Source organism: Leptospira adleri (genome assembly GCF_002811985.1).
Taxonomy (GTDB): Bacteria; Spirochaetota; Leptospiria; order Leptospirales; family Leptospiraceae; genus Leptospira; species Leptospira adleri.
This window is the reverse complement of the sequence record NZ_NPDU01000002.1, coordinates 1-57,671: the sequence shown is the minus strand read 5'-3', so window position 1 is coordinate 57,671 and position 57,671 is coordinate 1. Positions and strand designations below refer to the sequence as shown.

At 44.9% G+C, this 57,671-nt stretch carries 46 protein-coding genes (1 of these 46 running past the window's edge); 22 read left to right on the top strand and 24 right to left on the bottom strand.

Annotated elements, in window-relative coordinates; translation table 11 throughout:
* Both mutS and CH376_RS01105 read right to left on the bottom strand, forming a co-directional pair.
* On the bottom strand, nt 1-642 hold the 5' portion of the coding sequence (mutS, locus tag CH376_RS01110) for a DNA mismatch repair protein MutS (RefSeq protein ID WP_100783789.1). Its footprint begins 1,905 nt before the window's first position; the window shows 642 of its 2,547 coding nt (coding positions 1-642); it begins with the start codon at nt 640-642; the stop codon falls past the left edge of the window.
* A complete protein-coding gene (locus CH376_RS01105; protein ID WP_100783788.1) occupies nt 639-1,289 on the bottom strand; it encodes a phosphoribosylanthranilate isomerase in 651 nt (216 codons plus the stop codon). Before CH376_RS01105 ends, mutS begins: the two co-directional genes overlap by 4 nt.
* Before the next feature lie 91 nt (nt 1,290-1,380).
* On the opposite strand from CH376_RS01105, the gene CH376_RS01100 reads away from it, so the two are divergent.
* Nucleotides 1,381-2,082 (top strand): purine nucleoside phosphorylase YfiH/LACC1 family protein, encoded by a 702-nt coding sequence (locus CH376_RS01100; RefSeq protein ID WP_100783787.1) that lies wholly within the window; start codon nt 1,381-1,383, stop codon nt 2,080-2,082.
* On the opposite strand, the gene CH376_RS01095 is transcribed toward CH376_RS01100, so the two are convergent.
* From CH376_RS01095 to CH376_RS01080, 4 genes are read right to left on the bottom strand one after another with little or no spacing between them, the layout of a single operon-like run.
* Complete coding sequence (locus tag CH376_RS01095; RefSeq protein WP_100783786.1) at nt 2,079-2,486, bottom strand: response regulator; 408 nt, start codon at nt 2,484-2,486, stop codon at nt 2,079-2,081. The genes CH376_RS01100 and CH376_RS01095 overlap by 4 nt on opposite strands.
* Before the next feature lie 14 nt (nt 2,487-2,500).
* Nucleotides 2,501-3,577, bottom strand: a complete 1,077-nt coding sequence (leuB, locus tag CH376_RS01090; protein WP_100783785.1) for a 3-isopropylmalate dehydrogenase — start codon at nt 3,575-3,577, stop codon at nt 2,501-2,503.
* 17 nt (nt 3,578-3,594) lie between these two features.
* Nucleotides 3,595-4,815 (bottom strand): aspartate aminotransferase family protein, encoded by a 1,221-nt coding sequence (locus tag CH376_RS01085; protein WP_100783784.1) that lies wholly within the window; start codon nt 4,813-4,815, stop codon nt 3,595-3,597.
* Complete coding sequence (locus CH376_RS01080; RefSeq protein ID WP_100783783.1) at nt 4,812-6,575, bottom strand: phospho-sugar mutase; 1,764 nt, start codon at nt 6,573-6,575, stop codon at nt 4,812-4,814. Before CH376_RS01080 ends, CH376_RS01085 begins: the two co-directional genes overlap by 4 nt.
* A 99-nt stretch (nt 6,576-6,674) precedes the next feature.
* Here CH376_RS01080 and CH376_RS01075 point away from each other — a divergent pair, with 99 nt between their 5' ends.
* Nucleotides 6,675-7,040, top strand: a complete 366-nt coding sequence (locus tag CH376_RS01075; RefSeq protein WP_100783782.1) for a hypothetical protein — start codon at nt 6,675-6,677, stop codon at nt 7,038-7,040.
* Nucleotides 7,041-8,156, top strand: coding sequence for a pyridoxal phosphate-dependent aminotransferase (locus tag CH376_RS01070; protein WP_100783781.1), 1,116 nt, complete (start codon nt 7,041-7,043; stop codon nt 8,154-8,156). It abuts the gene before it with no gap.
* A 649-nt stretch (nt 8,157-8,805) separates the two neighbouring features.
* Here CH376_RS01070 and CH376_RS01065 read toward each other — a convergent pair.
* A complete protein-coding gene (locus CH376_RS01065) occupies nt 8,806-9,849 on the bottom strand; it encodes a hypothetical protein (RefSeq protein WP_100783780.1) in 1,044 nt (347 codons plus the stop codon).
* 146 nt (nt 9,850-9,995) lie between these two features.
* On the opposite strand from CH376_RS01065, the gene rpmB reads away from it, so the two are divergent.
* The 8 genes from rpmB (at nt 9,996) to CH376_RS01025 (ending at nt 19,915) form a co-directional block, all read left to right on the top strand.
* The gene (gene rpmB, locus CH376_RS01060) at nt 9,996-10,280 is read left to right on the top strand and encodes a 50S ribosomal protein L28 (protein ID WP_069607250.1); all 285 of its coding nucleotides are present in this window, start codon (nt 9,996-9,998) and stop codon (nt 10,278-10,280) included.
* Nucleotides 10,228-10,926, top strand: a complete 699-nt coding sequence (gene nth / locus CH376_RS01055; RefSeq protein WP_100783779.1) for an endonuclease III — start codon at nt 10,228-10,230, stop codon at nt 10,924-10,926. Before rpmB ends, nth begins: the two co-directional genes overlap by 53 nt.
* 6 nt (nt 10,927-10,932) lie before the next feature.
* The gene (locus tag CH376_RS01050) at nt 10,933-11,355 is read left to right on the top strand and encodes an acyl-CoA thioesterase (protein ID WP_100783778.1); all 423 of its coding nucleotides are present in this window, start codon (nt 10,933-10,935) and stop codon (nt 11,353-11,355) included.
* A gap of 8 nt (nt 11,356-11,363) precedes the next feature.
* Nucleotides 11,364-11,804, top strand: coding sequence for a peptide chain release factor family protein (locus tag CH376_RS01045; protein WP_100783777.1), 441 nt, complete (start codon nt 11,364-11,366; stop codon nt 11,802-11,804).
* A 29-nt stretch (nt 11,805-11,833) separates the two neighbouring features.
* Nucleotides 11,834-13,663 carry an excinuclease ABC subunit UvrC gene (gene uvrC, locus CH376_RS01040; protein ID WP_100783776.1) on the top strand — a complete coding sequence of 610 codons (1,830 nt, stop codon included), beginning with the start codon at nt 11,834-11,836 and terminating at the stop codon, nt 13,661-13,663.
* A 62-nt stretch (nt 13,664-13,725) separates the two neighbouring features.
* On the top strand, nt 13,726-16,737 hold the full coding sequence (locus tag CH376_RS01035) for an LIC11755 family lipoprotein (protein ID WP_100783775.1): 3,012 nt from the start codon (nt 13,726-13,728) through the stop codon (nt 16,735-16,737).
* Nucleotides 16,734-18,143: an LA_2168 family protein gene (locus tag CH376_RS01030; protein ID WP_100783774.1), complete on the top strand. Its 1,410-nt coding sequence runs from the start codon at nt 16,734-16,736 to the stop codon at nt 18,141-18,143. The genes CH376_RS01035 and CH376_RS01030 overlap by 4 nt, the downstream gene beginning before the upstream one ends.
* Entirely contained in the window at nt 18,140-19,915 is a 1,776-nt protein-coding gene (locus tag CH376_RS01025; RefSeq protein WP_100783773.1) for a phospholipase D-like domain-containing protein, read from the top strand. The genes CH376_RS01030 and CH376_RS01025 overlap by 4 nt, the downstream gene beginning before the upstream one ends.
* Here CH376_RS01025 and CH376_RS01020 read toward each other — a convergent pair.
* A complete protein-coding gene (locus CH376_RS01020; RefSeq protein WP_100783772.1) occupies nt 19,903-21,231 on the bottom strand; it encodes an O-antigen ligase family protein in 1,329 nt (442 codons plus the stop codon). The two genes, CH376_RS01025 and CH376_RS01020, sit on opposite strands and share 13 nt — an antisense overlap.
* Before the next feature lie 117 nt (nt 21,232-21,348).
* Here CH376_RS01020 and CH376_RS01015 point away from each other — a divergent pair, with 117 nt between their 5' ends.
* On the top strand, nt 21,349-22,659 hold the full coding sequence (locus tag CH376_RS01015) for a glycosyltransferase (RefSeq protein ID WP_100783771.1): 1,311 nt from the start codon (nt 21,349-21,351) through the stop codon (nt 22,657-22,659).
* Here CH376_RS01015 and CH376_RS01010 read toward each other — a convergent pair.
* Nucleotides 22,651-23,712 (bottom strand): glycosyltransferase family 9 protein, encoded by a 1,062-nt coding sequence (locus tag CH376_RS01010; RefSeq protein WP_100783770.1) that lies wholly within the window; start codon nt 23,710-23,712, stop codon nt 22,651-22,653. The two genes, CH376_RS01015 and CH376_RS01010, sit on opposite strands and share 9 nt — an antisense overlap.
* Nucleotides 23,709-24,311 (bottom strand): DUF4254 domain-containing protein, encoded by a 603-nt coding sequence (locus tag CH376_RS01005; RefSeq protein WP_100783769.1) that lies wholly within the window; start codon nt 24,309-24,311, stop codon nt 23,709-23,711. The genes CH376_RS01010 and CH376_RS01005 overlap by 4 nt, the downstream gene beginning before the upstream one ends.
* A 127-nt stretch (nt 24,312-24,438) precedes the next feature.
* Here CH376_RS01005 and CH376_RS01000 point away from each other — a divergent pair, with 127 nt between their 5' ends.
* Entirely contained in the window at nt 24,439-26,211 is a 1,773-nt protein-coding gene (locus CH376_RS01000) for a patatin-like phospholipase family protein (RefSeq protein ID WP_100783768.1), read from the top strand.
* Here the strand turns inward: CH376_RS01000 and CH376_RS00995 are convergent.
* From CH376_RS00995 to CH376_RS00975, 5 genes are all read right to left on the bottom strand, one after another.
* Nucleotides 26,194-26,832 (bottom strand): phosphorylase family protein, encoded by a 639-nt coding sequence (locus CH376_RS00995; protein ID WP_100783767.1) that lies wholly within the window; start codon nt 26,830-26,832, stop codon nt 26,194-26,196. The genes CH376_RS01000 and CH376_RS00995 overlap by 18 nt on opposite strands.
* Complete coding sequence (locus tag CH376_RS00990) at nt 26,822-28,759, bottom strand: AMP-binding protein (protein WP_100783766.1); 1,938 nt, start codon at nt 28,757-28,759, stop codon at nt 26,822-26,824. Before CH376_RS00990 ends, CH376_RS00995 begins: the two co-directional genes overlap by 11 nt.
* A gap of 7 nt (nt 28,760-28,766) precedes the next feature.
* Nucleotides 28,767-29,783, bottom strand: coding sequence for an N-acetyl-gamma-glutamyl-phosphate reductase (argC, locus tag CH376_RS00985; RefSeq protein ID WP_100787909.1), 1,017 nt, complete (start codon nt 29,781-29,783; stop codon nt 28,767-28,769).
* Nucleotides 29,784-29,977: 194 nt separating this feature from the next.
* Entirely contained in the window at nt 29,978-31,078 is a 1,101-nt protein-coding gene (recA, locus tag CH376_RS00980) for a recombinase RecA (RefSeq protein WP_100783764.1), read from the bottom strand.
* A gap of 221 nt (nt 31,079-31,299) precedes the next feature.
* Nucleotides 31,300-32,124 (bottom strand): hypothetical protein, encoded by an 825-nt coding sequence (locus CH376_RS00975; protein ID WP_100783763.1) that lies wholly within the window; start codon nt 32,122-32,124, stop codon nt 31,300-31,302.
* 190 nt (nt 32,125-32,314) lie between these two features.
* Between CH376_RS00975 and CH376_RS00970 the strand changes: the two genes are divergently transcribed.
* The 8 genes from CH376_RS00970 to CH376_RS00935 all read left to right on the top strand — a co-directional run bounded on the left by CH376_RS00970 (nt 32,315) and on the right by CH376_RS00935 (nt 45,772).
* Complete coding sequence (locus tag CH376_RS00970) at nt 32,315-32,704, top strand: HIT family protein (protein ID WP_100783762.1); 390 nt, start codon at nt 32,315-32,317, stop codon at nt 32,702-32,704.
* A gap of 32 nt (nt 32,705-32,736) precedes the next feature.
* Nucleotides 32,737-33,114 carry an LIC11742 family lipoprotein gene (locus tag CH376_RS00965; RefSeq protein WP_100783761.1) on the top strand — a complete coding sequence of 126 codons (378 nt, stop codon included), beginning with the start codon at nt 32,737-32,739 and terminating at the stop codon, nt 33,112-33,114.
* Nucleotides 33,115-33,162: 48 nt separating this feature from the next.
* Nucleotides 33,163-34,545, top strand: coding sequence for a TldD/PmbA family protein (locus CH376_RS00960; RefSeq protein WP_100783760.1), 1,383 nt, complete (start codon nt 33,163-33,165; stop codon nt 34,543-34,545).
* Nucleotides 34,545-35,879 carry a TldD/PmbA family protein gene (locus CH376_RS00955; RefSeq protein ID WP_100783759.1) on the top strand — a complete coding sequence of 445 codons (1,335 nt, stop codon included), beginning with the start codon at nt 34,545-34,547 and terminating at the stop codon, nt 35,877-35,879. The genes CH376_RS00960 and CH376_RS00955 overlap by 1 nt, the downstream gene beginning before the upstream one ends.
* 74 nt (nt 35,880-35,953) lie before the next feature.
* Nucleotides 35,954-41,626: an alpha-2-macroglobulin family protein gene (locus CH376_RS00950; RefSeq protein ID WP_420843514.1), complete on the top strand. Its 5,673-nt coding sequence runs from the start codon at nt 35,954-35,956 to the stop codon at nt 41,624-41,626.
* A 6-nt stretch (nt 41,627-41,632) separates the two neighbouring features.
* Entirely contained in the window at nt 41,633-43,714 is a 2,082-nt protein-coding gene (pbpC, locus tag CH376_RS00945) for a penicillin-binding protein 1C (RefSeq protein ID WP_100783757.1), read from the top strand.
* A 61-nt stretch (nt 43,715-43,775) separates the two neighbouring features.
* A complete protein-coding gene (locus CH376_RS00940; protein WP_100783756.1) occupies nt 43,776-44,573 on the top strand; it encodes an AAA family ATPase in 798 nt (265 codons plus the stop codon).
* Nucleotides 44,574-44,575: 2 nt separating this feature from the next.
* Entirely contained in the window at nt 44,576-45,772 is a 1,197-nt protein-coding gene (locus CH376_RS00935; protein ID WP_100783755.1) for a VWA containing CoxE family protein, read from the top strand.
* Here the strand turns inward: CH376_RS00935 and CH376_RS00930 are convergent.
* The 8 genes from CH376_RS00930 to CH376_RS00895 all read right to left on the bottom strand — a co-directional run bounded on the left by CH376_RS00930 (nt 45,764) and on the right by CH376_RS00895 (nt 55,381).
* Entirely contained in the window at nt 45,764-46,681 is a 918-nt protein-coding gene (locus CH376_RS00930) for a ketopantoate reductase family protein (protein ID WP_100783754.1), read from the bottom strand. The two genes, CH376_RS00935 and CH376_RS00930, sit on opposite strands and share 9 nt — an antisense overlap.
* Before the next feature lies 1 nt (nt 46,682).
* Entirely contained in the window at nt 46,683-46,880 is a 198-nt protein-coding gene (locus tag CH376_RS00925; protein ID WP_100783753.1) for a hypothetical protein, read from the bottom strand.
* Nucleotides 46,881-46,958: 78 nt separating this feature from the next.
* A complete protein-coding gene (locus CH376_RS00920) occupies nt 46,959-47,693 on the bottom strand; it encodes a SprT-like domain-containing protein (protein ID WP_100783752.1) in 735 nt (244 codons plus the stop codon).
* 9 nt (nt 47,694-47,702) lie between these two features.
* The gene (locus CH376_RS00915; protein WP_100787908.1) at nt 47,703-49,706 is read right to left on the bottom strand and encodes an ATP-dependent helicase; all 2,004 of its coding nucleotides are present in this window, start codon (nt 49,704-49,706) and stop codon (nt 47,703-47,705) included.
* Between the two features lie 20 nt (nt 49,707-49,726).
* Entirely contained in the window at nt 49,727-50,197 is a 471-nt protein-coding gene (locus CH376_RS00910; protein ID WP_100783750.1) for an FKBP-type peptidyl-prolyl cis-trans isomerase, read from the bottom strand.
* Between the two features lie 119 nt (nt 50,198-50,316).
* The gene (locus CH376_RS00905) at nt 50,317-50,664 is read right to left on the bottom strand and encodes an LIC14007 family protein (protein ID WP_100783749.1); all 348 of its coding nucleotides are present in this window, start codon (nt 50,662-50,664) and stop codon (nt 50,317-50,319) included.
* Nucleotides 50,665-50,914: 250 nt separating this feature from the next.
* Complete coding sequence (locus CH376_RS00900) at nt 50,915-53,293, bottom strand: SpoIIE family protein phosphatase (RefSeq protein WP_100783748.1); 2,379 nt, start codon at nt 53,291-53,293, stop codon at nt 50,915-50,917.
* 78 nt (nt 53,294-53,371) lie between these two features.
* Complete coding sequence (locus CH376_RS00895) at nt 53,372-55,381, bottom strand: oxidoreductase (RefSeq protein WP_100783747.1); 2,010 nt, start codon at nt 55,379-55,381, stop codon at nt 53,372-53,374.
* Between the two features lie 305 nt (nt 55,382-55,686).
* On the opposite strand from CH376_RS00895, the gene CH376_RS00890 reads away from it, so the two are divergent.
* Nucleotides 55,687-56,223 (top strand): DUF1564 domain-containing protein, encoded by a 537-nt coding sequence (locus tag CH376_RS00890; protein WP_100783746.1) that lies wholly within the window; start codon nt 55,687-55,689, stop codon nt 56,221-56,223.
* An 18-nt stretch (nt 56,224-56,241) separates the two neighbouring features.
* Here the strand turns inward: CH376_RS00890 and CH376_RS00885 are convergent.
* On the bottom strand, nt 56,242-57,671 hold a 1,430-nt coding region (locus tag CH376_RS00885), incomplete at its 5' end, for a 2-isopropylmalate synthase (RefSeq protein ID WP_100787907.1).

The window sequence follows — 57,671 nt, the reverse complement described above, 5'->3', positions numbered from 1 at the left end:
TTGATCCGGCAAAAGAGTAAATTCAAGATTCTTAAAGTATTCAAGGTCCTTGAAAAAGGAAACTTCACCTTTGGGAACGCAGATTTCGGAAGGACGAAATTTTTCCAGTTCCGCGATCAGTCGTTCCAATCCCGTGATCGACGCCGAGGAATAAAACAATTCTCCAGTGGAAAAGTCGGCCATCGCAAAGTAGACGAGACTTTTTTTGAGATGTAAAACGGCGAGGTAGTTGTTCTGATAACCGGAAAGAAGATTCTCCTCGATCACGGTGCCGGGCGTTATGATTCGGACTACGTCTCGGGTCATAAGTTTGGAACTCGGGTCGTCCGATTTGGATTGTTCGCAGATCGCGATCTTCTTGCCAGCGCTCAAAAGTCTGGAAATATAATTGTCCTTTGAATGATACGGAATCCCGCACATGGGCACCGCATTTTGTCTTTTGGTAAGAGCAATGTCTAAGATCGAAGAGGCGACTTTCGCATCCTCCAAAAACATTTCGTAAAAATCCCCCATACGAAAAAATAGAATCGTATCCGGGAAATCCTTCTTGATTGCGAGAAACTGTTTCATCATCGGAGTGTTGAGAGCGTCTGCGAGGTCGCTCCAATATTCCGCGGAAGTTCCTGTGGTTTCTAAACTCATGAGACTGACTTTGTGTTCCTGATAAAATCGATTACTTTTTGCGCGTCCTTTTGACCCGGAGAAGATTCCACTCCGCTCGCGACGTCGACTCCGAAGGGTTTCACTTTTGCAATCGCAGAAGCCACGTTTTCCGGATTCAAACCTCCCGCGAGTAAAAACTTTCTTTTGATTCTGTAAACGAAGTCCCAGTTAAAACTTTCTCCGGTTCCTCCGCCGGCGCCCTTGGAATAACTGTCCAGGATCAAAAATTCACCGGGGATATTTTTTAAATCATCGTCTTCGATCGGTTCGCTGACGCGATACGAACAGATTTGATTTTGACCGAGAATCTCGTTTCGATTTGAGGAATCGATTTCGGGATCGTCCCAAACCCACTGGACGTAATCGTGAGGAACCGAGTTTCGAATCGTTCGAATGTCTTCCGGAGAATTTTTGTAAAAAAGTAAAACAACCTTTGGAGAATCATTTTGGTTCTGATAGAATTGTACGATGTTTCTTGCATTCGCTATGTCGATCTTTCTCGGACTGGACGGTGCGAAGTTGAGTCCAATAAAATCGGCGCCTTCTTCTTTGCAAATTTTTGCGATTTCAAGATCTCTGATTCCGCAGATCTTTACCCTTGTTTTTGGAATGAAATTAGGCTTCATAAATCTGTTTTTCCAGTTTGAGAGAGGGGTTTCTGTAGATCACGTACTTTAACGGTCGTCAGTTTCCGGGTAGAATTTACTTTCGGTTTCGATGGCCCTTTCTCATTCCTTCCCGATCGCAGACGGTAAAAAGATTCGTATTTTGATCTTGGGAAAAAAAGAACTCCCGAATCTATCTCTGGATCCGAATTCTCAGAGAACGGAAATTACGAATCGAACAGGATCGGACGAATCTTTCATCTATCTTTTGAATCAGGTTCACGGAGATACGATTCTCGATTCTTCCGAAATTCCGTCTTTTTCCTTTCCTACGGCGGACGCTTGTATCGGAGAAGAATCCAATCGGATTCTCTGCATCAAAACCGCAGATTGTATGCCGATCTTTTTTTGGTCTTCTCGAAGCGGTAAATACGCAGCGATTCATTCCGGTTGGAAAGGAACGTTAGCCGGAATTGCAGAGAAAACCGTTCTTCGGCATTTTTCCGAAGAGGAAAGAAGCGACGGTTCTCTTTTCGGTTTTTTGGGGCCTTGCGCAAGCGGGTTGCGTTACGAAGTGGGAGAGGACGTCGCGTCTTTGTTCCGTTCCGAATTGGAGGATTGTTTGAAACCTGCGGGCAACGACAAAAGTTTTTTGGATTTGGATACCTTTGTCCGTTATCGATTGGATAAGAATCGGATTCGAGTAAAACTCGAATCTTCAGGAATCTGCACGATGGAAAAAGATTCGGATTTCTTCAGTCATCGCAGGAAAGACGAGGGAAGAAATCTGAATCTGATTTGGAAGCAAGATTAGACTTTTGGAATTTTCTTAATCGCGGCGTTGATTTTTTCCAACACCTTTTCCCTTTTTACCGGCTTTGGAATGTAATCCATCGCGCCTTCGTCTACGAGATACTTGAGAACCGCAGGCGTGTTCTCCTCTGAAACGAGCACAATTCTCGGCAGAACTCCCTTTTCTTTAATCTCAAAGAACGTTGCAAATCCGTCCATTACGGGAAGATTTAGATCCAACGTGATCAAATCGACCAATCGATGTTGGTCGTAGAGTTTTACGAGTTCTTTTCCGTTTTCCGCGAATCCGATCACCTGGTATCCTTCCGATTCCAAAATCTGAGCCAATTGTTTGGCCTGAAATCTTGAATTTTCAGCAATCAATACCTGATAAGGTCTTCCGTTGGGAGCCACACCTGCTTTCATACATTAACCTCTTTTTAGAGAAAGGATTCGATTATCTGGCCGATTTCTTTCGTTCCAACGACCGTAGATCCGACTTCTGCGATGTCTCTCGTTCTTTTTCCGGTCGCGATCGTCTTGCGAACTGCGGTTTCAATTTTAGCCGCTTCCTCTTCCATGGAAAAAGAATACCGTAACATCAAGGCCGCGCTCAAAACTTGAGCGATCGGATTCGCTACGCCTTTTCCGGCGATATCCGGAGCCGAACCACCGGAGGGCTCGTACAATCCGAATCCGGATTCCGAAAGAGAAGCCGAAGGCAACATTCCGATGGAGCCGGTGATGATCGACGCCTCGTCCGAAAGAATGTCCCCGAACATGTTCTCACAAAGAATCACGTCGAATTGTTTCGGATTTACGATCAACTGCATCGCCGCATTGTCCACGTAAAGATGATTCAATTGGACGTCCGAAAATTCTTTCTTATGCAGATCGACGACAACTTCTTTCCAAAAAACGGAAGTCGTCAAGACGTTTGCCTTGTCGATGCTTGTCACTTTATTATTTCTTTTGCGAGCCGCTTGAAATGCTACTCTGGTAATTCTTTCGATTTCCCTTCTGGAATATTTCATCGTATCGTAAGCGAATTCTTCCTGTCCGGATCCTTCTCTTCCTTTCGGTTGTCCGAAGTAGATTCCCCCGGTCAATTCTCTTAAGATCAGAATGTCGAGTCCTTCGCCGATAATGTCCGCGCGAACCGGCGAGGCGTTTTTCAATTCGGGGTAAATGATCGCGGGTCTGAGATTGGCGAAAAGATCGAAGTGTTTGCGAAGCGGGAGAAGCGCTCCTCGTTCCGGTTGTTTTTCCGGTGGAAGGGTTTCCCATTTCGGTCCGCCCACGCTTCCAAAAAGAATCGCTTGCGATTCTTCGCAGAGTTTGAGGGTTTCCGGCGGAAGCGGATGTCCGGTTTTGTCGATTGCGATTCCGCCCACATAACCTTCTCTAAAGTTAAACTCGGAAGCTTTTGCGCCGAGGGCTTTTTTTAAAACGGAGAGTGCTACCTCCATTACTTCCGGACCGATTCCGTCTCCGGAAAGTACAGCTACGTTCTTCATTCTTTTTTGGATCCTTGTTAGTTTTGTTTGATTACGGATTCGAAGATATCCAGACCTTGATTGAGAAAGTCCGTGGAAATCGTAAGGGGTGGCATGATCCGGATCACGTTATCCGCCGTTGCATTGACAACTAGTCCCGCCTCCAACATCGTTTCTGCGACCGGTCTGGATGGAACCGCCAATTCTACTCCGATATGAAGTCCTTTTCCTCTTACGTCCCGAATCACCGGATACTTTCCTTTCATCTCGTTCAGTCTGGAAAACGCCACGTCCGAACAGACGTTTACGTTGTTTAAAATTTCCCGGGTTTGAATGATTCGAATTGTTTCATAGGCGATCGCAGCGGCGAGATGATTTCCTCCGAACGTGGAACCGTGGGATCCCAACGTGAAAAGGTCCTGATATTTTTCGCCCACGATCAAGGCGCCGATCGGAAAACCGGAGCCGAGTCCTTTCGCGAGAGTCATCGCGTCCGGGCTAAAACCCATAGTTTCAAAGGCGAATAACGTTCCCGTTCTTCCCATCCCGGTTTGGATTTCGTCAAAGATGAGTAACGCGTCGTTTTCCGCGGTCAATTCTCTGGAAAGAGTGAGAAAGTTTTTCGTCAAAGGAATGATTCCGCTTTCTCCGAGAATCGGTTCCACAAGAAGAGCTACGATTCTTCCCTGATATCTTTCGAAAGCGGATACGAGAGCTTCGTCGTTGTTCGGTTCGACGAACTCGATTCCTTTGAGAAGTTCTCCATAACCCTTCCGGATCTTATCCTGACCGGTCAAACTCATCCCGGAAACCGATCTTCCGTGAAAACTTTTGTCGAGGGAAAGAATGATCGGATCCACAATGTTTTTGGAATACGCGTATTTCCGCGCGAGTTTGAACGCGCCTTCGATCGCTTCGGTTCCGGAGTTCGTCAGAAATACCTTTCCCGGAAACGAATTGAGAATCAAAAGTTCAGCCAGGTTAGCCGCTTCCTCGGAGTAGAATAGATTGGAGGTATGAAAGAGTTTGTCCGCTTGGGAACGAACTACCTCGATGATGTCCGGATCCGCGTGCCCCAAATTTGTGACGGCCACTCCGGAATGAAAATCGATGTATTGTTTGTTGTCATAGTCGAATAAGAGTTCGTTGACCCCATAACGGAAGGCGACGTTGTATCTGGAATAGGTGTTGATCAAATAATGATCGGCCAATTCTTTTGTGTGTTGAAAAAGTTCCTTTTGAATTTCTGTGTCGTTCATGTAAGCCCCGCCAATTTTAAAAATATTTCCTCTGAGGCTTTGATCTCGGAAAGAAGCCCCGCAGTTAACGATCGAATTTCTTCCTTGGACTTGAGAGTCGTAAGACTTTGAAAGGAAGAATAGATCTTGATCTTAGGTTCGGTGCCGGAAGGTCGAATCGTGAGTTTCGCGTTGCCTTCGAGAATCACTTGAATAACGTCCGAAGAAGGACAACCCGTGAAAGCGGATTTGGAAGCGCTTCCCTTCGCAGTCTGCGTTTTGTAATCGAGAATACCGACGATCTTTCTCTGATGTATCTGTTTTCCCAAAAGGTCGCTTGTCCTTAGGGATTCCAAAGATTTCCGAATTTTTTCTTTGCCGACGCTTCCTTCCAAGGTTAGGGATTGCAGACTTTCTTGGAAGAGCCCGTAACGAAGATAGATCTCGTCCATATAAGCGAGTAGGTCTTTTTTTTCGGTAAGAATTTCGAGAAGAAGAAGCGCCGAAGAAAGAGAATCCTTATCCCTCACAAAAGAGACCGGAAGATAACCGAAGGATTCTTCTCCGCCGAATAAAAAGAAATCCGATTTACTTTTGTCGAGTTTCGCCATCACCTGCGCGATGAATTTAAAACCGGTGAGTACGTTTTTGTATTTCACTTTGTTTTTCTTAGCGATGACTTCCTGCAGATCCGTGGTTACGATCGTTTTGACAAGGACGGCCTTTTTTTTCTTTTTGGATGCCGCATAACGCTCGCAGAGATAAGCCGCCATGATCGAGCCGATCTGATTCCCGTTTAGAAGGACGTAATTCCCTTTTCCGTTTCGAACGCCGATTCCGAGACGATCGGCGTCGGGATCGGTGGCGATAAAGGCGTTCGCGTCTTTCAGGATCGCAAATTTCCGAGAAAGTTCCATCGCTTCGGGTTCTTCCGGGTTCGGAAATTTTACGGTGGGAAATTCCCCGTTCGGATCTTTTTGTTCTGGCACCAAGAACAGGTTTTTATAACCGAAACCGTTTAAAAGTTCCTTCATCGATTTTCCGCCCGTTCCGTGTAACGGTGAATAGACGACTTTCATAGAGGAACGATCTTTCGATTTTAGAATCGGAGATACGATTCCCGCTTTTGCGAGTTCCTTTTTGTAGGAGCTGAAACAATCCTTTCCTGCGGACTTTACGAACTTTTTGTAAAGAGCGTCTTTGGGAGAAAGAATGGGGATCTTTTTCCAATCGGAAACGGATTCGATTTGAGATATGATTTTTTTGTCGTCCGGAGGCACGAGTTGCCCGCCGTCCGCAAGATATGCTTTGAAACCGTTGTAATCCGGCGGGTTGTGAGAAGCTGTGATGACGACCCCGCCGCTCGCTTTGTAATAACGGATCGCATAGGAAAGAAGAGGAGTCGGAGTCACTTCCTTGAAAAGCACGACTTTCACGCCCAAAGAAGCGGCGATACCGGCGGTGACTTCCGCAAATTCCCGGGATCTTCTTCTGGAATCATACGCGATGACGATGGAAGCCTTCTTGTTCTTTTTGGCAAGATAACCGACAAAGCCGAGGGCCGCTCGACCGACCGTATATTCGTTCATCCTTCCGATTCCGTTTCCGAGACGACCGCGCATTCCACCGGTGCCGAACTCAAGTGGAACACAAAAGGCTTCGACATCTGGACCGGATTCTCCCTTGTTGAATTTTTCAAGAGCGGCCGACGCTTCTTTGCGAGCTTCTGTGGAGAATGGATCTTTAGTCCAGGAAAGGATCAAGGATTCAGCATGATTCATAGTTTTAGAAAGATTCCGACTGACTTTTTTAAGAGGATTAAATTCATAAAAATCGGGTTTCCCTGAGGTTCAACCCTAATTTTAGCCGATTCTAAAAGTATGGAATCTTACGAATTCAACCAAGACGAGAATCGAGAATTTTTGAGTCTGAGCAAGGCGCTCAAACTTGCTTCCCTTTCTTTTTTCAGTCTCTCCGGAGTCTCTTTCTTTTCGGCTTTTGTCTCAAACGATACGGGCAGGCTGATCCTCTTTCTTGTTCCTGGAATTTTATTTCTTCTCATAGGAATTTGGAGTTACAGCGCCGGAATTTCTTTCAAAAGAATTACCGAAACCAAGGGAGAGGATTTGGATTATTTAAGAATCGGGCTTCGCAGTTTAAAAATCCATTTTTGGATTCAGATTTCTTTCGGATTCTTTGCAATTCTATTTCTCCTGGGAGGAGCGATTCTTACTCTTGTATCCTAGATGGAACCGAGAGAATTTTGGATCGAAGAAAGACTCGAAAAATATAGAAAGACCTCTGGATGCAATTTAGGCGAGAGCGGGATTCGAAATCGTAATTTCGGGGATTTGCTTCGGAGCTTAGATATCGGGTTTGAAGAACTCGAGTCGATTTCTTTGGAAGACGCGTCCAACCGAGGCGGCGAAGAAATTAGGGAAGAAGTCGCTAAACTCTATCCAGGTTTAAACGCGGACCAAATTTTAATTACGACCGGAACCGGGGAAGCGCTCTACATCCTCTTTCATCTTCTTTGTAAAAAAGATTCTTCCGTCGCTTATTTTGAACCCGCGTTTCAAGCGTTGTATGAAATCCCGAAGATGGTAGGAGCGGAACTAAGACCCGTTTCTCTTTTGGCATCTTTGTTAACGAATCCGAATTCTTATTTATCCTCCGATTCGATCTTAGAATTGTTTTCGAAAAAAGCGGATCTTACGATCTTCAATCACCCTCAAAATCCGAGCGGGCTTTCTTTGGATGAAAAGGGTATTCAAACGATTCGAAAAGCCGCGTCAAAGCCGCAGGGCTGGATTCTTTTTGACGAACACTATCGATTTTTAGATTTTCAAAACTCCTTAAGTTGGAGCGGCGCTGCTCTGAACGAACGAACCGTTTCCACAGGATCGATCACGAAATGTTTCGGAGTTATGGGACTTCGAATCGGCTGGATGACCGGACCGAAAGATCTGATCGAAAAGGCGCGTTCCTTCAAAGACTATCTAACGCATACCGTTTCTCCGATCTCCGAATTTTTAACGCTTCAAATCTTAAAGAATCGAATTCGGCTTTCCGCTTCGATCAAAAAATCCATTTTAGAAAATATTCGATATTTTGAAAGTGTTTGGAAAGAACTTCCCGGAGTCGCGGGCTTTGTTTCTCCGGGAGGCGGTGTTGTTTCATTTCTGCCTCTTCAGGAAGGGATTTTCTCCTCCGCCTACGCGGATGCTTTGATCGAACAGTGCGACGTATTTGTACTTCCCGGGAAAGATTTTGAAACGGAAGGTTGGATCCGAATCGGTTTCGGAGAAGACGTTGAGCGATTTAAGGCGGGAATCGACCGTTGGAAAAAACTGCGTTTGTAGGAGCTCATACGACTGTATTCGATCCTACCTCTCTTCCTCGCGAAATCTGAAGGAGAACGGCTCAAACTTTTTTTGAAACCGCAGTCGAACGATAAAAAATGGGTTTTAAGCGGATTTTAAAATGGAAGAATTCGGTTTTAGGAATATTCTGTTTTCATAAAGGATACAGGATGCGGATTCGTCCTTTGCCGGTTTAACCGAAGGAAAAAAACGATTTCTGGAGGGCTGAGTTGAACATCTCTTTTGCGGAATTTTTCAGTAAAACTTTGCCCGTCTTAGCGGTATCGACATCGAAAAAACTCTGTTAGCTTCTGCAAAATAAAAAAGAATCTGATTTTGTATGAGAAATCGGTAAGATGCAAAATATGCGTTCGCCGCCGGAGCTCCCACTCGGAATAAAAATGGACGAACCTTCAGGCTGTCACGAACCTTAGGAAATTTATTTCATCTTACGGGTTTGTGTCGAACGAGCTTAGAGAAAACCTTAGAGGGCCGATCCATTCGAAATCATAAGAGCGTTTGCCGATCTCGAATGTCTAAGAATATAAGGTTCTTTCCAAAAGCTGGGACAGAACCTTGCAGCTAGATCTTTCCGACAAAATAAAATAAGGTTTTGGGACGCGCCGTAAGTTATCTATAATATTCTAATCTAAAAGCGGCGAAAGACCCGGTTTGAAAGTTGCATCGGATGGTAGGTGAAGATCGCTCTTTGAAAGAATCTTGCGTGCATGTGTTGGCCGATCAGAGAGAATTGTTTCCCTCCTGCCTGTATAAAATCCGAAACCAAGGGTTCGAATTCTTCCAGCTGGATTCGAAAACGAACCTCCTTCTGAAAAATTCTAAAAATCTGTTCCTTAGAGGAGCTCTTCCACTGAAACGGATCGGGAAGGAGGTTTCGTTCCTTTAACCAGAGCGGAAGATTTTTGCGCTCCAGCTTAGAAGGAAGAAACGTTCCGATGTAGTAGGATTCAGGATGTTCCAGATCCACGTTCTTATCTGAAGTTTCCCTGAGATAACCCAACGCGTAGACGTCGCAGAAGCCGAGTTCGGGAGAATAAGATTCTTCATAGAATTCCTGTTTGGAAAAGGAAGCGGCTCTGGCTGCGACAAAACGAACTTTGATTTTCTTTCTAGTTCCGAACGGAATCCAGGAAACGGGAAGTTTTTCCTTCCATTCCTCCCAAGGAAAAAATTCCTCCCATCGGATACAAGAATGTAAATAAAGACGATATGGATTGGGAGAAGCAGCGCTGAGCAGATCCGGCTCTGTGGCTCCTAACGTAAAACCCGGTTCCTCTCTGGAAAAAAGTTTTTTCCACGGTTTCTGGCCGAAAAAACGCAACAGGTTCCGAAGAGATTTCCAAATTAAAAATCTACTTCGGTTGGAAAATCCGGAACGAAGCCTTTCGGTGATCTCGATTTTTTGCTTTCCGCCTGCAAAGGTTTCACTTTTGATTTCAACGTCGGTTTGAATTCGATGCGGGATTCCGTTTTCTTGGAAAAGACGAGTTTGATCCAAAAAATTTCCCGTATCCTTCGGATTTACGATCTGTTCCCTTTGGTATTCTTCGCTTAGAATCGGTTGCAGTCTGCGTTGAATAAGGACATTTTTACTTTGGAAAAAGGGAAGGAGGTTTACGTTCCAGATTCGATCGATCCAGAGTTGAAGTTTTGTAAAGGCGAGGCGGAACATGAGTTCGGAGGTTGCTTTGCAAAGATTTTGTAAGGCTCCGAGATTCTCCACCCAAAAAGAAAAAAGTCGTTCAAAATCCGCCTTAAACGCCAGAAAATCGGCGGAAAGGTTGACAGAGAAAGGCGCCAATCGATTATGTCCTTACTATGGCCAGAAGATGTGAAGTAACCGGGAAGGGCACTGCCTCAGGAAACAACGTTTCCCATTCCCACATTAAGACAAGAAGAACCTGGAAGGTGAATCTTATCAAAAAAAGAATCTTTTTGGAAGACGAGAACCGTTGGGTTACAGTTCGTCTTTCTACCAGAGCGCTTCGCACTCTGAGAAAAAAAGGAATTAAGGCCGCCATCAAAGACAACGGCGGATCCTTGGGCGTGCTTGCTCCGAAAAAATACGCAGGAATCCAGAAGTCGGCTCCGAAAACGGCCTGATTCTTCCTTTCTCAAGTGGTTTTCCCGAGTCTTTTCTCTTTTAAGAAAAGAATTCGGGGAAGTCGCCACTCCTCTTCACTTCCAAAAAGACTATGAACTCGCGATCGCTGTGATTCTCAGTGCACAGTGCACGGATGAACGCGTAAACCAAGTCACTCCCGCTCTTTTTAAAACCTTTCCGACCTTAGAATCGTTTGCGAACGCAGATATTCTTGAAATCGAAAAGCTGATCTTCTCCACGGGCTTTTATCACAATAAAGCCAAGTCGATTCAGGGTTTTGCTCGGAAATTGTTAAACGACTTCCAGGGAAAGATTCCGAATACGATAGCTGAGTTGATCACACTTCCGGGTTTTGGAAGAAAGACGGCAAACGTCGTTTTATCCGAGGTGCACGGTCTTGTGGAAGGAATCGTGGTCGATACACACGTAAATCGAATCGCGAAAGTTTTGGGACTGACCGAAAAGAGCGATCCCGTCCAGGTTGAAAAAGACCTTATGAATCTTCTTCCCAAAAAATATTGGAGAGATATTTCCTTGTATTTGATTTTTTTAGGAAGAAAAAGTTGTAAGGCCCATCGAAAATTTTGTGAAGAATGTATTCTAAAAAAAGAATGTCCCTCGTCCTCGTTTGTCAACGGAGCTTAGAAGAGTATGGAAGTATTTATCGATCAAAAATTGGAAGGAATGGAACTCGCGACCCAGCATATCGTAATGTCCCGGGATCTCAATCAACACGGATTTCTTTTCGGCGGACAGATGCTCGCGTGGATCGACGAAGGATGTGCGATGTTCGTTATGGAAAAGATCCGATATTCGAACATAGTTACGGTAAGTATGGCGGACGTCGTTTTCAAAAGTCCGGGACTTCTCGGAGATATCATTCAGATCTTTTCCAAGATCGATAAGGTGGGAAACAGTTCGATCACGATCCGAAACACTTCTATCGGAAAAAGCCAGAGTCGAAAAGAATTAAAAGAGATCATCGATTGTAAGATCACCTACGTCTGCTTAGACGAAACAGGAAGACCGTTTCCGTATTTTCGGGATCATTTCGAACTTCAGGAATTGAAGTAGTCGTTTGTATGGCTTCCCGATTTCCTGTTTCCGTTGAAAAAGAACAAAAACTTTTAGAACTCATGGAAACTCTTCGGATCAAAGAAACGGATCTGGAGGAGAGTTTTACGAGGAGCGGTGGAAAGGGCGGACAAAACGTAAACAAGGTTTCCACCGCAGTTCATCTCAAACACAAGCCGAGTGGAATCGAAGTCAAATGTTCCCTTTACAGAACTCAAGGACTCAATCGTTATAAAGCGAGAGCGATTCTTTGTGAAAAAATCTTAGAACAAAAACAAAAGTCGAATTCCTCGATTTCGGAAGTTCAAAGAAAAGCGGTCCGCAACAAACGAAAGGACGCGAAAAGAAAGAAAGAAAAATATTCCCGGAAAGGACAAAATTCTCCTTCCATCGTTTCCGATCCGGAAGAATCTTTTGAAGAAGCGATCCCCGATGAAACTTCCGATTAAAACTCTCAAAGTCTAATCTTTAAACGAATATGGCCGAAATTCTAAACCACACTCTGATTTTGGAAAAGATCAAAAACCTAGGAGCTTCTCCGGGTTGTTATCTTTGGAAGTCCAGAAAGGGGGAGGTTTTGTATGTTGGAAAGGCGAAAAATTTAGACAAACGGGTCCGCAATTATCTCAAGGAATTTCATCCGGACGTAAAGACCCGCGCGCTCCAAAGAGAAATTTTCGATTTGGATTGGATTGCGACGCGCACGGAAAAGGAAGCGCTGATCCTCGAAGCGACTCTGATCAAAAAACACAATCCGCGTTTTAACGTTCGTCTCAAGGATGACAAAAAATATCCTTACATCTGCGTTTCGCTTTCCGAACCGTTTCCTATGGTTTATGTGACTCGAAAACTCAGGGACAACGGAGACCGTTATTTCGGTCCGTATTCGGACGTTCGCTCTACGAGAGAAACGTTAGACATCATTCTTAGAATATTTCCGATCCGTAAGACGAGACAGGTTCTTCCTCTTCCAAAACCCAGAAGGCCCTGTTTGAATTTCGACATGGGTCGTTGTCTCGGACCGTGTCAGGGAACCGTTTCCGTCGAAGAATATAAAATCGTAGTGGATCAGGTGATTCAATTCTTAGAGGGAAAAAAAGATTCTCTCGTGGGAGATCTGAGTACTAAGATGAATTCTTCCTCCGAACGTCTTGAATTTGAAAAGGCGGCTCGTTATCGGGATATGCTTCAGAGGATCCAGAACTTCCGCGAAAAACAAACGGTCGTAAGCACGGACGGCGGGGACGAGGACGTGATCGGTTTTGCGAGGAAGGAAGACGAAGGGCAAGTGATTCTTTTGGAAGTCAGGGGAGGAAGACTCGAAACCAAAAAATCATTTCCGATCAAAGGAGTTTTAGACGCGGAAGATTCGGAGATCATAGGAGCTTTCTTTCGCGATTATTATCTGAACGCGGCGCTCGTTCCTCCCGTAATATTTATACCGACCGATATCCAAGAGGAAGTTTCCGCGGTCTTGGATGTTTTGCAAGAGAAGACCGGTTTTCGATCGAAGCTCAAATCGCCTCGCACGGGAGACAAACGTTCCCTTTTGAAAATCGCCGAGAAAAACGCGGAACTCAGTCTTACGGAACGACTTCTCGCGACTCATTACAAGGATCAGACCGCTTCCCTAAAAGAGATTCAAGAAATGTTTTCCTTGGAACGTCCCCCGCATATCATCGAATGTTACGATATCAGTCACTTTCAAGGTTCTCAGCCGGTCGCGAGCGGAGTTATGTTCGTCGAGGGAAAACCTTTCAAACAGGGATATCGAAAATACAATATGCGTGGTTACGAGGGGATCAACGATCCGGGGATGATGCACGAAGTAATCTCGAGACGTCTGCAAAGAATCATCAACGAAGAAGGGGTTTTTCCCGATTTGATTGTGATCGACGGAGGACCGACCCAATTGACCAAGGCCTGCGAGGCAGCGGTGGAAGCGGGGGCGGAAGGAATTCCGATGGTAGGTCTTGCCAAAAAAAGGGAGGAGATTTTTTTCCCCGGAGACAACGAACCGTTTATCTTCGATATGAATTCTCCCGGAATGAAGCTCCTCCGTCATCTACGGGACGAGGCCCATCGTTTCGGAGTTACGCACCATAGAACTCGAAGAAATAAAGAAACGATGAGGGCTCTCATCCAAGACGTTCCGGATATAGGACTCAAAAGGAGTAAGTTGCTCCTACAACATTTTTCCGGTGAAAAGAAAATCGAAGAGGCCACAAAGGAAGAATTACTCGATGTTCCCGGAATCGGAGAAAATCTCGCTGAAAAAATTCTGAAACAACTCCAAAAAAAAGAATAAAAAAAAGCTAAAATTCCCTCCGCGGGCAAGTTTCCCGGAACCGTTTTTAGACGGAGGGAAACATGAAACTCAAATCCGTCTTCACGACATTACTATCTCTGATGGCGCTAACGTCCTGCCCCGGCAGGGGAAATTCGGCGTTTCTTTTGCCGATCGGTCGTCCGGGAGAATTCAAACTCGTCTATGAACCAGAGTTCGTCATCGGACGGGAAATTCCGGAATCCACTCGAAAGGAATGGCGGAATCCGGAAGTCAAACTTCGGTCCGCCGACGGGATTGCCTGTTTATCCGCGGGATCGGAGTTCGTCTACGCTCTTTCGGTCTGTTTTCCCGATCGAAACGGAGACATTAATTTAGAAATTCAGAATATTATAAAATTCTGGAACGATAATCCGGAAGGTAGAACCGAATCGGAAGAATTGAGTTTTTCGGAACTCGGAACCGGAAGGTTGAAAGTGGAGCTCAACCGGGATCTTCTTGAAGATTGTGGAGACGATTGGCTGATCCTTTCCGGAGAGCCGAGTCTGGATCGATCCCTAAAAAAGATTTCGTTTCCCGCTTCGAACCTTTTCTCCGTTTTTTCGGAAAATTCATCGGTTCGTCCGCACTCTCCGGGAGCGTTTACCGGCTTTAGCGTTTTTGCAAACTCGGAAAGAATGAAGATCGTATTTCATTCCAAAAATAGAATCCGCGCTTCGAACAGTCTGATTCTTGAGATTCCGGGTAACGCGAGCGTTCTTTCGGATTTTGTTTCGGAAATACAAAGAAAGAATTCGGAGGTTCTTTCTCGCTGCAAGGACGGGATTCCGGAATTGTCCGAAGTTTTCGGAGGAACCAATTCTCCGACGGGAAGATTTCTGGAATTCCAAAATTCTTCTTTAGAAACAATTTGTTTCCAAGACCTGAATCTCGAAGTCGAATCGAAGCGGTTTTCGGTGGAAAAAGGAAAAGCGTTTTTAATTCCGGGTGAAACGATCCTCCGCGTCGAAACGGGAAGTATTCTTCCCGGAAACGAAATTTCGAGTTTTCCCTGGTCCGAACTCAAAAAAAAGGGAGAATGGTTTTTAAAAACCTCCTCCGGACAAGTTTCGATTTCCAATCGTGCGCTTTCCTTTCAAGAAGGAGAACGATTCTACTCGAGTTCCGGAAATTTTTATTCCCTTTGCAACCGGGACGGATTGTTCGAATCTTCGGATCGACTTTGTATGAATCCCGGAATTTCGGAAAATTTTTACGAAACGGAAGGATTATATTTTTGTAATGTAGACGACTTTCAAATCGAAGAGGCAAATTTTACGGGGCTGTTCCTGAACGGGAAGGTCGACGACAAACAGAAGTTTCTGGATTTAGAATATTCCGGAAATAGAATCTGTAATCCGAACGTTTTGTCCTTGGCGGTCGGAGACAAGGAATATCCGATTTGGCTGGATTCGGAATCGATTTCGGCGAACGGAATTTTGACGCTTGGAAAAAGGGATTGGCTCGAAAAGGGAATTCTTCTTTCCGATAACGGACTTTCCGATTCCGAATTCGGAGAAAGGATCTTTTTAAAAGACCGCCTTTTTAAAAAGGAGCGGAATCTTTCGCAAGAAATGATCGCAGACCCTATTTTGAAAAAGAACGACGGTCTTTTGCTTTCGCTTCTGTTTCGAAACGGGACTTGGATCCCGCATCCGATCCGAAAAAGCGACACACTTTTGGAGTCGATCCGTGAAATTCATTCCATGAATCCCGGCCTTCGATCGGAGCTGAGGGAATTCGATCCGAACTCGAGCGCGGAACTTTCGGAAGTTTCTTGGATGGGTTCGTATGACGGAGCTGCCGCGATCAGCGGGGATCGGTTTGTGGAACTGGATTCCCTTCAATCGACTTCTAAAATTTTAGAGATTCATTCCGGAACGAAGAACTATCGATTTTTAGTTTCGCTGGAAGCGGGAAAGAACGTATTTTCTTCCTCTCGACTCGTCTGTTTTCCGAACGTGAACGCCTGGGTTTTACCGGAACTGGCTCTTACTTCCTCGGGCGAGATTCGGATTCTTTCCTTAGAAGGAAATTCGGTCGTAGATTCGTTTGTCTGGAATTCACAAGGTCCCGGTTTCAATTCCTCCGCGCTGAAGTCGAGGAGATCGGCTTCTAAGTTTCGAACTCTCGGCGGTTCCGTGGTCTGGAAAAACAGCGCACTTTCAAATCTGGAACAAAGAAAGTCAACTTGCTCTCAAACCGAAGCGAGTCCCGGTTTTATCAATAGAACCTTTCCTTTCTTTTGGAAAGAATCTGTGACCACCGGTTCTTTTCTCGATCCCTTGTTGTCTTGGAATCTGCCGAAAATTGCCGGAGTCGTTTCGGGTGAAATTCAGGTTTTCGCCTATCAACCCGCGTTTTCCGGCAACAAAGTTTCCGAAGGATTTTTTAATCTTTGGTCGCAGATTCAGGTAAATACATTTAAGAATTGGAATATTCAAAAAAACACACTCAACTATCTGATTTCGGTCGGAGGAGAAAGTCTGGTTTTGATTCCGGGCGCTTCCTCGATTTTAATTTCGGCGATTTATCCAAGTCCGGCTTTGTCGACAAACGAATGGTTTTCGATCTGCAATCGCGGATCCGATCCGGTCGACGTCCGTAGTCTCGAAATTAGGGACAGTTCGGCCTCCGACCGTCTCGTGGAATATTCTGCGAGGTTTGGAACCTCTCGTCCGATCGGTTGGGATACTTATAACTCGGGCGCTTACGGTTGGGTATTTGACGATCGTTTTTTAATTCCGGGAGAATGCGGCTACGTCCTTTCTCCCAATTTTAAAAACGAATCCGTTCCGTTTCATGACGAACACCGGCGTAAAATTTTTACGATCGACAAAACGACCACGATCGGAAACGGAATCGCTAAGAACGAAGGTCTGGATCTGTTTCAGGAGATTCAACAGACTTTAGTTCACGTCCATAGTTATGGAAATCAATATTCCCCGTTTCCGTTCGTGTATGATTCGGAGACTGGCGATCTGATTCTGCTCCTGGAAAATCGATCCGGAGATTCCATTCTGGATTACGAGATCCGGAAGAAGGATCTTCCATGAAAAAATTTTTGGTATATTCGTTTTTTATTATAGTCCTGCCAGTGTCCGCTTCGGAAAAAAATTCGGGCTGGACACAACTTTCCTGGTTGGGCTGGGGACTCGGAGCCGGACAGGAAACGCAAAGCTCTTCTGAAAATCCGAACTACAAGACTTACAAAGAATTAAGGATCAACGAGTCCTTGTTTCATTCGAGTTTGGATCAGAACTTTGTTTCGAAACACTGGAGCGCGAAGATCCAAGCGGATGGAATTCTTTCGACCGAATCGGAATTTCGATTTTTTGCCGGAAGGGATCTTTTCTTTGAATGGAAGAATCAAAAACTTTCCTTTCTGTTTGGAAGAATCTCCGAAGATGGAAAACACAATTCTTTTAAAGATTGGGCGGATGGAACCGATGGAATCGCAATAAGGGCAAATTTTCGGGAATGGGGAAGGATACGAGTCGATCTTTTCGATTTTTATTCCGGATATCGGCTCTTTGAAAAGGACGGTTTTCGAGACAGGATCTTGGCTACAAAACAATCTCAATCCTATTCGAAAGAAGAGGTGGTTCGTCTTTTCGGTTCGAATGAGTTTAGAAATCGATACAGGGGCGGATTGAGTTATCGATATGAATTTTTTGCTCTGGAATTCGGATTTCGTTTTCAGTATTTGAATTTTCAAAACTGGGGAAGATATTCCGACGATCTTAGGACAAATACGGTTTCTTCGGGAGATCGGGATTATCTCACTCATTCTACGGTCGATCTGAATTGGAAACGAAACGGCTTTTACTTTTTTTTATCGGGGATTCTGGCGAGAGGTTTGGATAAGACCGGTTGGAATCGGATTCGAAACTCGGCCGGCATTCCGATCTCGGGAGAAGCGATTCTTCTTTCTTTGGGTTTTGACAACTCGCGTTGGAATGTTTACGCCTTCGGATTTCTTCCGGATCGAGATCGAAGGAAGGAAAACGGAGAAATTTTAGAATTGGGTTTTGTAGGAATCGGATCCAATCCTTCTCCGGTGTTTACCACGAATCAGAGTTTGGATTTTTATCCTTCCGCCTGGGTGACAGACAAGGGTCTTGAGAAACAGTCTACTTTGCAGAGCGGAAAACGTCAAGCCGCATGGTCCGGAATCAATTTAGAATATAATCAATCTATGATGCGATTTCGTTTTTATCTCGCGTCCTATTTTTATCTTCGCGAAAATTCGGGTTCCTCGGGCGCGCTTTGCGTTTCTCGGGATTCGTTTCAAAAAGAATATTTTCGCGAAGTTCTTTTGCAGACGACGCTTTTCTTTCCGACCGAGGAGGAACGAGTTCCGATTTCTTTTTTGAAATGGAGTTTGGGAGGTTGGATGAGCGATCCTCAAACCGCGCAAAAGGAATTCTTTTTTCAAATACAATCGGGGGTGGTCTTATGAAAATTAATTTCAACGTCCTTTTGATTCTTATTTTTCTACATAGTTGTTCTCACCCTTCGGATCAGGATTTGTTTTGGTTGGATTGGACTCGTCCCCGGAACATGGAAGCGTATTTTTCGTTTCCGGGCCGTTATACTCCGGATTCTAAAAAGAGAAACGTAAGGGATCGAATTTTGAGTCTGCTCGAGGAGGCGCAACATTCGCTCGATCTTTGGATTTACTCCTTTGACGACTCGGAAATTTTAGAGGCTTTGCAGCGCGCCCGAAAACGCGGGGTTAAAATTCAAATCGTAGCGGATCCGGAGAAAGAATATCCGGCGGATCTGATTCGTCTCGGACTTTTTCGTAGGTGGGAGCGTTCCGGTCTACAACATTCAAAAATTCTAATAGTCGACCGCAGAAAGGTTTTTTTGGGATCCGGTAATTTTACCTGGTACGGTCTGGAGAACGATTTGAACGGATATGTTCGATTCGGTTTGAACGAGGATGAAAGTTCCGATTTCTATTCCTTTTTGGAGGAGGACCCGGGAATCGCAGCTCTTGACATTCCGCCCTTTTTGTTTTACATCGCTCCTGAAAAAGGGCGTTTGATTCAGAATCTTTTGTTAAGAGAAGTGGACCAAGCGAAGAGTTCCATCCGTTATCTGATCTTCGATCATTTCGATTCCGTTCTGAGTTCTCGATTGGCGCTTGCGGATCGGAAGGGCGTCGTCGTCCAAGGCGTCTACGATTCTCCGGTGGACGAGGAAGGAAAATTTCTAGCAAACCTATGGACGTCGTCTCGTTCGCAGATTTTAGGCGACGGGAACGAAGAGACGATCTCAACCGATTCTTTCGGAAAGGGAGGTTTATTACATCATAAAACCATGATATTGGACGGGAATACTCTTCTGACAGGTTCCTTTAATTTTTCGGTGAGCGCAAGGGATGATAACCGAGAGATTTTATTTAGGACGAACGATTCCTATCTCCTTCAGGAATACAAAAAAGAATGGGATCGTGTCTTTGAAAGCGCGATTCCGTATCAAACATTCATTCCAAAAAAAGAAGAGATTCGTTCGGTCGATTTCGGTTTTGCCGAGGATTCGCTTCCCAACGGATCGGAACAGACTCTTTGCAGAGAACGTTTTGAAAACGAGGAGTCTTTTTACCTCGAATCCGGCTCCGCGTTTCTAAAGTTCATTTTAGAATATACATTCGATTCCGGTGAACGTTGCAAAACGGTCGGTGATTTTTCCTCCGCGAGCAGCGGTTTTAGCGGGAGAAAAACAAACCATCCGGTGAGAACTCGAAACTTTCGTCAAGGCTCGAAACTCTTTAATAAAAACGGAATATTACTCCTGGATCGGTCCACCGTCGAAACGGACCCGACAAACTTCGACGTAAAACCGGCTTTCCTCTTTCTTCCGGATTTTTTTTCCCTAAGTTCCGGAAATATTCTTTTGCCTTCTTCCGTTTCCGAGATCGGAAATCCTTTGCGGGTTCGATTGTATCAAAAAGGATCGGGACCGAATTTGGTCTTTTGGAATCGGATCGGTTCTTTTCTGAACATTCCTTCTTTGCCGAACGAAGGAATTATCTTTTTAGAATACGAATCGGAGATTCTTACGTTTTGTTTCCACGATCGAACGAAAAAAGGAACTGAATACACAGAATTGTTAAACGAAGTCATTTCTTTTCGAATCAGCGGTTTGACGATACAAAAACGTTCGGAGGAAAAAGGCGCGATCGATCAGAGAAGACGTTTTGATTCTTACTGCTATCGGTATTGAGTTGCGGGCGGAGAAGCGGATTCTTCTTTGGATGCGCGGAGAAAAAAGCCGCTTAGGATCCAGAATAGAATCACGACTTCGTCGTCTTGGAAATAACACTGAAAGAGTCCGGAAAGAAAGAATCCGGAGATCCCGAAAAAATACAGAGACTGCGTATAAGATATGGAATTCGAAAGCAACTTATAGTATAAGTTCGTTCCGAGCGCTAAAAAAAGAAAGACCGCAGGAAAACCGAAGACCGCGAAGAGATGAAAGTAATCGTTGTGCGCGTGGCCTCTTTGTGTGGTTTCATAAAAGTAATAGAGTTCTCTGTATTTTTCGGAATGAGCAATTCTCGATTTTTCGATCTCTCGATTGTAATTTCCGGGACCAACTCCGGTGACCGGATTTTCCCGGATCAAAGGAAAAGTAGAATCCCAGATAAACGTTCTTCCCGCGTCCGTATGTTTTTCTTTTCCGAAAATCGGATCCGTGATCTTTTGCCCCGCTTCCGTGAAAGAAAGTCCGATACCAAGTAGGACCAATAAAAACAAGGCGGATGCGGAAACTAAAAGAATTTTCGCGGTCGGCAATTCGCGGCGAATCGGGCCTAACACGAGAAAGGCGGTAAAGGAGGAAAAGACGGCTCCTATGATGGACGAGCGCGCGTTGTTGAGAAAGACGACGTAGAGAAAAAGGACAAGAATCAATCCTTTGAGTAAGGCCTCTTTCCATTTACGATCGAAAAGCGGTTTTAAAAAGAGAAACAAGGGAAGGGGAAAGAAGAATTGCAATAATCCCCCGAACGTTAGGTGCGTATTCATAAGTCCGATCGGAAGAAAGAGAGGGATTTTTCCGATCTGTCCCATAGGATGTGTAAACTTCCAGTTGGAAGATTCCCGGTAGAGATCGCTGATCAGACGGGAAAGACGAACCGAAGAAAAACTGGAAGCAAGTCCCGTGATCAGAAGAACCCAAAATAGAATGTGCAAGGCACGGTAGACAGCCGGGAATTCCTCTTTTTTCAGGTTCCAAGCCACGATCAAGCCGCTGAAAAGAAAAATGTCTTTGAGTTCGGCGTTCAAGGCGGTTTTCGCATAACGAGAAAGGTTTTCTTCTACGCTTGCGTGGATGCCGAAGTCGATCAGATACCAAAGAAAGAATGCGACCGCAACCAGGATCGCGGGCTCTTTCCAAAAGCCTTTTGTCTTCGAGGAGAATAGCGAGCTAACGAAAGCCAGGACAAGAAATCCCTGACTGAGAGAGACGGAAACTCCGATCGTTACAATGCTTGCGCAGAATAAAAAAAGAGTGATTTTTCTAAGACGTTCGGGCATCTTCTCTAATCGATTGAACCCAGGTTTTCCGTATGCTGGGAATTGTAAATTCGATAATTTGTTTCGATCGATTGATACATAGGATTCCGATTAGCAGGTGATTTTAGGAGATCTTTGATGAGAATTCTTTACTTTTCCGATACCTTTCTCCCGAAAGTGGACGGTGTCGCTATTTCCATGAAAAATTTTGCGGAGCTCCTGTCGAAACGGGGGCATACCTTTATGATCTGTTGTCCTAGATACGGAGAAGGAGACTTTGATCATATAGGAGATTCGATTCGGATCGAAAGATTCCGTAGCGGTTATCTTCCGAGTTATCCCGATATCAAAGTTGTACTTCCTTCTCCGAGTAAAATCAAAAGGATCATCAAAGAGTTCGAACCGGATCTCGTTCACATTCACACCCCCGGTTTACTCGGCCTCTATGGAATCAACGCGACCGAAAAATACGGAATTCCCACGATTGGAACCTATCATACTCTCATGTCCGAACAAGACATGTATCTTTCCTTTTACAGACTTTTGAAATTGGATAAACTTTTTTTAAGAGCGAGTAAATCCGAGAAAAAACTCAAGATCAAAGACCTGAGTAAAATCGAGAAGTTCGACAAGTTCAACATCCGTAAAAAGATCATTCTTAAAATTTCGAACAATATCTACGAACGTTGCGACCTTATCATTTCTCCTTCGCACTTAATCGAAAAACAACTGCGCGAATTCGGACTCAAGACAAAGATCGCAGTGATTTCCAACGGACTCGATCTAACGAGTTTCAAAGGGACCGTCAAAAAACTTCCGAACTCTCCGAAACTACTTCACGTAGGAAGAATTTCTTACGAGAAGAATTGCGACGTGATTCTCAACGCGTTTAAGCTGATCCACGACGAAATTCCGGATTCTACTCTGACGATCATAGGCGACGGACCGGCGCTTCCATCCTTAAAGGTGCAGGCTCAAAATTTAGGACTCGAAAATGCGATCACGTTTACCGGTTTTATCAAACGCGAAGAACTCCCGCAGGAATATCCGAAATACGATTTGTTTTTAACGGCTTCCACGATGGAAACCCAAGGGCTCGTTATTTTAGAATCCGTTGCCTGCGGACTTCCTGCGGTCGGAGTGGATTCGTTTGCGATTCCGGAATTGATACACGACGGGAAAAACGGTTACATCGCAAAGCCCTTCGACGTAAAGGGAATCGCGGAAAAAGCCGTTGCGATTCTCAAAGATCCTGCGTTGTATGAGAGTTTTTCGGAAGAATCCATCAAGATATCCAAGGGACACGAGATGACTGCCTGCGTGGATAAAATGGAAGAGGTCTATAAAACCGTCGCGAGCGTAAAAAACAAAAAAAAGAGAAATACTCTGATCAATATGTTATTTTCTCTTCCCGATCCGTTGGATCAGCTTTTGCGTTTCTTAGAATAGGGTATTGATATTGTAAACGACCCGGATCCGTTTGATCACGTCTTCGGGTTGGATCCATTCCATACAAGCGAAGTCCTTTCGAAAACAGGTCGTATTTCCGTAGATGCTGCAAGGTCTGCACGGTAAATTATCGATTTGTAATACTCCGGAATCTTCCTGGCCGAAAGGCGCAAAGCCGGAATAAGGATGTGTTGTCCCGTAGATTCCGACGACGGGTCTTTTCAAAAGAGCGGCGATATGTACGTTGGAAGAATCCATTCCTATCATGATATCCATTTTTTCCATGATCCCGAGTTCACCGCGGATTCCAAGTTTACCGCCGGATACGATCTTTAGGGATTCTTCGCCTCCTTTGGACCAGGTCTCTAAAATTTTAGATTCCTCTCTGGAACCGAAAAGAAAAATTTTTACTCCGGGAAATTCTTCAAGAAGAAGTTTGAGAAGCGCCTGACTTTTTTCCCTAGGCCATTCTTTGAGTTCATGACCGGCGAACGGTGCGAAGCCGATCCAAAGACCTTCCTTCTTTTTTACGTTCTGAGTTTCGAAGAATTCTTTTGCGAAAATTTTGGATTCCGGATCGACGTTGATCCAAGGTCCTTTTCTTACCGTCGCGGGATAACCGGCCTTCTCGAAAACTTTCAAATAACGTTCGACCGTATGCGGCAACGGCGTAAGAATCTTTTTTTTCTGACGGATTTGTCTTAGCTTTTCCTTTCTACCCTTTACGATCCGGAAAACTCCGATTCCGCGAATTAAGAAAAGCAGACTGATCAATCTGGATCGTACGGAAGAATGGAGATCGATTACTTTTTCGTAAGGACCGAGTTTGTTGATCTCCTTAAAAAGACGATACAATCCCGGAATCCCACGGTATCGTTTGAGATTGAAGCCGACGACGTTCACATTCGGAATGTTGTAGAAGAACGGGGCGTAGTTTCCTCGAGTAACGATTGTAAGCTGAATATTGGTATATTTGGCCGCGATCGCTATGATCGCGGGAGCCATGAGGGCGACGTCGCCCATGGCCGAAAAACGCATGACTAATAAATTCATGATTTTTTGGAATAAAGAGAAGGGTTCAGGTTCTGATCGTTGTACATCTTCATCTGTCTATATACCTTGTAGAACTTATCTCCGGTTTTTAAATCTTCGAGAAGTTCGTCAAGACAGGTGGAAAGATCGACTCTTTGTTCGAGAAGGACTTCGAGTTTGCGTTTGCAGTTTTGGATATGAGTTTCGTCCACGTCCTTTCGTTGGGTCTGTTCTTCCATGTGATAGATTTTGAGTTCGAGAATACTCATACGATCGATCAGCCAAGCGGGGGTTTCCGAATTCATTCTCGCGCCGGCTTTTTTCGGAACCGATTTGAATTCGGAAGAAATTCGATCGTCCAAAATTTCCACGAGATCGGTGCGCTCCTGATTCAGTTTATCGATCTGTCTTTTAAAACCCACCAAATCCTTATCGGGAAGATCCGGTCTGCGGATCTCGTCTTCGACGTGCCACTGAATGGTATCGATTTGATTTTTGCTATAAAGAATGGATTCTATGCTGTCGGACGGGAATGGATTGGGGGACGAGGCTTCTTTTTTGTGCCAGTCTACGACGGATTGACGAAAAACGGATACGACTGAGTTCGCTTTCAAGGTCATTGTGTATAACTTTGAGCGGTAAGCCAGAAAATCAAGAGAAAAGCACCGAATCAAAGCGGATTCAAGGAATGGACATCGAGAAATCCTTTACATTCTCGTCCAATCCCGATAGAGTCGCTGGCGTCCTATGGCACGAAAAATACATCCAGAAATTTTGAAATTTCTTTCCGGCATATCTATATTCCAAAAATTATCTCCGGCGGTTCTCACTCGAATCTATCAAAACATAGAAGAGAGAAACGTTTACAACCACGACGTTATCTACTTTCGAGGAGATATTTCGGATAAACTTTTTATAGTCCGGCACGGAGAGGTGATGCTCACTTTCGGAGAGTCCGGAAAGGCGGTGAAATATTTAGGCGAGGGAGAATTTTTTGCGGAGAACAGTCTGATGACGCGAACCCAACACGGAGGTTCTGCGGTTGCGGTTATGGATTCTCTTTTGTATGTGTTAGACGGACATTTTTTTCTCAAACTCGCTGAAAAGGAACCGATTCTTTCGGCCAACTTGATCCGGTTGATGAGCAATCGTTTTCGAGAACATCTGGATCCTGACTCCAAACTTACCTCCGTTCCAAGAAGAATGATCTGTCACGTTCCGTTGGAAGACGTACAGGGTTATAAGGAAAAGTTGGACGCGATCGTTAAGATCAGCGGTTATTCTCACGAGGGAAAGATGACTTTGGTTCCGATGGAATCATTCGAAAAGACGAGCTTGCAGGAAGCGATTCGAAAATTATCGATCTTACGAAACCAATATCCGGTGATTCATCTTTATTTCCAGCGTCCGGGCTTAAAACCGGAATTGGACAAACTTCTTTTACAATCGGACCAGATCGTATTCTGGGAGGATAATCCGGAACGTAACCAAAAGAAAAAAACCGAAATCCTAACTTACTTCCGATCTAGAATCCGAAACTTCGCGGGGAGAACGATCCGCTACATCGATTCTTCCAATTCGATGCATCCGGAAGACAGCGTTAAACATCAGAAAATCTTTCATAAGGAAGAAACCTTCGGCAGATATTTGGTTTCCAGAACCCGTGGACTCGCGTTAGGCGGCGGCGGAGCCAGAGCGCTCGCTCACGTAGGACTTTTGAGAGTATTAGAAAGAGAGAATATAAAGATAGACTTTGTCTCCGGGGCTTCCTTCGGCGCGGTGATCGCGGCGTTGTATGCGAGAGGGGAGAATACGGATTCGATTCATAAGATGATATATAAGTTTTTCGGAGGTCTGGACAAACCTTTCGATCCCACGATTCCCCTCGTATCCTTTTTCAAAGGAAAGAAGATGAACCGAATGTTAAAAGACGCGTTCGGTTCCACTCTGATCGAGGATTTAAAGATTCCTTTTGTGACTTCCGCGGTGGATCTTCACAGCGGAGAAGAATACGTGATGGATCGAGGCCCGGTTTGGGAAGCCTTGGCCGCGGCGATGAGTTTGCCGGGAATGTTTCCTCCCGTATTTCACGGAGATCATCTTCTTGTGGACGGAGGAGTGATCAACAACGTTCCCGAAAATTTAATCAGGCAAAAGGGCGCCGATATCATTCTTTCCGCGAACGTTTCACCTTTGCGGGACGAGGCAATCGTAAGATTGCTCGAGGACAGAAAGATTACCGGAAAATCCTTTTTTAAGAATTTATGGGAAGATCTCAAATACCCTCCGATTCTAAAGATCATGGGACGTGCTATCACTTTGGAAGGACGTGAGATTACAAGATTGAGAAAGGATAAGATGGATCTTTTTATCAACCTTCACATCGAAGAATATTCATTTTTTGATTTTGGAAGATTCCGGGAAATCATACGAAGAGGAGAAGAGGAGGCGGAAAACCATCTGGAGGAAATTCACGACCTTTTTTATCCGGGCAAAAAGTTTTCAAAGAAAAAACGATAAAAGAAAATCCTGAAGTCGGATCGATTCTCTTCTGTAGTTTTGTTTCCATTCCTCGCTTCCGGTCGGTCCCACCGTATTGGTGAGAGCAAAGAAGGCGCAAAAAGGAATATTAAATTCTTCGCATACTCGAGCGAGCCCGAAACATTCCATATTTTCAAAACCGAGATCGTTCGCTCTTAGAAACTCGAGACTTTTTCCGGAGACGGTTTCGATCGTGACGGATCCCGTTCCGTTCGTTTTGGAAGGAAGAATCTCTTCCACCGCTTCAAGCTGAAACGGGCTTATGAACTCGAACTTATCCGGAACGATTTCCGGGATTCGAATCCTTTTTTCGATCTTGGCGATTTCTTGGTTTTGAAATTCGTAAGAATATCCGAAACGGCCTTTCCAAAAACTCGGATGCAGCCAAGGATAAACTCCCGCCGAACCTAAAAACACGATCTGAGAAGGGAGAGTTTGTCCCAGATTCCTTTTTTCAAGAAGGAATTTTTGAAGACCGAGCCCGGCTTCCAAATTACCGATTCCGCAGAGAAAGGTGTTCCATTTTTGAGAGTTTTGAAAACGATCCAATTCGTCGGAAATTGCGGAGCAAAAAAGCGCGGATGTAGAATCAATCTTCATCGTTTGCGTAGAGGGAATGAATTACACTTTCATAAAGTTCAAAGACGACGTTTCGTTTGAGTTTCATCGTCTCGGTCATCTCTTTTCCTTTTTCAAATTCTTTGGGAAGAATGTGAACGTGCGCGATTTTCTCGAAAGACTTAAAACCCGCACGACTGGAAATTTTATCTTTTACGATATTCTTAAAAAAATGAAGGATTTCCTTATTGGAGTTCCATTGGTTTGGATCTTTCGGAATCGATTTCCCTTGCGATTGAAATTCTTCAATGACACGATCGTAAAAAGGAACGATCAGAACGCCGAGATTTTTCCGGTCTTGACCGACTACGATGACTTGATTGATGAACTCGGATTCGGTAAGTTTGGCTTCGATCGGCGCGGGTTCCAAATTCTCGCCGCCGGAAAGAACGATCGTATCCTTGGCTCTTCCCGCGAATTTTAATTCTCCCGTCTGGGTCCAAGTCAGAATGTCTCCGGAATCCAACCAACCGTCTTGCAACGCTTTGGCGGACTTTTCAGGTTCTTTGTAATAGCCCGAGGTAACGTGCGGACCTTTGTGCCAAGCCACTCCTTTCGCTCCGGGTTCAGTCACTATCTTTCCGTCCTCTCCAACAAGTTTGATCGCGGTTCCGGGTAACGGGGCCCCGATGGCTCCGTTTTTCGGAAGAGGAAATTCACCGATAGCACCGATTCCCGTGGTTTCCGTCATACCGTAAGTTTCTATGATCGGGATTCCCGCACTACGAAAGAAAAATTGAATGTGATACGGCATCGCGCCGGCCCCGCAAAGAGCGAAGCGCATTTGTCCTCCGAAAAGATCGCGAACCTTCTGAAGAATCTTATACGAAAGAATTTTGAGAGGATACATCGATAAAAGAAGAATGCTCGCGACAAAACGATCCAAAACCTTTTGGTTCGGATTTTCCACTTCCGTTGTAGTATAAGAATCCCGGATGGTGTCCTGCAGACTTGTAGTGATCGCCGCGATTTTCACCGCGAAATGAAATAGGTTTTGTCGAAAGGGCGGGCTTTTGCGGACCGTGTCGTGAATTCGTTTGTAAAGGCCTTCCCAGAGCCTCGGAACGGAGACGAGAACCGTTGGTTTTACTTTTTGCATATCCGTAGGAATCGTCGGAACCGAAGAACAGGCCATAGAAGCTCCCCAAGCGATGAGAGTCGTTTCTAAAAGTCTTTCGGCGATATGCCAAGGCGGAAGAAATACGATCGTTCTGTCCTGATACGAACCGGGGACGAATTCCTGGAGTTGGTGAATTCCCCAAGTGAAACTTCTGTGATTGAGCATCACACCTTTGGGGGCGCCCGTAGTTCCGGAGGTGTAAATGATGGTGGCGAGATCCTTTCCGACGAGGGCTTCTCCTCGCTGCTTGTAGGCATTGTCTCCCTTTTTGATGCGGATTTTTTCACCTTCTAAAAGTGCTTCTTCCAGGAAGATAAACTTCACTCCGTTCAAATGTTTGCGCGCGTTTTCCAGTTCTTTCCATTTGGAAGGAGGATCGATGAGAAGAATCGTCTTAACGTTTGCGAAACTCGACTTATCCTCTAAAAGTTTTTTTAAAACCTTTTCGTTTTCTAAGAATAAAACCTTCGCTTCGCTGTGACCAAGGATGTATTTCAAGTCGTCAAGAGTTGCGTCGCAACCTCTGGGAACGTCGACACAACCGATCGTGACCAAGGAAAGGGAACAGAGGGACCATTCGTAACGATTGTCGCAGATCAATCCGGCGGTGTTTCCTTTTTGAAGACCCAGTTCTATAAAAAAAGAGGAAAGATTGAGTAAGTTTTCATACCAATCCTTGTAAGAGATCCCTCGGAAATCGCCGGATTCTTCCCGAATCCAATACATCGGACGATCCGCGTAGACCGAAGCGACGTCTCTTACTAAATGATAAAGGCTCGTTTTTTCCATCGAAGAATTACGGTAAGAGTCCGACGGTTTCTACGGTTCCCGTCATCAAGTTGATGTTTTGAAGAGCCTGTCCGGCAGCGCCTTTGACGAGATTGTCGAGAGCCGAAACGACAACTAACGTGTTTCCTCTTTTTCTTACGGAGATATCCAAAAAGTTGGTATTCTGCACTTTCCTCAGTTCGACTTCCTCCGGAGTTCTTAAGATCCGAACGAATGGTTCGTTTTTGGAAGAATCCGACAATACCTGTATCGGATCGAAGGAAGGTTCTTTTTCAAATTCCAAAAAAATGGTCGAAAGAATTCCTCTAAAAACCGGTAGAAGATGGGGAACGAACAGGACTTCCGGTTGTTTGAGCCCCGAGTTTGCGAAGATATATTCTTGGATTTCCGGTTCGTGTTGGTGTGTTAGAATTTTGTAGGCGCGAAAGTTTTCATAAACTCCCGTATAAGAAAATCCGGCGTCTTCGGTTCTTCCGCCCGCTCCGGAAACGCCGGATTTGGAATCGGCTACGATTCTAGGTTTGATTTCTTTTCTGAGTTCGTTTAACAAAAATACGGGAAGAATGACCGAAGTCGAAAAACATCCCGGATTGGAAACAAAGTCCGCGCCTGCGATCTTGTCCCGAAAGATCTCGGGAATTCCGAAAACCGCCCGATCCACATAGGAAAACTTTGTATGTTTGAGTTTATAAGATTTTTCTAATATTTCTTGATCGTGAAGTCGATAGACTCCCGAGAGATCGATTACTTTGTGGCCGGCGTCCAAAAATTTAGGAGCGGACTCGATCGAAACTTCGTTCGGTACCGCCAAGACGACTAAGGATTTTGCCGGAATCTTGTCCTCGTGTTTCTGAAAGGTCAGATTTTTTGGAAATGGAATTTCCGGAAATACTTCGGAAAGCGTTTTTCCTGCGAGTTTGTCACTCGTGATATGGACAACTTCGTGTATGGATTGATGCGAAAGAAGAGAAAGAAGTTCCTTACCTGTAAAACCGCCCGCTCCTAAGATGCTGATTTCTGCCATATTCCCCTTGTCTTGTTTCGTCTATCTTCTAAATGGAAGAAAGTAAATGATCGCGAAATCGGCTTATCGTTTTTTAAAACAGATTGCGATTCGCTAAGGGAAAGAATTTAATCAGAGGACTCTTCTGTAACTAAAAAAAACGCCGGATGATTTCTCACCCGGCGGTCAAGGGTTCCTAAAAAGAAAGCCAGCGTTTAACCCGCAGCCTCTTCCAATTTTTCCTCTTTTTCTTTGCGAGGTTTCTTATCCTGCGCTAAGAGGGGAAGGCTGTTCAAATCGCGAACCATATTCTCGATCGTGAATGCAGTTTCAGGATTGGATCTTAGATATTCTTTTGCAGCGTCCTTTCCTTGCCCGATTTTTTCCGTATTATAGGAATACCAAGCTCCTGCCTTATTGATGATATCATGTTTCACCCCGAGGTCAACCAGAGAACCCTCTCTGCTGATTCCTGCGTTGAAAATTATGTCAAATTCCGCCTGTTTGAATGGTGGCGCGCACTTATTTTTGACAACTTTGACACGGACCCTGTTTCCAATCGATTCTTCTTTTTCCTTAATCGTTTCGATTTTGCGGATATCCAAGCGGACGGAGCAGTAGAATTTCAGGGCGTTTCCGCCTGTGGTAGTTTCCGGAGATCCAAACATCACACCGATTTTCATCCGGATTTGGTTGATGAAGATCACCACAGTTTTGGATTTTGCGATGGTCCCCGTGAGTTTTCGTAGGGCCTGAGACATCAAACGGGCTTGCAATCCCATGTGAGAATCTCCCATATCTCCCTCAATCTCGGCTTTGGGAACCAGAGCCGCCACCGAGTCGATGACGATCAGATCAATCGCATTGCTTCGAACCAGGGATTCGCAGATTTCCAGGGCTTCTTCTCCGTTGTCGGGCTGAGAAACCAAAAGTTCGTCGATATTGACGCCTAATTTTTTGGCGTAGGAAGGATCCAGAGCGTGTTCCGCGTCGATAAACGCTGCAACTCCGCCTCTCTTTTGAGCTTCCGCTATCGCGGAAAGCGTCAGGGTGGTTTTACCGGAGGATTCCGGTCCGTAGATTTCCACGATTCTTCCGATCGGATAACCGCCGATTCCCAATGCGATATCCAAATCCAAGGATCCGGTCGGGATTACCTGCACCGTTTGTTTTGCGGCGTCCGATCCCAGTTTCATGATCGCGCCTTTACCAAATTGTTTTTCAATCTGGCTCATGGCCTGTTCGATGGCTAACTTTTTGGAATCGTCTACGCTCTGTGGTTCTTCTTTTGTTTTCTTCATAATACCTTCTCCCATGTTTTTCTGCCCCCGTTCTTACGGTTCCAGGCAGCGGCTCTGCAGTGCAGAAGCGGTTCACTTTTTTTAGTATAAATCTTATACCGGACAAAAAAGAATCATCCGGGGTTAAAAAATGCCGGTTCTGATTAGATTTTTCGAAAACTCCGGTTTATGTCACCCGGTTTTCTCAGTGCAAATCTAAAATATACGTAAGTATTTGTATAGCAAATTTTTGAAGGCTATTTCGAAAGAATCGATTTTTTTTCCTGATCCAGAGTCTTTTGCGCCTGCATCGCTTTTCGAAGCGTTTCTCTGTTTCGAACCAAAAAATTTCTAAAAAAGAAAATCGTAAGAAAGAAGGCGCTCAAAACGAGGAAACCACCCAAAGCGAAGCGGGTCCAGAATGAAAACGCGTTTTGGCTCGGAAAGAAGAATAACGTTCCGTCCAAAAGCCGAAGCCGATCGCAACCCTGGCACTGAGAACTTTTGGATTTAAAGTAAGAATTCAATTCTCCGATCGATTGAGAATCCGGTATTTTCCATTCGCTCGTCGTTTGGGAATAGAGAAGGGTTTCATCCTCCGAAAAATAATAAAAGGAAGCGCCGAGTCCCGTCTTCGGAAATTCCACGGAAGGAATTCCGCCTTGTCTTCCGAGATAAAAATCGATGTAATAATTTCCTACGGGAAAGGTTCGAATCTGAGAAAAGTTGGGGAAATCGTTTCCGAAAGTTACGATGTGAAAGAGTTCCGATTTTTGATTTCGGATTCTTAAACCCCCTAGGTTCGGAATCTGTTTCAGTTCCAGTTTTAGTGAATCTTTGGACGGGAAATTTTTTCCTTCGAGTTTGGAAGTGAGAATTTTTTTTAGATAGAGTTCCAGCCTGGATTCTTCTTCTTTTTTTAAAACCGGAATCGACTCGATCAGCCAAGTTTTTTCCACCGTAGTAGGATCTCCCAAAAATCGTTTGAGAGATTCCATTCTTTGCGAAAAATTCGAAGTCTGAGCTTGAGATGTCTGAGTTAAGAAGAAAAACAAAACGGAAAGAATAGAAAAACGTTTCATAGGGAATCCTTTTTTTAGGGAAGGGCTATCCGATTTCGGGGATTCTCATCCTTTATGGGATTTCCGATCTGGAAAGAAGAATTCGGAACGCGAGGATCATTTTTTCAAATTCTTCAAAAGATGTTTTTCTCCTATACAAGACGGGATTCTTTGAGATACTCATAAAATCCGAATTTAGGTTTTTTGAGTTATGATTGATTGTCCGATTTGTCAAGTGTATCAGACCGGGGAAAAACCGGAAATCCTCTCTCGTTTCGGAGAATTCTCCGTCCGCCATTCCGAAGAAGAAAAACGGCTTCAAGGTTATCTTTATATCGAGCCCGCCTCCCACTGGACTTCCTATCAAGAATGGAACGGAGAAGCATTTGCCGATTTCGGCAGGGCGCTCGAGTTCGCGACGAGGTGGATCTATCAAAATCATTCTCCCGTTAAAATTTACACGGTGACGGTTTCGGAGATGGCGCCTCACATGCACTTTCATCTGATTCCTCGTTATACGGACGATTTAAAAGGTGTGGATTACATTCGTCTTGCTCTTCAGGGAAAACTTCCCGGAGCCGAATACATTCAGAATCTTTAAAGTAATTTAAGTTAGAATTTGGAGGAAAGGACATGAGAGTTTTGAGACTAAAAAACATACTTCTCTTGGGAATGATTTCATTCTTACTGAGCGGTTGCATTTACCGTGACATCCGGGTTCCGGGATTGGGAACCAACTATACGCAGTATCTGATCAATTCGGAAGACTTTCAGATTCTTGGAACCGTGGAAACCGAAGGGGTTTACACTTCTTGGCTGATGTTCTGGGTAACGGGAGAAACCGGTTATCGGGAACTATTGGACAAGTCCAAGGCAATGGGCGGCGACGAAATCATCAACTACCGTTTCGAAGTTCAGGAAACAAGCATCCTTCTCGTTGTCTGGAACCGGATCAGATGGAAGGCGACCGCACACGCCATCAAATACAGAGAAAAAATCAAAAAACCTTAAGTAGAAATGAAAAAGACTCCGGAACAAACCGGAGTCTAACAGGATAGAATGCATACAAACAAAGCCCACCTGATTCTGGAAGCCGGCCTTTCCAGAAAAGCAGATTTCGTAGAAATTTTTGAAGAAGAAACCAGATCCTCTTCGGTAAGTCTGAGAGACCGCAAAATCGAACAGAGTTTCGCAGGTATCGATTATGGAATCGGAATCCGTCTGATTTACGGAACGGACGTTCTTTACGCGCATACGAACAACGAAGAAGAAGAACATCTCATCTCTCTCATCGATCTTCTGGCCGATTCCAGAGGGGCCGCGAGAGGAAAAGGTCAAGCCCTTGTGTTTCGAGGAGATCTGAAAGCTCCAACGTTTCCCGCACAAATCACGGATCCTAGAAAAATTTCTCCGGATCAAAAATTAGAAATTCTTTATAGAGCGGATCAAACCGCGAGATCAACCTCTTCCCATATCGTGCAGGTCAGCGCCTCGGCTTCCGATTCCGTTTCCAGGATAGGAATCTACAACTCGGAAGGTTTGGCTTTGGAAGATTTAAGAGTCAGAAGTCGTTTCAGCATCAACGTCGCCGCCGAAAAACAGGGAGAACGTTTTGTGGCTTCCGAAAATCCGGGAGCCAGAAAGGGTTTTGAATTCTTTGCAAGTCTTCCCATCGAACAACTTTCAAAGACCGCCGCGGAAAGAGCCTTGCTCATGTTATCCGCCGGTTATATCGAAGGTAAAAAAATGCCGGTCGTGATGGGAAACGGATTCGGAGGAGTGATCTTTCACGAAGCCTGCGGACATCCTTTGGAAACCGAAGCCATCCGTAAAAAGTCCTCTCCCTTTGTGGATAAGTTGGGAGAATCGATCGGACAAACCTGTCTCACCGCGATCGACGACGGAACGATTCCCGATTCTTGGGGAAGTATTTCCGTCGACGACGAAGGAATGGCTCCTCAGAAAACGATCCTCATCGAGAATGGAATTCTAAAAAATTATCTTTCCGATCGAATCGGAGCCGAGGAAGTCGGAGTCGCAAGAACCGGAAGCGCGCGCAGGGAAAGTTATATGTATGCGCCGGTTTCTAGAATGAGAAATACATACATCGCCGCGGGAAAAGATTCCTTCGACGATATGCTCACGGGGGTAGAATACGGACTTTTCGCAAAAAAGATGGGCGGAGGTTCGGTAAACCCTTCCACGGGAGAATTTAATTTTTCGGTTGAAGAAGGATACGTTATCCGAAACGGCAAAGTAGCGGAACCGGTAAGGGGGGCGACTCTGATCGGAAAGGGGGACGAGATTCTTCCCAAGATCAGCATGGTGGGAAACGACTTGGAACTTGCGGCCGGGATGTGCGGAGCCGCATCCGGTTCGGTTCCGGTAACGGTCGGTCAGCCGACTCTCAAAGTGGACGAAATTCTCGTGGGAGGACGCTGATGAACTTGGATCAATCCGTTGAATATGTGTTAGACGTTTGTAAACGAAAGGGGCTCGATCAATACGATCTCGTAGGTTCCGAGTCCAGGGACGTCGGAATCGAACTCTTCAAAAAACGAGTGAGCAACACGGAACTTTCCAATTCCAGAGGAATCGGAATCCGTCTGATCCAAGACGGAAAACCCGGTTATTCCTACAGCGAAAAACTTTCCGAAGAAGCTCTTTCTCAGATGGTCGAAGACGCGATTGCGCAGGCAAAAATTTCCGATCCTTTGGATATCGACCTCCCCGGACAAACCGAACTTCCGGACATTCCGATCCGTTCCTACGAAGAATCCTTGGAATCCCTGGGATTCGAATGGCTGAAATCAACGGGGGAAAGATTGGACGAGCTGGCCTGGTCGGCGGACGATCGAATCGAAAACGTTCCGTATTCTTACGCGGGAAAAACCTGGAACCGATTCATATTAGCGAATTCTAAAGGACTTTTTCACAGCGAAAGATCGAACCTTGTTTCGGCCGGAGTTGCGTTAGTCGCAACCGACGGAAAATCCAAAAAAATGGGAGGTTATACGAAATCGGGTCTTGATTTAGCCGAGATTCGACCCGAACGGATTGTATCCACGGCCGCCGAACGTTCCCTTTCTCTTTTGGGAGCCGAACCGGTGAAAAGCGGAAATTATCCGATCGTTCTTTCCAATCGGGTCAGTCCTCAGATTTTCGGAATGTTTTCTTCTCCGTTTTCCGCGGACGGCGTTCAAAAAGGCCTTTCCCGTCTGGAAGGAAAAATCGGTTCTCAAGTCGCTTCTCCGATTTGGAACGTCTTTTGCGATCCTCATATCGTGGATTATCCGGGCTCGAGACTTCTGGATGCGGAAGGGGTTTTGACCCGCAAGAAGGCAATCATCGAAAACGGAATTTTGCAGACGTATCTTTATAATTTAGAGTCCGCAAAAAAAGCGGGAGTGGCTTCGACAGGAAACGCGGTCCGTTCCTATGGAGGAAGAGTGGGAACTTCGTTTACCAATTACGTCGTTCCCAAGGGAAAAGAATCTTTGGAAGAATTGCTTTCACGTTATCCGGAATGTATCTATGTTTTAAAACTGGAAGGCGGTTCGGGTTGCAGCGCGGTTTCGGGAGAAATTTCGATCGGAGTCCAAGGGTTCTATTATAAAAATGGAAAGCCGGTTCATCCCGTGGATCGAATAACAATGAATCTGAATTTTTTTGATCTTCTTTTCAGCATCGAAGGAATTTCGAACGAATACAACGATTCTTATTCTTCGATTAAGATTCCCGATATCTTAATTCGGGAAGCGAGTATCGCCGGTTAATCCGAGTTTTCGCTTGCACATCTTTTCAGACCAAGGTTTTCTTTCCGAAACAAATATCGATTCGGGAGAAAACCTTGAGTTCCTTTGCAATCCGCAGATTCTTATCTAAAATTTATTTCTTACCTTTTTTTCTATCGGTCGCGAGCCTCGGCGCTCAGGTTAGAATCGAATTCAATCCGACGGGTGAAGTCAAAAAACCTTCTCAAATCCGAGCTCGTTTTTCGGAACCGATGATTCCTCTCGGAAATCCGAAATTCTCTTTGGTTCCTTTTGAGGTTCGTTGTCCTTTAAAAGGAAGCGAACGCTGGGTCGACGATAAGAATTGGGTTTTGGAATTTCCTTCACCGCTTCCCGGCGGAGTGGAATGTGTTTTCGAAACCAAAAAGATAAAGTCCATCGCAGGAAATTCTCCGACGGAAGGAGAACGGTTTTCGTTTCATACCGGCGGTCCCGAGCTTGATTCCTCTTCACCATACGAAGGCGGGATCGTGGATGAGGAACAGATTTTTATCTTAGATCTGGATTCGGAAGTGGATCTTTCCTCTGCGAGCGATCATCTATTTTTTGTTACGGAAGGAATCCGAGATAAGATCGGATTTAGCAGAGTCACCGGTTCTTTGGAAAAGGAAATTCTGAAAGCGAATTACAGGGACGGAAAAGACGAAAGGACGATTCTTCTCAGAGCGGATCAAAAGTTCCCCAGCGGAAAAAAAATCCAGTTGGTCTTGGAACAAGGGCTCAAATCGAAATCCGGGGTCGCGAGAAGTTCTACGAGAAAGATCGACTTCACGGTTCGTAAAGCATTCCTCGCGGAGTTCAATTGCGACCGTGTCAACGCAAAAGCTGCCTGTATTCCTTCCTTACCCCTCACGGTAAATTTCAGCGCTCCCGTTTCCGTGGAACTCTTGCGGAAGATTCAACTGCAAACCTCGGACGGAAAGACGATCCCCGCAAAGGTTTCCTCCGAAGGAGGCAATTACGATTACGGAGTGAGTTTTCCGACGCCCCTTTCTCCGAAGTCGAAGTTTCAGATTCTTCTTCCGTCGGGGATAAAGGACGACGCGGGAAGAAGTCTCGCAAACCAATCCTCTTTTCCTTTAACGGTTTCGACCGACGATTACCCGCCTCTTTTGAAGTTTGCCGCGAAGTTTGGAATTTTGGAACGTTATCCGGAAGCGGTCCTACCCGTTACGATCCGAAACTTAGAAGCGGAGAATCCGGTCAGGCTCTATCAAGTCAAAACGAGCCCCGAAACGAAGGAAGTCATTCAACAGCAGTTCGATAAGCTGAAAGAGAAGGGAAAAGAGATTCTCGACTGGGCCACCGGAAAGGAAGAAAAAAATCAAACTCCTCCGAAACAGTTCACCGGAAAGGAAGTCATCCTCGGAGTCGGACAGATTTCCGAAATCATTCAATATCTGAAAATTTTAGAATCCCTGGATCACAAAGATTCGATCTTTGATCCGAGCCGAAATCAGCTTCCTCCCGGAACGAACGAAATCAAACTCCAATCCAAAAACGGGGTCCGTCGATTCGAAGTGATGGGAATTCCGCTCAAAACTCCCGGCTTTCACGTAGTGGAAATGAAATCGGACGTATTAGGAAATTCTTTATTAGGAAAGAATCAACCGTTTTACGTCCGTACAGGCGCTCTTGTCACCAATCTTTCGATTCATTTCAAATGGGGAAAGGAATCCTCTTTGGTCTGGGTGACAAAACTCAACGACGCAAAACCCGTTCCGAACGCGGACGTGCAGATTTTTAATTGTAAGAACGAAAAGGTATTTTCGGGGAAAACCGGGCCCTCGGGAACTCTGATCGTCAAGGGAATTCCCACGAGGAACTCGGTCCCATATTGTTCTTGGAAACCTTATGAGAACGGCCTTTTTTTGACGGCGGCTTACGAAGACGATTTTACGTTCAGTCATTCCCGTTGGCAAAACGGAATCGAAAACTGGAGATTCAATCTTCCGGGCGACTACGATTCGAGTAACGTTCTTTTTCACCCCGTGATGGACAGAACTCTGTTTCGCGCCGGTGAAACGGTTTCGATGAAGATCGTTTCCAGGGCGAAAAAATCCAGCGGTTTTGAAATTCCGGGGGCGAGCGAATATCCGAACTCCGTAAAAGTCATCCATTCCGGAACCGAAAAGGAATATTCAATTTCTCTAAAGTGGAATCCCGAAGGGACGAGCGCGGTTCAGTTTAAGATTCCGAAAGAAGCCAATCTAGGCGTTTACAGAATTTTGTTAAACGACTTCAACGGAAAGAATCGGGAAGGTATGATTTCCATCGGAGAATTTCGCGTGGAAGAATTCCGAGTTCCCTTGATGAAAGCGGAATTTCAAACGAGCGGCTCGAACGTCGCTCCTTCTAAAATCGTAATCACCGGAAACGTGCGTTATCTTTCTGGCGGAGGAGCCGGAAAAATTCCGGTATTGCTGAGGACCAGAGTTCTTCCCGGAAGCGGCGTTTCTTTTTCCGATTATTCCGACTTTTCGTTTAGCAACGGTAAGGTGACGCAAGCCTCCGAAGAAGAAGCGGGAACACAAAACGCAGGTTTTGTAAAAACGCAACTGACCCTGGATGGAAAAGGATTTTTCGATACGACCGTGAAGTCGATTCCGGAATCCGATTCTCCCCAAAGACTCGAAGCCGAGCTGGAATATAGGGATCCGAACGGTGAAATCCAGAGCGCGTTTCGTTCCTTCCCGATCTATCCTTCCGAGTTTCACGTAGGAATCGCACCCGAAGGCTGGGCGGCCGTTCAAGATTCCGTGAAGTTCAAGGTTGCGGTTCTCGATCTGAAGGGAAATCCCGTGGAAGGAAAGAAGGTAACCGTAAAAACTTTTACTAAAAAATACTATTCTAATCGCAAAAGACTCGTGGGTGGATTTTACAGTTACGATCACAAATACGAGATCAAGGAAATCGGCGAGTTTTGTTCCGGAAAAACGAATTCAAAGGGACTTCTGTTTTGTAACGGTTCCGTCAAAGAAACCGGAGAGATTTTTTTCGAGGCTTCTCTTTCCGGTGAAGAAGTAAAGGCGAATTCTTCGGTTTGGATCACGGGTAAGGAAGATCTTTGGTTTGCAGCGAGCGATCACGACCGTATGGATCTTCTTCCGGAAAAGAAAGAATACCAAGCCGGCGAAAAGGCGCGCTTTCAAGTGCGGATGCCGTTTCGAGAAGCGACCGCTCTCGTTACGGTGGAAAGAGAAGGGATTCTTACTTCGTTTACAAAAATCCTAAGCGGTAAGGAACCGGTTCTCGAAATTCCGGTGGAGAATTCCTACGCTCCGAACGTTTTCGTTTCCGTTCTTGCGATTCGAGGAAGGGTCGACAATCCGAAGGAAACCGCGCTTGTCGATTTGGCGAGACCATCCTTTCGTTTGGGACTCGCTCAGATTCGAGTCGGTTGGAAACCATTCGAGGTTCCGGTTCGTGTGGAAACGGATAAGACGGTTTACGGGACCAGACAAAAAGCAAAAGTCAAAATTCAGATCGAACATCCTTCCTCTCAGGTAAAAAAAGATTCAAGAATCACGTTAGCCGCCGTTGATCAAGGATTATTGGAACTCAAGGCCAACGATACTTGGGATCTTTTGCGCGCGATGATGAGAGAAAGAGGAAACTCGGTGGAAACTTCCACGGCTCAACTGCAAGTGATCGGAAGAAGGCATTTCGGTTTAAAAAGTCTTCCGCCGGGCGGAGGAGGAGGCGGGGCCACTACGAGGGAACTTTTCGATACTCTTCTTTTTTGGAAAGCGGATCTGAAGACAGACGAAAACGGTAAACTCGAAGTCGAGGTTCCGCTCAACGATTCTTTGACTTCCTTTAAGATCGTAGCGATCGTTCATTCCGGAAAGGATAAGTTCGGTTCCGCGTCTACTCAGATTCAGACTACGAGAGATCTTCTCGTATATCCTTCGATCGCGCCGTTTGCGAGAGAAAAGGACCGCGTTCAAAGCGGACTTACGATCAAGAATACGACCGACCGCACGATGGATCTGTCTATTTCGCCTAAAACTTCTCCGGATCTCGGACTCGAAACAAAGAACGTAAAAATTTCGGCCGGAGAATCGATCGTGGTTCCTTGGGATCTTGAAATTCCCGCAAAGAAAACTGAAATCGTCTATGAGTTTCTTACGAAAGAAAACGGTGGAAGTTTTACCGATACGGTTCGTTTTCGACAAAGGGTCGGAGAGTCCGTTCCCGTAAGAGTTTTACAATCCACTTTTGCACAACTGGAAGACGCAAGATTAAACGTTCCCATCCAGGAAAATCAGGAAGCGATTGCGGGAAGCGGAGAATTGGAAATCAGCTTGAAGGCTTCTCTTACCGGAGGAGCGATTCTTGCCGCAAAGGAAACGATGAGTCGTTATCCTTATTCCTGTCTCGAACAAAAACTTTCCAAGTCCGTGGCGGCAGGTTCTCAGAAGGATTGGGATCAGATCATGGACCAGCTCGGTTCTTATATGGACGGAGACGGGCTCGTGAAATTTTTTCCCTCTTCCTGGTACGGAAGCGAAATATTGACCGCGTATCTTTTGATTCTTTCTTCTGAATCCGGATATAAAATTCCGGATGCGACCAGAGAAACTCTGATCGAGGCTCTCAACCGCTACAGCAAGGATTTGATTTTCAGAAGCAGCTACATTTCCAACACGGATACGAGACTAAAAAAAATCATAGTGCTCGATGCGATTTCCCGTTTTAGCGCTCTTGGCGACGAAAGCATCCGCGCAGTTCAGACCGATCCGAAAATTCTTCCCACCGATATTTTGATCAGCTTGAGAAACATCTATTCTAGATCGAATGCGTTTAAGAATCAAATCCCGGCGATCGACGTTCTTTTGAAATCCAGATTCCGAATCCAAGGAACCTCTTATAACTTCGCGGATGAATCCGGTCTTTGGTGGCTTCTTTCTTCGAACGACTCCACGGTGATGAGAACCATCCTTTCGGTAGTCAAAGATCCGTCGTGGAAGGAGGATCTTCCTCGTATGATTCGAGGAGCGATTGCGAGGCAAAAGAAAGGAAGCTGGGATATTACGACCGCGAACGCGTTGGGAATTCTCGCCTTCCAAAATTTTTCCAAACAGTTTGAAAGGGATTCCGTGGACGGAACTACGACCGTCACCCTGGAGAATCAATCCAACACACTGGAATGGAAGAATAAAAAGGAGCCTTCCACACTTTCTCTTCCTATGCCGAAGACGACTCAGAATCTTGAGTTGGTACAGAACGGAAACGGAAAACCTTATGCAGTGATTCATACGAAGGCTGCGCTACCTCTCAAGGAAAAATTGGAAAGCGGAATGAGATTGGATAAGGAAATTTTGGACGAGTCCGGGAGTAAAAAGTCCTCGTTCAAGGAGGGGGATCTAGTAAGGGTTCGTTTGAAGATTCATACGGAAGCGACTCTTTCTTGGGTTGCCATCAAGGATCCGATTCCTTCGGGTGCGAGTATTTTGGGTTCGGGTTTGGGAAATGATTCCAAATCGGGAAGCGAACTCGCGACCGACGGGGATTGGTGGTCTTCTCCTACATTTGTGGAAAGAAAGTGGGAAGGTTATACTGCGTATTTCGAATACCTTCCGGCGGGAAGCGTGACTCTCGAATACGTATATCGGATCAATCATTCCGGAAAATTTGTCCTTCCCTCGACTCGGGCCGAAGCGATGTATCTTCCGGACCAGTTCGCCGAGGTTCCGAACGCGGTTCAGACGGTGAACAAGGACTAACGAAGAATGTTCCTAAAGAATATACTGATTTTTTTGTTTATCAGTATATTCTTTTATTCGAATGTACTGATTGCGGACGAGATTCCGACTTACGCGGCGATCCGGAATTCTTATCGATCCTCGGACGGCACGCTCCTGGACGTTCACGGGAGATTTTTGCAGACGATCCGTTTCGATACAAAGGAGAGAAAACTTGCCTGGGTGGAGGAAGGCGAAATTCCCGAAACCCTTTTTTTATCCCTTCTAATCCAGGAAGACAAACGTTTTTTTGAACATACGGGTTTTGACTCGATCGCGGTTCTCGGCGCGGTTCGGGATCGTGTCCTCGGAAATTCCAAACGGGGCGCGAGTACGCTTTCCATGCAGCTCGCCGGAATTTTTCTGAAAACAAAACCGGGAAGAAGGAGCCTCTGGGATAAATGGAATCAGATTCGATTTGCGAGAGAGATGGAGGAAACTTGGAAGAAGAACGAAATTCTTACCGCGTATCTGAATCTCGCTCAGTTTCGAGGAGAACTCAGAGGACTTCGCTCCGCGAGCCGCGGAATATTTCACAAAGAACCTTCCGCGTTAAGCGACACCGAATCGATTCTTCTCGTATCGATGCTTCCGTTTCCCGGCGCGAGCGCGGAAGTTTTGACGAGGCGAAGTTGTATTCTTGCCAAAAAAATCAGAAAGGAAGATCTTTGTTCTTTTTTTGAAAAGTCGGCGAGGATTGCGGTATCAAAACCGACCGGACTCCCATCGACCGGCGGCATCGCGTATCACGCTGCGCAAAAATTCTTCCGCGAAAATTCGGGATATTTAGAAAACGACGGAAAGCAAAAAACGACAATCGACTTCGATCTTCAATGGAAGGTCGCCGAACTCGCAAAGAATATTTTGGACGGTCTCAAAAATCAAAACGTTTCCGAAACCGGCGTGGTGGTTTTGGACAACGCGTCCGGAGCCATTTTAGCGTACGTCGGAAATCTTCCGGAAAGCAAATCCTTTTACGTGGATGCGGTTCAATCCAGAAGACAGGCGGGCTCCACCCTCAAGCCGTTTTTGTACGCACTTGCGTTCGATCGTTCCGTTTTAAAGCCGGATTCGATTTTGGAGGACAGTCCCTTTGAATGGAACGCCGTTTCGGGAATTTATCGACCTTCCAATTACAGCGACGCATATCACGGTAAAGTGGAAGCGAAGTTTGCTCTGGCTTCTTCTCTGAATATTCCGGCGATCCACGTTTTGGATCTTGTGGGAGTTCCTACGTTCGTACAAAGATTGCACGAACTCGGAATTCAAAACCTGGAACGATCGGATTTTTACGGAGCTTCTCTCGCGCTCGGCACGGCCGACGTGACCCTTTTGGAATTGACCAACGCTTATCGAACTCTTGCAAACGGAGGAATGTATTCGCAGTCGAGTTTGGTTCCGTCCGTAGCGAGACAAACACTGCAGGAGTTTTCCGTGGAAGGAAATCATTGGACCCGAGTTTATAGCGTTGATTCATCCAATACGTTAGGCGAAATTCTTTCCAATCGTGAATATCGTTCCCTTTCTTTCGGATTGAACAACCATCTGAGCACACGCTTTTTCACTGCGGTAAAGACGGGAACATCTCAAGATATGAGAGACAACTGGTGCGTAGGTTATTCCAAAAAATTCACCGTGGGAGTTTGGGTCGGGAACATGGACGGAAGTCCGATGCGTGACGTAAGCGGAGTTACGGGCGCGGCGCCGATTTGGAATGCGGTCATGAATCTTTTGCAGGAAAGAGAATCCGAAAACTGGAACGTTCCTATGGAAGCGCAACGTCAGACTCCGGCCAGGACTGTTTCCGATTCTTCTCCGATTCCTAAAATTCTAATTCCCGGAAACGATACGATATTCGCGTTGGATCCAGATATTCCGGACGGTAGACAAAAACTTCGGTTTAGCGCATCCGTTTTTGAAAACGGATATCAGTGGATTCTCGACGGTAAGAATCTAAAGGAATCGCACGAGAGGGAAACATTCTGGAAACCCGAAAAAGGATTTCACATCCTTTCTCTTCGGGATCGCAACGGAAAAATCGTGGATAGCGTGGTATTCGAAGTCAGATAGAAAAGAGGGTTTTTCTCTTGCAGAGAAGCGGCTTCGGGTTAGAATCAATCCAAGACTTTTTATGAACCCACTGACAGACACTTATTTACTTTCTTCTTCTTTGGAAGAAGCGATTCTCATGGCGGAGATTACCTCCCGACCTTTGCTTTTAAAAGGAGAACCCGGAACCGGAAAATCACTCCTCGCAGAATATCTCGCCAAACAAAGAAAATTACCGATCCATACGTGGCATATCAAATCGATCACACAAGCCAAGGAAGGTTTGTATTTTTACGATGCGGTATCCCGTTTGAACGATTCGAGATTCGCGGAAGATTCAGAGAAGGTAAAAAAAATAGAGAATTACATTCGATTGGGATCTTTGGGAGAGGCATTCGACTCCGATCAAAAATCGATCGTATTGATAGACGAAATCGACAAAGCGGACATAGAATTTCCGAACGATCTTCTTTTGGAATTGGATCGAATGGAATTTTTTATTCCTGAAATTCAAAAACGAATTCAAGCGAAACACCGTCCGCTGACGATCATCACTTCGAATAACGAAAAGGAACTTCCGGCGGCGTTTCTAAGGAGATGCATTTTTCATTATATAGAATTTCCGGATCCGGAATTTATGAAAAAGATCATCCTTTCCCATTATCCGGGAGTGGGACATACGTTGCTGATCAAGGCGCTCGAAATGTTCTATCTCATTCGAAGAATGGACGACTTAAAAAAGAAACCCGGGACGAGTGAACTTCTGGATTGGATTCAGATTTTAGTTCACCAAGGAGCCGCTCTGAAAGACGAGGTTCGTATTCCATTCTTAGGCGCTCTCATAAAAAACGAAGAGGATCTGAAGTTATTTAGGAATTAAGAATGTTCATTCCTTTTTTTTACAGACTAAAAAGCCAAGGAATTCCGGTCACGACGGGAGAATTTTTGGATTTTCTGAAGGTGGTCGATCATTACACGACGAACCAAAAAGCCTGGATCAACCTGGACGAACTCTATCGTTTTTCAAGAACGTGCATGGTCAAGGATATCAAATACTTTGACGCGTTTGATCTGGTATTTTCCGAAATCTTCGGAGAAAAGGGCGCCTTACATCCCGAGTTTAAACAGGAACTTTTGGATTGGTTGAACCGTGTTTTTGAAAATCCGAACGGTCCGCCTCCGCCTTCCTTGATTTCTCCGGATCGATTGTTTGAAGAATTGAAAAAAAGACTCGAGGAACAAAAGGGAGAACACCACGGAGGAAACAAGTGGGTGGGCACCGGAGGTTCTTCTCCGTTCGGACACAGCGGCGCAAATCCGGAAGGTGTGAGAGTGGGAGGAGAAGGCGGGAATCGTTCTGCCGTTTTTCAAGCATTAGAAAGACGTTATAAAGAATACAGAACGGACGAACAACTAGACGTTCGTCAGATCAAAACCGCGCTCAAAAAACTCAGAAATTTTCGAAAGGAAGGGGTTTCTGAGTTTCATCTTCCCAAGACGATCGATTCCACCTGTAGAAACGCGGGAGATATTCATCTCGAATTTGAACGATCTCGGAAGAACGGACTTAAGGTTTTACTGTTGATGGATACGGGAGGAAGTATGACTTCCCATGCTGAAAGGGTGAATAAACTTTTTTCCGCTAGTCATCAGATCAATCACTTCAAGGAATTTCACTACTATTACTTTCATAACATCGTCTACGACGCGGTTTATCCGAAAGCGAATATGCGCACGCCGCTTTCTCTGCAGAGGATCTTTAAAAAACACAGCGACGATACCAAGTTGATTATCATTGGAGATGCGTATATGGCTCCGTATGAGCTATTGGATTCTACTTACGGCTATTATCACAGCAGGTTTCGTGTAGACTTTCGCCTTCCGGAAAATCCTGAGTCGGGACTGGATTCCCTAAAAAGAATTCGAAGGCATTTCAAAGATTCGATCTGGTTGAATCCGGAACCGAAAAAGTATTGGGACGCTCCGACGATTCAGGAAATCGGAAAACAAATTCCGATGTATTTTCTTTCTCTGGACGGACTGGAAAAAGGGATTAAGAAACTTTTGAATTCACTTTGAATGGCTTTTGAGTTTTAGAAGCGCGTAAAGTGTTTCGATATGCGGAGTTTTGAAACGATGTTTCTCTCCGATTTTCAAAGCGTTTCCGAGAATAGCCTCGATTTCCATCGGCCTTCCGCTTTCAAAGTCCAAAAGCATACTTGTCTTATACGGTTTCATGGATTCCGTCATTTCGATAAAAATTTCGATTTGTTCCGCCGGAACGGCGGCCCCGTCCAACTCGGAAAGTTTCTGAACCTCTTTCATAATATCGATCACAAGGGAACGGCTCGACGATTCTGCAAGAATTTGAGAAGTGTTCCTGCCTCCGGAAAGAACGCTGATCGGATTGAAAGGAGCGTTCCACATGAGCTTTTTCCACCTTGCCTGGCGGATCGTATCGGTGCTCTGTGTTGGAACGCCTGCGTTTTCAAAAAAAGAAACAAGTTTTTCAAGAACCGAAGATGAGATACGGTTCCAAGAGCCCAGGGTAAGTTCTCCATAATCTAAATGGTGAATATGACCGTTTTCCAAACGATTTGCACAGACAAAAGCGAGTCCACTCAAAACTTCGTTCGAAGGGTAGAGCGCGGTGATCGGTTCTTCGATTCCGATCCCGTTCTGCAAAAGTAAAATAGGAATCTGCTCGGGGATTTGAAGACCGAGTATGGTTTCCAAACGGACGTCCGGCAAACACTTCAAACAATTTAGAATCAGATCGTATTCTTCTAAATTTTTGGGGACCTCTTCAAAGACAAGGTTCGGCTGATACTCGAAATCGCCCCAATGACTTAGGATTCGAAAACCTTTTTCTTCGAGTTCGAACGCGTTTTTTCTAACCCAAAAGTCGACGCTACAACCGGCTTGTTTGAGCTTGCCCGCGTAAAGTCCGGCGATCGCGCCGGAACCTAAAACTAAAATTCGAAACAAATCAACCCGCCTGTAAAAATTTCTTTTCTATTTTCTTAAGAATTTCAGTGATCGCCTGTACGTATCCGTCATACACGCCTCGATCGTATTCGTTTAAGGTTCTATAATTCAAACCTTGCATCTCCTTCAAATGATTTCGAAGTTCTTCGTCGATGTAATTTTTCCGGACATAAAGCGTCTCAAATACTTTCGGATGCATTCGGTTCTCCTTCGATCGTAAGGTAAGAATCAAATTTTACAACGGATTCCAAGTCTGTAAACATTCAATTTTCGAAAATTAGAGATTTATGGATTGGTGGTATTTCGATTTTAACCACTGATTGGCCCTCAGGTAGTCCGGATATTTTCTTTCGAGCGAGCGAAATTCTTTTCCGTGAATTATATTTTTCCCATTCTTTCTCGTCGCAGGAATATAAACGTGTAAAAGTTCGTGAAAAACGATATATTCCAAAACAAAGGCAGGGACGACCTGTCGACCCAGGATCGGATTGATTACGATCATTCGGTGAGAAGGATCAAAATGTCCCAGTCTCGTTTTTGAACTTCCTTTCCCCCAAAAAATATCGATACCCGAAAGGTCGATTCCGAGATACGTCTGATTGATTCTGTGGAGCATCTCTTTGAGAATTGCGTTTTTGGAATCGGAGGACTCGATTCTCTTCTTTCGCCTTTTGTTTTTCGATTTCTCTTCGGAATGAAGTTTGTAAAAAGTCTGAATTTTCTCTTCGATCGAATTTGGAATCGGAAGTTTTAGGAGTTTATGGAGAAGCAATTCTACGACGGTTTCCAAAAAAGCGGATTCGGAATAGGAAGAATGAATCTTAAATTCTAAAACTCCCGGAGTGATCCGAATCGCGCTTCCCAAGTTTGCATAAGGATAGAATTTATAGCGGATCTTTTTTCCGAGTAGAATCTTACCTTTAGGAATATTCGAAAATTCGAATACTTTTTGTTCGAGCAGGGTTTGAATCTTATCGGAGGCAGGATTTGATTTCAATTTTTCAAAAGCCAAAAGTAACGATCAACTTCCGAAGTAATCCTGGATCCGTGAAAAAGATTCGGAAACATTTTTATTTGAAGCGGAGACGGACGCGGAGCCGAGTTCCGACTTTGAAACGGATTTGCCGGAAAGAATTTTGAGCTCGTAGACTTTTTCCGGAGAAGAGATCTCGCTCAAAAAACGGGACAACTTTGTGTAATACGGACCGGATCTGGATTGAGCCAAGGAAGGTCTTGTGAGATAGAGTTCCTTTCTCGCGCGAGTGATCGCCACGTAAAAAAGTCTTCTCTCTTCCTCAGTATCCGTATTTCTATTGGAAGGAAAGGAACCCTCGGTCGCGTTCAAAACAAAAACCAGATCGAACTCCAGACCTTTTGCGGAATGGACCGTGGAAAGATTGAGAAGATCGGTTTCCGAGTTATCCGGATTTATTTTTTCCAAACTCAACGAAGAGTGATCCATCGTAAGATCCGAAAGAAAATCGGACAAGGAAATATATTTCAGCGAGAACCCGAGGAAGGAATCCAAATCTTCCGATCTCCGTTTGGAGTCGTCGTAATTTTTTTCGAGAAGAACCCTGTAATAATCTATAAAATCGGAAGCAATAGTTTTCACTTCGGCTTTGGATTCGGAATGTTTTTGATAGAGGTGAAAAAGCGGAGATAGATATTTTTGCAGATTCGGGTTTGTTTCGTCTCGGAGTGCGTCCATCTTTCCGGAAGACTTTCGTACCTTTTCCAAAATTTCGTTCGACTTCGCGTTTCCGATTCCGGGTACGAGTTTTAAAACCCGGATCCAAGAGACCGAATCGAGGGGATTGATCAAAAGTTTTAAAAAGGAAAGTAAGTCCTTGATATGCGCCGTTTCGATAAACTTTCTTCCGCCGAACTTGACAAAAGGAATATTGCGTTTTGCTAATACGAGTTCCAATTGATTCGAATTCCAGCCGGCCCGAAACAAGACGCTCATCCGATTGAAAGGGATTCCTTCCTCTTTTTTTTGAAGAAGAATCTCCGCGATCCCCTCGGCTTCCTCGAGTTCGTCCGTAAATTGAAGAATTGCGGGTAGAGGCCCGTTTTCATTGTCTGTGAATAAAAATTTTTCGTATTTTTCGGTAAAATTCTCAAGAACCGCGTTTGCAAGATTGAGAATCGCCGGTGTGCTTCGATAATTCTTCTCCAAAAAGATGGTTTTCGTATTGTCGAATATTTTAGGAAAATCTAATATTCCCCGAACAGTGGCGCCGCGAAAGGTGTAAATGCACTGAGCGTCGTCCCCGACGACCATAAGATTTCTATGTTCCGCGGCGAGAAGGCAGGCGATATGCGCCTGGATTTTATTCGTGTCCTGAAATTCATCGACCATGACAAAACGATATCGTTCGGAAAGGGCGGAGCGAACTCCGGAATGATTTGCTAATAAATCTCTCGTAAAAAAAAGAAGATCGTCGTAGTCCAATAATGATCTTTCTTTTTTATAAACCTTATAATCCTCGAAAATCTGAACGATGTCCTTTGATCTTTGCAGAAAGGAAGGATAATCTTTTTCTAATATATCCGATAGAATTCTTCCCGTATTTTGGATTTCACTGTGAATGCCGACCAGAGTTTCGTTGGAAGGAAAGCGGGTTTTGGTTTTTCCAAAATCTCTTTCACCTCTTAGAAACTGAAATACGTCCAAAGTATCCGCTTCGTCTAAAATCGTAAAATCCGAGGAAAGATCGAGAACGGGTGCAAATCTTCTGAGGACGGAACTGCAAAAGGAATGAAAGGTTCCGCCCTGAACTTCGCCGCAGCGTGCGTCTCCCAAGGAAGAAGCCCTGAGAATCATTTCTCTCGCAGCCTTTCTCGTAAAGGTAAGAAGAAGAATGGAGGAAGCGGGAATTCCCGAGGATACGAGCTGAGCGAGTCTGCTGACGATGGTTTTGGTTTTACCGGTCCCGGCTCCGGCTAGGACGAGCACCGGTCCGTCCTGGGTGAGGACAGCTTCTAGTTGAGCTGAGTTTAATTCTTCCTTCCAGGACATGAACGGTTAGGGACTGTTTCCTAATGGTGGTGATGTCCACCTTCTCCGTGAACGTGTCCGTGAGAAACTTCCTCGTCGGTTGCTTCCCTGATTTCTGTGAGTTCTACGTCGAACACAAGATTGATTCCGGCGAGAGGATGATTACCGTCGACGATTACGGATTCATCTTGGAGTTCGGTGATCGTAAAAACCTTATCCGGTTCGTCGGTTTGAAACATCATTCCCACTTGCAGATCTTCGTTCGGAGGAAATTGAGATCTTGGAACGTCAAAAATTAAATCCGGATCTTTTAAGCCGTATGCGTTTTCCGCCTCAACGTTGATTCTTTTTTTATCACCCGTGGACATCTTTTTCATTTCTTCTTCCAATCCCGAAATGATATGACCGACTCCTTCCAGATAAGAAAGGGGAGCCTTTCCTTCGGAAGAATCGATCAGATTGCCTTCAGTGTCGTGAAGGGTGTAATGGAAAGTAATCACTCTAGTTTTCATGGATAGCTCCAAATAGGATAAATTCAAAATTCTGGCAGGAATCGGGTTTCAGAAAAATACCGGAATCTAAGTACTTTTCAGGCTAAATTGTGTGCGGTTTAACTCAATCAGAATTTTATCTAGAATTCCGATTCATATTTAAAATCCAGTTTGGACTGTTCGTATTCTTTGAGAAAGGTTTCGATTCGATTGGATAAAAAAAACCAGGAATCTTGCGTGAACGTTTCTCTGAATCTTTCGGAAAAACGTAGGTAGCTGTTCTCCGCGATTCGAGTGTCTCCGGTATGATCCAAAAGAAGAGTATAGGAAATCAAAAGAACGTTTTTTTCCAGGCTATAGGCGAGTGATTTTTCCAGAACTTTTTGAGGTTCTTGCACGTTGATCTTTCTCTTGAGTCCGTTTTTGGTAACGAACAAAGGAGGTTGTTCCACCTTTGGGGAAGTAAATGCGCCGGAATAAATTTTCATATTCATGAGTTCACCCAACAGATAAAATTCCGGGGAGGAATCCGATTCCCATTTTATAAGAATGAGAATTGGATTCTACCCCAGCAAGCGAGCTGGCTTTAGACGGCAATCAGTGAACAGGAGATTAGGAGACTGATTCACTTGCTTCCTTCTTCCGAAAAGTGCCCGAGTCTTTTCTAAAGAATGAATTAATTATGACTTATAGTATTAAATTGAAACAAATTCAACAATAAATTCTTTAACTGGAGAATTATGATGCCTTTTTTCTTTCTTTGCCTCCAATCTCGGATCTTTTTTTACCGGAAAATTCTGAAATCCGAGGCAAATTGACATGGGCCGAGCTTTTCAAGAAGATTCCCTGCGAACGGAGGAGTAACTTTTCGGAGAAAAGACGGATCAATTTGAAATTCCGCGTTTTTTTTGCTAAGAGAAGCGCAATCTTTGGGAGTTGGAGCTGGGCCGGATCTAGAATCGACGCTCTAGCGAAATAAGTCGTCGCCTTGCTCAGTTCTCCTCTTCGAAAAGATTCTTTCCCCTTTCTTTCATAGGATTTGCTTTCCTCTAAATCCGTTTCCGTCTCCTGAGACGGTCTTTGAATTTTAAGAAAACTCAGGTCGTCGGAAAGTTCGCCGATGTTTCGGATTCTTCTTTCCAAAACTTCCAAATTTGGAATCGGATCCTGGACGGCATTCAAAAAGAGTTCGGGGGAGGAGACCTTTTGTTTCCCGGTCGGATCGGAATCCGCGGGCAAATACAAATCCTCGCGCCCATCCGATCCGTAAAGGATCGTATCCTCCGGCAAAACTCGGAAATATTGGATTCTAATCGGAAGGTCCGAATCCGGAAATCCGATCTTGCGAAGATGGAATTCTTCCGAAAGAAACATTGTATTTCGATTTCGAACAAGTAGAATCGGAGGATGTTCGCAGTTTAGATAAAAAAGATCGCCCGTTTCCTGTTTGTATAAGGAAAGAATGGAAGATACGAGCATACTTCCGTCGAAGGACTCAAAGACCGCCTGCAGATTTTTGTAGAGTAGAAAAAGCCAATTCTCCGGACTTCTAAATTCGTAGTCCGGTGTTTGTAAAAAACTCTTTACGATCGAACAAAAAATCAGGGCCCCGCTTGCTCCTTGGAGAGATTTTCCCATCGCGTCCGCGTTGATCAAAACCTGATATTCCACCCCGGAGATGAATACGGATTCGTTCAGAACTACGTCTCCCCCGATTTCATACCGGCGATTTTTAAATTGAAATTGTTTGTACTGTTTTCTGTGGACTTCGATGTCCGAATATTCAGTCCTGAGATTTTTGGAAAGAAAGGGCTGGAAAAGAAGGGTGATGAGAAAGTAGTCCCCGTCCTGTTGTTCCTTTAGATTTTGAATCTCACGAAGACTGAGGGTGAGTTCCTTGGTCCGTTTGCGGATCGCCTCTTCCAAAACCAAGTTCCAAGTTTTGAGTTTTTCTTTCATTCCCACAAACTTGTCGGCAAGAATCAAAGTAAGAAAGAATAGAAAGCCGCTGACTCCGAATCCGGAAAGACGGATCATCGAAAAGTTTCCTCTCTCGGAAAGAACGTCCACTCCGAGGCAAAGAACGAGAAAGGTGATTCCAAGAAGAATTTTTCTGGATTCTTTTCGTTTGCCAAGGCTCGGAAGAATCCATCCGAGAGAAAGTCCTACGTAACCGATCCAGAGGCATTGGTGAAGGTAACGATTGCTCCAGTCGATGGAGGATACCGTCGTCAAAAACCAAAAGGAAAGAAACAAAATAAAAGACAACATTTCCAAAAAAGTCTGAATACGGGGGATCGGTTTTTTTAAAAAGGATGCGAGAAATCTACAGAAGAGAGGAAACAAAAACAATAAAAAGGAATATTCTAATTTCTTTAAGTATAAGACTTCCAAACCGGTCAGATATTTGAATTGACTCAGAGAAATTTGATAGCACGAAAAGAATACGAGAAAGAATCCGAAGTAAAAATTTTCGTTTTTTAGTTTTTCTCTAAAGGATAGAAATAGAAAAAAACCACCGATGAGAAGAAACGAAGAAAACAGGAGAAGTCCTCCCATTTCGGAGAAACAATATTCTTGCCAGACGGTTGCGGAAGAGCCGATGGAAATCGGACCCGAAAGGATTCCGAATTCGTAGTCGAAGTAAGGTAGGATTCGTACTTCGATCGTATTGGAATCGAGGACAATCTCTTGCGGAATCGAGTAGATTCTGATTCTGTCGTAACCTTGAGGGATCGATTTCCGATACGAAGAAAACAATGTTTCCTGCAGCTCCGTTCCGTTCAAAACGACTCGGGCGCCGTCCGAAATTTTTCCTAAACTTAGGGTTTGGAAGACTTGGTTTTTTGCCGTTTTTGTAAAAGTCTTTCGAAGCAGAATGGCTTCGTTTGGCGATTTTACCCAGTCTACGAGGTTCGAAGGAATTTTAACCGTTTTTGTGATTTTGTTTTTTGGGAACGAAGTTTCCGGAATTCCTTCCCTTTGAATCGTTTCGATTTCCCAGTCTCCCGAAAGATCCAGTACGGAATCGGAATCCGTTTTCGTTGCGGGTTTGAATTCCGGCTCGCAGGAAAGGATAAAAAGAATGATGAGTATAAGTCTGAATTTTGGATACAATAGATTCTCCTCCTAACACAAACGGTTCTTCGATGTGTTCGGAGGAGAGCGTTTGAATTAAAAAAAATCTAATTTTTTTTAATTCACTCCGATGGTAAGCGCAGCTTCAAATCCTTCCAACATCGCGCGTTTTGCGTCGATCCCCGATGCGTCTTTTGCGCCTCCGATTAGGAATGTCGGAATGTTCGTTACTTTGCTTTTGAATTCTTCGTAAAGGGAAACTTCGCTCAATTGTCCAGCGCAGAGAATGATCGAATCACATTCTATCGTTACTGGTCCGTCTTTTTTGGTTTCTATGACGAGACCTTTGTCGGTGACTTCTTTGTAACTCAGAGACGTGTAAAATCCTACTTCTTTCGATTCAAGCTCCTGAAGAAGCGCCCACGCGGTGGTTGCTCCCAGTCCGGATCCGATTTTTCCCGATCTTCGGAAGATGGAAACCTTTCGATCGGATGTTTCAGATTGAATCTGCGCCTTTGTGTAAGACAGAACGTTGTATTTATGAAAGTAAGAATCGATGGTAGGAGCCTCTTCTTCCGTAAGTTTGTGGGCGACGTCGCATCCGATTCCTCCCCCTCCGATGACTGCGACTTTTTTACCGGGTATGAATTTTCCGGAAAGATAATCGGCGTAAGAGGCGGTTTTCTTTTTTTCGATCCCTGGAAGAGAGAATTCTCTCGGTTTTACCCCCGTTGCGAAAATCACAGCGTCCGGCTTGAGGGCTATAATGCTGTCTAACGTAGCTTGGTGACCGAATTGGATTTCCACTCCGAGGGTTTTGAGCTCATTCTTAAAATAACGAATCGTCTCAAAGAATTCGGATTTTCCCGGAATCTGAGCCGCAAGATTGAGTTGTCCTCCGATTTTATCGGATGCTTCCAGAACGGTGACTTTGTGTCCTCTGACGGCGCTGACTCTTGCGGACTCAAGGCCGCCCGGTCCGGATCCGACTACGACCACGTGTTTTTTTTCCGCGGTTTTTAGTTTGCCGATTTCCAACTCTCGGTTTGCGGAAGGATTTACGAGACAAGATACCATTTGTTCTTTGAAAGTATGGTCTAAACAGGCCTGGTTGCAGGCGATACAAGTATTGACCCTTTCTTCCTGATCCGCTTTGATCTTTTTTAGAATTTCAGGATCCGCGAGAAAAGGTCGTGCCATACTTAGAATATCCGCTTCATGGTTTTTGAGAATGCGGGACATGGTTTCCGGCATATTGACTCGGTTGGACGCGATGATCGGAATATCTTTGACCCTTTCTTTGATCTTTCCAGAGATCCTCGCCCAGGCGCCTCTTGGAACGAGCATGGAGATCGTCGGGATTCTGGACTCGTGCCAACCGATTCCGATATTGAGAGCGTCTGCGCCGTGCTCTTTGAGTTTTTCTGCGAGTGTGATCACTTCTTCAAAGGTTGGGTTTCCCGGGATGAGATCGATTCCGGACATACGATAGACTACCGGGTAATCTTTTCCGACTTTTTTTCGAACATTCTTCATGACTTCGATGGCGAAGTTCATTCTTTTCTCGGGTGTTCCCCCGAAAAAATCCTCTCTATGATTGGTTACGGGTGAGAAGAATTGATTCACCAAATATCCTTCGCTCCCCATAATTTCAATGGCGCCAAATCCGACTTCTCTTGCTTTCAGCGCAGAATCTCCGAAGTCTTCGATCGTTTTCCAGGCTTCTTCTTCCGAGAGCGGTCTGGGTATAAATCGGTTGATCGGGGCGCGGAGCGCCGAAGGCGCGACGAGTTCTCTGTGATACGCGTATCTTCCCGCGTGAAAAAGTTGAGCGCAAAAGATTCCCTTCAGTTTGAGCGCGTTAGCCACAACGGAGAGTTCTTTGCAATCTTCTTCTTTTTGAAAGTTGAAGAAGATATTGGATCCCTTTCCTTCGTGGTTGACGGAAATTCCTCCGGTCGTAATAAAACAAGCTCCGCCATCGAATCTTTTTCCGTAGAATGCGATCATTCTTTCCGCCGTCATCGGCATTCCTTCCAGACCCAAATGCATGGATCCCATAATTACTCGGTGAGGAAGGGTGATCGAACCGACTTGAATCGGCTGAAAAATCTCTGAATATTTCATAACTAACCTTTGTATTGTATAAAGAAAATCTTTGGTTTCTACCTTGAAAATGGGTCAATAAACGGGCAAGAGAATTCTTTGGTTTTGAAATCGTTTGGTTTGAGTTCAAACTAAACGAAGAGCCTGATCCATTCCTTCTTTTGAGGAAGAATTTTGTCTGTTCCTTTAAAGGTGTTTTGTAAAAAGGCTGGAAAGCTTTTTAGAGTTTCTTCTCAAGTGAGGTCTTCGTCTATTTTTCTAAGATTTTTTCTTTTTCTTTATCGGATTTCTTATTTGCGCGTTTTTGGCGGAACCGTTTCCGGTATATGGAACTTCTTTCTTTAAATTCTCAGTTAAAAATTGAATCGGCTTTGATCGAAGGTGATATGGGGACGGATTCGATTCTTATCCCGCTCTCTCTTTGGGATTCGTTGGACTTGGAAGAGAGGAAGATTCTTTCGAGAAAGTTACCTTATCTTTTGAGGAGATATACGAAGTACGTTGCTTCTATGAAGAGACTTTATTGGAGGGCTGGTAAGATCAAATACAACTGGGGTGTGGGAAAGATGAAGAAGATGAGTATTCGCGTAAATTCAGGAGCCTGGGCGCTGTTGGGAGCTTTGGCTGCGGCGCACGGTGTTTCAAGGTGCTATTTGTTTAATTATATGCTCTGGTTGGATGAAATTGGAGTCGGGGATTCTATCGTTGAAACTTTAAACATAGGAGTTCCTAGGTTTCATGGGATCTACAGAATGATCTGGACCTTAAACTTGGAGAAAAATCTCATTTCCAGAGAGTTAGAATTCGAACCAAATCCATTGCAAGGCTATTATCCCTACGGTTTCCAACTAAACACTCAATAACTAACCCCAAAACAAAAACTAAAGCCGATTTAGAGCAGAAATATAAGCCCTAGAACAGGCTTCGATGATGTCAGTAGAACTGCCTTTTCCAACCACTCTCTCTCCTTTGTATTCCAGAGTCACAGAGGCTTCCGCCATTGCATCCTGGCCTTCCGTAACGGGAGAAATCACCAATCTGGAAACATCCGGGTCCATACCAGTGGTTTTCTGAATCGCTTTGTAGATAGCATCTACGGGGCCGTCCCCGGTCGCGGATTCTTCACGGATATGACCATCGATCGAAATTCGCACGCCGGCAGTCGGGGTGCTCTTCGTTCCGGTGGAAACCGTAAATCCTTCCAGTTGAAAACGATCTCCCGTGGACTTTCTTGTCTCATCCGAAAACAGAGCACGAATGTCTTCGTCATAGATTTCTTTTTTTCGATCCGCGATGATTAAGAATCTTTGATAAGCCGCTTCCAGCTCTTCCGCTTGGGGAGAAAAACCGAGCTTGACGATACGATCTTTGAAGCCGGCTCTTCCGCTGTGTCTTCCTAAGACCATTCGGTTGGAGGAAAGCCCAACGGTTTCCGGCTTCATGATCTCATAAGTTTCTCTGTGTTTGATCACACCGTCTTGGTGAATACCGGATTCGTGTGCGAAGGCATTCGCGCCGACAATTGCCTTGTTCGGTTGAACGAGCATACCCGTGATGGTCTTAACGAGATAGGAGGCTCTTGCGATTTCTTCGGTCTTAATTCTCGTTTGAATTCCTAACGAATCCTTACGGGTTTTCATAGCCATCACAACTTCTTCCATTGCGGTATTCCCCGCTCTTTCTCCGATTCCATTGATCGTACATTCGATCTGACGGGCTCCGTTTCGAACCGCCGCCAGAGAATTTGCGGTGGCGAGCCCAAGGTCGTTGTGACAGTGAGCGGAGAAGATTGCCTTTTGCGCGCCTCTCACGTTTGTAATTAAGAATTTAAATAGATTCCCGTATTCTTCCGGGGTTGTATAACCGACCGTGTCCGGAATGTTGATGGTCGTAGCTCCGGCCTCGATCACCGCTTCGCAGAGTTCTCTTAAAAATTCCGGCTCGCTCCTGGTCGCGTCTTCCGGAGAAAATTCAACGTCCTCGACAAATTCTCTACAGAGTTGAACGGCTTCGATTGCCATCTTCAAAACTTCTTTAGGTTCTTTTCCCAATTTGAATTTCATGTGAATCGGAGAGGAGGCGATGAAAGTATGAATTCTTCTTTTTTGGGCTGGTTGTAGCGCTTTGGATGCGGACTCGATATCGGCTCTCATCGCTCTTGCGAGCGCGGCGATGATCGGACCTTGAGTTTCTCTTGCGATTCTTTCCACTGCTTGAAATTGAACCGGAGAGGAAACTGGAAACCCGGCCTCGATGACCGAAAATGAAAAACTCGAAATCGCAGCGCAACTCGCTACGATGAAAGTGGACA

Coding starts and splice junctions, on each gene's coding strand:
- CH376_RS01105 (WP_100783788.1), bottom strand. CDS start 1,289: ATGAAGCCTAATTTCATTCCAAAAACAAGGGTAAAGATCTGCGGAATC.
- CH376_RS01100 (WP_100783787.1), top strand. CDS start 1,381: ATGGCCCTTTCTCATTCCTTCCCGATCGCAGACGGTAAAAAGATTCGT.
- CH376_RS01095 (WP_100783786.1), bottom strand. CDS start 2,486: ATGAAAGCAGGTGTGGCTCCCAACGGAAGACCTTATCAGGTATTGATT.
- leuB (WP_100783785.1), bottom strand. CDS start 3,577: ATGAAGAACGTAGCTGTACTTTCCGGAGACGGAATCGGTCCGGAAGTA.
- CH376_RS01085 (WP_100783784.1), bottom strand. CDS start 4,815: ATGAACGACACAGAAATTCAAAAGGAACTTTTTCAACACACAAAAGAA.
- CH376_RS01080 (WP_100783783.1), bottom strand. CDS start 6,575: ATGAATCATGCTGAATCCTTGATCCTTTCCTGGACTAAAGATCCATTC.
- CH376_RS01075 (WP_100783782.1), top strand. CDS start 6,675: ATGGAATCTTACGAATTCAACCAAGACGAGAATCGAGAATTTTTGAGT.
- CH376_RS01070 (WP_100783781.1), top strand. CDS start 7,041: ATGGAACCGAGAGAATTTTGGATCGAAGAAAGACTCGAAAAATATAGA.
- CH376_RS01065 (WP_100783780.1), bottom strand. CDS start 9,849: ATGTTCCGCCTCGCCTTTACAAAACTTCAACTCTGGATCGATCGAATC.
- rpmB (WP_069607250.1), top strand. CDS start 9,996: ATGGCCAGAAGATGTGAAGTAACCGGGAAGGGCACTGCCTCAGGAAAC.
- CH376_RS01050 (WP_100783778.1), top strand. CDS start 10,933: ATGGAAGTATTTATCGATCAAAAATTGGAAGGAATGGAACTCGCGACC.
- CH376_RS01045 (WP_100783777.1), top strand. CDS start 11,364: ATGGCTTCCCGATTTCCTGTTTCCGTTGAAAAAGAACAAAAACTTTTA.
- uvrC (WP_100783776.1), top strand. CDS start 11,834: ATGGCCGAAATTCTAAACCACACTCTGATTTTGGAAAAGATCAAAAAC.
- CH376_RS01035 (WP_100783775.1), top strand. CDS start 13,726: ATGAAACTCAAATCCGTCTTCACGACATTACTATCTCTGATGGCGCTA.
- CH376_RS01030 (WP_100783774.1), top strand. CDS start 16,734: ATGAAAAAATTTTTGGTATATTCGTTTTTTATTATAGTCCTGCCAGTG.
- CH376_RS01025 (WP_100783773.1), top strand. CDS start 18,140: ATGAAAATTAATTTCAACGTCCTTTTGATTCTTATTTTTCTACATAGT.
- CH376_RS01020 (WP_100783772.1), bottom strand. CDS start 21,231: ATGCCCGAACGTCTTAGAAAAATCACTCTTTTTTTATTCTGCGCAAGC.
- CH376_RS01015 (WP_100783771.1), top strand. CDS start 21,349: ATGAGAATTCTTTACTTTTCCGATACCTTTCTCCCGAAAGTGGACGGT.
- CH376_RS01010 (WP_100783770.1), bottom strand. CDS start 23,712: ATGAATTTATTAGTCATGCGTTTTTCGGCCATGGGCGACGTCGCCCTC.
- CH376_RS01005 (WP_100783769.1), bottom strand. CDS start 24,311: ATGACCTTGAAAGCGAACTCAGTCGTATCCGTTTTTCGTCAATCCGTC.
- CH376_RS01000 (WP_100783768.1), top strand. CDS start 24,439: ATGGCACGAAAAATACATCCAGAAATTTTGAAATTTCTTTCCGGCATA.
- CH376_RS00995 (WP_100783767.1), bottom strand. CDS start 26,832: ATGAAGATTGATTCTACATCCGCGCTTTTTTGCTCCGCAATTTCCGAC.
- CH376_RS00990 (WP_100783766.1), bottom strand. CDS start 28,759: ATGGAAAAAACGAGCCTTTATCATTTAGTAAGAGACGTCGCTTCGGTC.
- argC (WP_100787909.1), bottom strand. CDS start 29,783: ATGGCAGAAATCAGCATCTTAGGAGCGGGCGGTTTTACAGGTAAGGAA.
- recA (WP_100783764.1), bottom strand. CDS start 31,078: ATGGGAGAAGGTATTATGAAGAAAACAAAAGAAGAACCACAGAGCGTA.
- CH376_RS00975 (WP_100783763.1), bottom strand. CDS start 32,124: ATGAAACGTTTTTCTATTCTTTCCGTTTTGTTTTTCTTCTTAACTCAG.
- CH376_RS00970 (WP_100783762.1), top strand. CDS start 32,315: ATGATTGATTGTCCGATTTGTCAAGTGTATCAGACCGGGGAAAAACCG.
- CH376_RS00965 (WP_100783761.1), top strand. CDS start 32,737: ATGAGAGTTTTGAGACTAAAAAACATACTTCTCTTGGGAATGATTTCA.
- CH376_RS00960 (WP_100783760.1), top strand. CDS start 33,163: ATGCATACAAACAAAGCCCACCTGATTCTGGAAGCCGGCCTTTCCAGA.
- CH376_RS00955 (WP_100783759.1), top strand. CDS start 34,545: ATGAACTTGGATCAATCCGTTGAATATGTGTTAGACGTTTGTAAACGA.
- pbpC (WP_100783757.1), top strand. CDS start 41,633: ATGTTCCTAAAGAATATACTGATTTTTTTGTTTATCAGTATATTCTTT.
- CH376_RS00940 (WP_100783756.1), top strand. CDS start 43,776: ATGAACCCACTGACAGACACTTATTTACTTTCTTCTTCTTTGGAAGAA.
- CH376_RS00935 (WP_100783755.1), top strand. CDS start 44,576: ATGTTCATTCCTTTTTTTTACAGACTAAAAAGCCAAGGAATTCCGGTC.
- CH376_RS00925 (WP_100783753.1), bottom strand. CDS start 46,880: ATGCATCCGAAAGTATTTGAGACGCTTTATGTCCGGAAAAATTACATC.
- CH376_RS00915 (WP_100787908.1), bottom strand. CDS start 49,706: ATGTCCTGGAAGGAAGAATTAAACTCAGCTCAACTAGAAGCTGTCCTC.
- CH376_RS00910 (WP_100783750.1), bottom strand. CDS start 50,197: ATGAAAACTAGAGTGATTACTTTCCATTACACCCTTCACGACACTGAA.
- CH376_RS00905 (WP_100783749.1), bottom strand. CDS start 50,664: ATGAAAATTTATTCCGGCGCATTTACTTCCCCAAAGGTGGAACAACCT.
- CH376_RS00895 (WP_100783747.1), bottom strand. CDS start 55,381: ATGAAATATTCAGAGATTTTTCAGCCGATTCAAGTCGGTTCGATCACC.
- CH376_RS00890 (WP_100783746.1), top strand. CDS start 55,687: ATGGAACTTCTTTCTTTAAATTCTCAGTTAAAAATTGAATCGGCTTTG.